General features: G+C 35.6%; 48 protein-coding genes and 1 riboswitch (1 of these 49 cut by a window edge). Of the genes, 8 read left to right on the top strand and 40 right to left on the bottom strand.

Annotated features, from left to right (window positions below; genetic code table 11):
* Window positions 1-72 precede the first annotated feature (72 nt).
* A complete protein-coding gene (locus CD30_RS09100) occupies window positions 73-318 on the top strand; it encodes a YkuS family protein (protein WP_036175580.1) in 246 nt (81 codons plus the stop codon).
* Between the two features lie 118 nt (window positions 319-436).
* Here CD30_RS09100 and CD30_RS09095 read toward each other — a convergent pair whose 3' ends face one another.
* From CD30_RS09095 to CD30_RS09070, 7 genes are all read right to left on the bottom strand, one after another.
* Window positions 437-847: a YbaN family protein gene (locus tag CD30_RS09095; protein WP_235802035.1), complete on the bottom strand. Its 411-nt coding sequence runs from the start codon at window positions 845-847 to the stop codon at window positions 437-439.
* 145 nt (window positions 848-992) lie between these two features.
* Window positions 993-1,649: a potassium channel family protein gene (locus CD30_RS09090; RefSeq protein WP_036175577.1), complete on the bottom strand. Its 657-nt coding sequence runs from the start codon at window positions 1,647-1,649 to the stop codon at window positions 993-995.
* Window positions 1,650-1,665: 16 nt separating this feature from the next.
* Window positions 1,666-3,003, bottom strand: coding sequence for a TrkH family potassium uptake protein (locus CD30_RS09085; protein ID WP_036175574.1), 1,338 nt, complete (start codon window positions 3,001-3,003; stop codon window positions 1,666-1,668).
* A 148-nt stretch (window positions 3,004-3,151) separates the two neighbouring features.
* Window positions 3,152-3,294, bottom strand: a riboswitch (cyclic di-AMP (ydaO/yuaA leader).
* A 331-nt stretch (window positions 3,295-3,625) separates the two neighbouring features.
* Window positions 3,626-4,021 (bottom strand): hypothetical protein, encoded by a 396-nt coding sequence (locus tag CD30_RS09080; protein WP_036175571.1) that lies wholly within the window; start codon window positions 4,019-4,021, stop codon window positions 3,626-3,628.
* Window positions 4,008-4,490: a GNAT family N-acetyltransferase gene (locus CD30_RS09075; RefSeq protein ID WP_036175568.1), complete on the bottom strand. Its 483-nt coding sequence runs from the start codon at window positions 4,488-4,490 to the stop codon at window positions 4,008-4,010. Before CD30_RS09075 ends, CD30_RS09080 begins: the two co-directional genes overlap by 14 nt.
* 22 nt (window positions 4,491-4,512) lie before the next feature.
* On the bottom strand, window positions 4,513-4,665 hold the full coding sequence (locus CD30_RS20110; RefSeq protein WP_156962305.1) for a hypothetical protein: 153 nt from the start codon (window positions 4,663-4,665) through the stop codon (window positions 4,513-4,515).
* A 44-nt stretch (window positions 4,666-4,709) separates the two neighbouring features.
* On the bottom strand, window positions 4,710-5,141 hold the full coding sequence (locus CD30_RS09070; RefSeq protein ID WP_170215819.1) for a hypothetical protein: 432 nt from the start codon (window positions 5,139-5,141) through the stop codon (window positions 4,710-4,712).
* Window positions 5,142-5,330: 189 nt separating this feature from the next.
* Between CD30_RS09070 and CD30_RS09065 the strand changes: the two genes are divergently transcribed.
* On the top strand, window positions 5,331-5,825 hold the full coding sequence (locus CD30_RS09065; RefSeq protein WP_036175562.1) for a hypothetical protein: 495 nt from the start codon (window positions 5,331-5,333) through the stop codon (window positions 5,823-5,825).
* Between the two features lie 93 nt (window positions 5,826-5,918).
* Here the strand turns inward: CD30_RS09065 and CD30_RS09060 are convergent, their stop codons facing one another.
* A complete protein-coding gene (locus CD30_RS09060; RefSeq protein ID WP_036175560.1) occupies window positions 5,919-6,128 on the bottom strand; it encodes a DUF6366 family protein in 210 nt (69 codons plus the stop codon).
* Window positions 6,129-6,311: 183 nt separating this feature from the next.
* Here CD30_RS09060 and CD30_RS09055 point away from each other — a divergent pair, with 183 nt between their 5' ends.
* Window positions 6,312-7,253, top strand: a complete 942-nt coding sequence (locus CD30_RS09055; protein WP_088350747.1) for a 3-hydroxyacyl-CoA dehydrogenase family protein — start codon at window positions 6,312-6,314, stop codon at window positions 7,251-7,253.
* 86 nt (window positions 7,254-7,339) lie between these two features.
* Here CD30_RS09055 and CD30_RS19480 read toward each other — a convergent pair whose 3' ends face one another.
* From CD30_RS19480 to CD30_RS09010, 9 genes are all read right to left on the bottom strand, one after another.
* A complete protein-coding gene (locus CD30_RS19480; protein ID WP_052126121.1) occupies window positions 7,340-9,307 on the bottom strand; it encodes a methyl-accepting chemotaxis protein in 1,968 nt (655 codons plus the stop codon).
* 223 nt (window positions 9,308-9,530) lie between these two features.
* The gene (locus tag CD30_RS09045; RefSeq protein WP_036175557.1) at window positions 9,531-10,433 is read right to left on the bottom strand and encodes a PucR family transcriptional regulator; all 903 of its coding nucleotides are present in this window, start codon (window positions 10,431-10,433) and stop codon (window positions 9,531-9,533) included.
* Window positions 10,434-10,730: 297 nt separating this feature from the next.
* Window positions 10,731-11,774, bottom strand: a complete 1,044-nt coding sequence (locus tag CD30_RS09040; protein ID WP_235802034.1) for an ABC transporter substrate-binding protein — start codon at window positions 11,772-11,774, stop codon at window positions 10,731-10,733.
* 119 nt (window positions 11,775-11,893) lie between these two features.
* Entirely contained in the window at window positions 11,894-12,766 is an 873-nt protein-coding gene (locus tag CD30_RS09035) for an ABC transporter permease (protein ID WP_084077760.1), read from the bottom strand.
* On the bottom strand, window positions 12,766-13,572 hold the full coding sequence (locus CD30_RS09030) for an ABC transporter permease (RefSeq protein WP_036175554.1): 807 nt from the start codon (window positions 13,570-13,572) through the stop codon (window positions 12,766-12,768). The genes CD30_RS09035 and CD30_RS09030 overlap by 1 nt, the downstream gene beginning before the upstream one ends.
* A 4-nt stretch (window positions 13,573-13,576) precedes the next feature.
* Complete coding sequence (locus CD30_RS09025) at window positions 13,577-14,359, bottom strand: ABC transporter ATP-binding protein (RefSeq protein ID WP_036175551.1); 783 nt, start codon at window positions 14,357-14,359, stop codon at window positions 13,577-13,579.
* A 312-nt stretch (window positions 14,360-14,671) separates the two neighbouring features.
* Complete coding sequence (locus tag CD30_RS09020) at window positions 14,672-15,292, bottom strand: lysozyme inhibitor LprI family protein (protein ID WP_036175548.1); 621 nt, start codon at window positions 15,290-15,292, stop codon at window positions 14,672-14,674.
* Window positions 15,293-15,432: 140 nt separating this feature from the next.
* Window positions 15,433-15,741 carry a hypothetical protein gene (locus tag CD30_RS09015; protein ID WP_036175545.1) on the bottom strand — a complete coding sequence of 103 codons (309 nt, stop codon included), beginning with the start codon at window positions 15,739-15,741 and terminating at the stop codon, window positions 15,433-15,435.
* Window positions 15,742-15,824: 83 nt separating this feature from the next.
* Window positions 15,825-16,793 carry a calcium/sodium antiporter gene (locus tag CD30_RS09010; RefSeq protein ID WP_036175542.1) on the bottom strand — a complete coding sequence of 323 codons (969 nt, stop codon included), beginning with the start codon at window positions 16,791-16,793 and terminating at the stop codon, window positions 15,825-15,827.
* Window positions 16,794-17,031: 238 nt separating this feature from the next.
* Between CD30_RS09010 and CD30_RS09005 the strand changes: the two genes are divergently transcribed.
* Window positions 17,032-18,024 (top strand): lipoate--protein ligase, encoded by a 993-nt coding sequence (locus CD30_RS09005; RefSeq protein ID WP_036175539.1) that lies wholly within the window; start codon window positions 17,032-17,034, stop codon window positions 18,022-18,024.
* A 50-nt stretch (window positions 18,025-18,074) separates the two neighbouring features.
* On the opposite strand, the gene CD30_RS09000 is transcribed toward CD30_RS09005, so the two are convergent.
* From CD30_RS09000 to CD30_RS08905, 20 genes are all read right to left on the bottom strand, one after another.
* Window positions 18,075-18,542 (bottom strand): FixH family protein, encoded by a 468-nt coding sequence (locus CD30_RS09000; RefSeq protein WP_036175535.1) that lies wholly within the window; start codon window positions 18,540-18,542, stop codon window positions 18,075-18,077.
* 26 nt (window positions 18,543-18,568) lie between these two features.
* Window positions 18,569-19,924, bottom strand: a complete 1,356-nt coding sequence (locus tag CD30_RS08995) for a PepSY-associated TM helix domain-containing protein (protein WP_036175532.1) — start codon at window positions 19,922-19,924, stop codon at window positions 18,569-18,571.
* A gap of 664 nt (window positions 19,925-20,588) precedes the next feature.
* A complete protein-coding gene (locus CD30_RS20315; protein WP_036175529.1) occupies window positions 20,589-20,783 on the bottom strand; it encodes a hypothetical protein in 195 nt (64 codons plus the stop codon).
* Window positions 20,784-20,837: 54 nt separating this feature from the next.
* Window positions 20,838-21,905 carry an Ldh family oxidoreductase gene (locus CD30_RS08985; protein ID WP_036175527.1) on the bottom strand — a complete coding sequence of 356 codons (1,068 nt, stop codon included), beginning with the start codon at window positions 21,903-21,905 and terminating at the stop codon, window positions 20,838-20,840.
* Window positions 21,905-22,981, bottom strand: a complete 1,077-nt coding sequence (locus tag CD30_RS08980) for an Ldh family oxidoreductase (protein WP_036175525.1) — start codon at window positions 22,979-22,981, stop codon at window positions 21,905-21,907. The genes CD30_RS08985 and CD30_RS08980 overlap by 1 nt, the downstream gene beginning before the upstream one ends.
* A 3-nt stretch (window positions 22,982-22,984) precedes the next feature.
* On the bottom strand, window positions 22,985-23,950 hold the full coding sequence (locus CD30_RS08975; RefSeq protein WP_036175523.1) for a hydroxyacid dehydrogenase: 966 nt from the start codon (window positions 23,948-23,950) through the stop codon (window positions 22,985-22,987).
* 53 nt (window positions 23,951-24,003) lie between these two features.
* A complete protein-coding gene (locus CD30_RS08970; protein WP_036175521.1) occupies window positions 24,004-24,702 on the bottom strand; it encodes a FadR/GntR family transcriptional regulator in 699 nt (232 codons plus the stop codon).
* 85 nt (window positions 24,703-24,787) lie between these two features.
* Window positions 24,788-26,134: an enolase C-terminal domain-like protein gene (locus CD30_RS08965; protein ID WP_036175519.1), complete on the bottom strand. Its 1,347-nt coding sequence runs from the start codon at window positions 26,132-26,134 to the stop codon at window positions 24,788-24,790.
* A gap of 1 nt (window position 26,135) precedes the next feature.
* Window positions 26,136-27,455, bottom strand: coding sequence for an MFS transporter (locus CD30_RS08960; RefSeq protein WP_036175517.1), 1,320 nt, complete (start codon window positions 27,453-27,455; stop codon window positions 26,136-26,138).
* 12 nt (window positions 27,456-27,467) lie between these two features.
* Window positions 27,468-28,901: an alpha-ketoglutaric semialdehyde dehydrogenase GucD gene (gene gucD / locus CD30_RS08955; RefSeq protein ID WP_036175514.1), complete on the bottom strand. Its 1,434-nt coding sequence runs from the start codon at window positions 28,899-28,901 to the stop codon at window positions 27,468-27,470.
* Complete coding sequence (gene kdgD, locus CD30_RS08950; protein ID WP_036175626.1) at window positions 28,902-29,828, bottom strand: 5-dehydro-4-deoxyglucarate dehydratase; 927 nt, start codon at window positions 29,826-29,828, stop codon at window positions 28,902-28,904.
* A 43-nt stretch (window positions 29,829-29,871) separates the two neighbouring features.
* Entirely contained in the window at window positions 29,872-31,389 is a 1,518-nt protein-coding gene (garD, locus tag CD30_RS08945) for a galactarate dehydratase (protein ID WP_036175511.1), read from the bottom strand.
* Between the two features lie 13 nt (window positions 31,390-31,402).
* On the bottom strand, window positions 31,403-32,422 hold the full coding sequence (locus CD30_RS08940; protein WP_235802033.1) for a mannonate dehydratase: 1,020 nt from the start codon (window positions 32,420-32,422) through the stop codon (window positions 31,403-31,405).
* A gap of 12 nt (window positions 32,423-32,434) precedes the next feature.
* Window positions 32,435-33,439, bottom strand: coding sequence for a tripartite tricarboxylate transporter substrate binding protein (locus CD30_RS08935; RefSeq protein WP_036175506.1), 1,005 nt, complete (start codon window positions 33,437-33,439; stop codon window positions 32,435-32,437).
* 20 nt (window positions 33,440-33,459) lie between these two features.
* Complete coding sequence (locus tag CD30_RS08930; protein ID WP_036175504.1) at window positions 33,460-34,956, bottom strand: tripartite tricarboxylate transporter permease; 1,497 nt, start codon at window positions 34,954-34,956, stop codon at window positions 33,460-33,462.
* Between the two features lie 10 nt (window positions 34,957-34,966).
* On the bottom strand, window positions 34,967-35,473 hold the full coding sequence (locus CD30_RS19475) for a tripartite tricarboxylate transporter TctB family protein (protein ID WP_052126120.1): 507 nt from the start codon (window positions 35,471-35,473) through the stop codon (window positions 34,967-34,969).
* Window positions 35,474-36,105: 632 nt separating this feature from the next.
* Window positions 36,106-36,813 (bottom strand): hypothetical protein, encoded by a 708-nt coding sequence (locus CD30_RS08920; RefSeq protein ID WP_036175502.1) that lies wholly within the window; start codon window positions 36,811-36,813, stop codon window positions 36,106-36,108.
* Window positions 36,814-36,961: 148 nt separating this feature from the next.
* Entirely contained in the window at window positions 36,962-37,882 is a 921-nt protein-coding gene (gene panE, locus CD30_RS08915; RefSeq protein WP_036175500.1) for a 2-dehydropantoate 2-reductase, read from the bottom strand.
* Window positions 37,883-38,091: 209 nt separating this feature from the next.
* Window positions 38,092-38,652 carry a dihydrofolate reductase family protein gene (locus CD30_RS08910; RefSeq protein WP_036175498.1) on the bottom strand — a complete coding sequence of 187 codons (561 nt, stop codon included), beginning with the start codon at window positions 38,650-38,652 and terminating at the stop codon, window positions 38,092-38,094.
* 80 nt (window positions 38,653-38,732) lie between these two features.
* Window positions 38,733-39,035 (bottom strand): hypothetical protein, encoded by a 303-nt coding sequence (locus CD30_RS08905; protein ID WP_052126119.1) that lies wholly within the window; start codon window positions 39,033-39,035, stop codon window positions 38,733-38,735.
* A 273-nt stretch (window positions 39,036-39,308) separates the two neighbouring features.
* Between CD30_RS08905 and CD30_RS08900 the strand changes: the two genes are divergently transcribed.
* Both CD30_RS08900 and CD30_RS08895 read left to right on the top strand, forming a co-directional pair.
* Window positions 39,309-39,503, top strand: coding sequence for a hypothetical protein (locus CD30_RS08900; protein ID WP_036175496.1), 195 nt, complete (start codon window positions 39,309-39,311; stop codon window positions 39,501-39,503).
* On the top strand, window positions 39,503-39,700 hold the full coding sequence (locus CD30_RS08895) for a YwbE family protein (protein WP_036175494.1): 198 nt from the start codon (window positions 39,503-39,505) through the stop codon (window positions 39,698-39,700). Before CD30_RS08900 ends, CD30_RS08895 begins: the two co-directional genes overlap by 1 nt.
* A gap of 276 nt (window positions 39,701-39,976) precedes the next feature.
* On the opposite strand, the gene CD30_RS19765 is transcribed toward CD30_RS08895, so the two are convergent.
* Entirely contained in the window at window positions 39,977-40,111 is a 135-nt protein-coding gene (locus tag CD30_RS19765) for a YjcZ family sporulation protein (RefSeq protein WP_084077758.1), read from the bottom strand.
* Between the two features lie 197 nt (window positions 40,112-40,308).
* Here CD30_RS19765 and CD30_RS08890 point away from each other — a divergent pair, with 197 nt between their 5' ends.
* Window positions 40,309-40,896 carry a VanZ family protein gene (locus tag CD30_RS08890; RefSeq protein WP_036175491.1) on the top strand — a complete coding sequence of 196 codons (588 nt, stop codon included), beginning with the start codon at window positions 40,309-40,311 and terminating at the stop codon, window positions 40,894-40,896.
* Window positions 40,897-40,940: 44 nt separating this feature from the next.
* Here CD30_RS08890 and CD30_RS08885 read toward each other — a convergent pair whose 3' ends face one another.
* On the bottom strand, window positions 40,941-41,882 hold the full coding sequence (locus tag CD30_RS08885; RefSeq protein WP_235802032.1) for an RpnC/YadD family protein: 942 nt from the start codon (window positions 41,880-41,882) through the stop codon (window positions 40,941-40,943).
* A 158-nt stretch (window positions 41,883-42,040) separates the two neighbouring features.
* Window positions 42,041-42,916 (bottom strand): DMT family transporter, encoded by an 876-nt coding sequence (locus tag CD30_RS08880; RefSeq protein ID WP_036175488.1) that lies wholly within the window; start codon window positions 42,914-42,916, stop codon window positions 42,041-42,043.
* 121 nt (window positions 42,917-43,037) lie between these two features.
* Between CD30_RS08880 and CD30_RS08875 the strand changes: the two genes are divergently transcribed.
* Window positions 43,038-43,422 carry the 5' end (the start) of a LysR family transcriptional regulator gene (locus CD30_RS08875; protein WP_036175485.1) on the top strand. It continues 488 nt past the right edge of the window, so the window shows 385 of its 873 coding nt (coding positions 1-385); it begins with the start codon at window positions 43,038-43,040; its stop codon lies off the right edge, out of view.

The following is a 43,422-nucleotide window of genomic DNA, read 5'->3' as shown; positions in this document are numbered from 1 at the left end:
GAGGAAAATCCTTGAACCACAAAGCTCGGCGAATGCCGAGAGTCTATATTACATATAGGAGGTGGAAGTATCATGTCAAGAGTAATCGGTGTAGAGCAATCTTTATCCAACGTTGAAGCAGCATTACAGGCAAAAGGCTATGAAGTCGTTCAACTTCGCAGTGAGGAAGATGCAAAAAAATGTGATGCATGCGTAATTACAGGAACAGATGAAGATGTAATGGGTATCAGCAACGTTGTAACTGAAGGATCAGTGATTGATGCTCGCGGTCTATCTGCTGACGAGGTAATTCAACGTGTAGACAAAATGTTCCATTGAAATAATGTAAAAAAGCTATTCCAAAGTTTTTTAACTCGAGGATAGCTTTTTTACTCAGGAATTTTTACCAAATCAAGGGGCTAAATTCGCTTTAGCTCCTCAAAATATTCAAAGCTTTTTATTGCCTTAAAGGCTTGAGAGTTTTGATTTTATAGATAAAATAATAATGTTTATAGAATGCCATTATAATCAAAAGAAATTTTACTAGTAAGATATCTACATAAATGACAGAAAGGATAATAAAGAAATCTGCAATAAGGTTAATTCGGATTTTTTCCTTACGTGTCATCCCCCTCTTTGAAAGGAATGCTCGAACATATTTTTTATAGAATGGTGTTCTTTTGAACCATCTATCGAGACGCTTTGAGCTTTTCGTAAAACAAAATCCAGCAATTAGGAGAAAAGGTAATCCGGGTAAAACCGGAATAATAATCCCTAAAACACCTAAAGCTAATGTAATAAATCCAAAAATCATCAGCAGGACACTTTTTAATAATTTAATTGCCATCACCTTTTTATGTATTTTCAATTGGTTTTCCTTCACATTCTTGATTGCATCCATTAGAAAGAATATCATGTAAAGATTATTGAAAGAAAATAGAAAATAGAACTGGTGATGAAAATAATAAATGGCATTTATCCTTTTTGGATAAATACCATTTAATTTTATATACTTATTTTAAACTTGCGAATAATGCTAGATCACTTCTGTTCCCGATTGTTACTAAAATATCTCCTTCTTGAAGCAATTCTTCCGGTGAAGGAGAAACAATAACATTGCCGTTTCTCATTATTGCTATCACACTGACATTATATTTTGCTCGAATATTTAGCTCTCGAAGATTTTTTCCTGCCATTTTGGATGGAAGAATGATTTCTTCTATATTGTAATCTTTTGATAGTTCAATATAATTAAGCATATTTGGAGATAGCAATTGATTCGCAACACGTTCCCCCATATCTCGTTCAGGATATATAATCCATTCAACCCCAATGGATTCTAAAACCTGCCCATGTCTTTTTCCTAAAGCTTTAGCAATAATGTTCTTTACCCCTAAATTTTTAAGTAACATTACCGTTAAGATACTTGACTGAATATCGTTTCCAATTGCTACGATTACACAATCGAAGTTTTTGATTCCTACTGAATTTAGTGCCTTTTCTTCTGTTGAGTCTGCAATAACTGCATGGGTAAAATACATATCCGAAGCTTCTACTTTTTCTTCATTAATATCTATACCTAGAACTTCTTGCCCTGCTTCATGTAATCTTCTAGCAACACTCGTTCCAAATCGTCCTAATCCAATCACAGCATATGATTTTTTTGCCATTCTTTCCCCTCCTATATTAACCAATCATGATATTTCCTTTTGGATGTTGAAAACCTTCTTGTTTCTTTCTATTTGCAATCGCAAATCCTAGTGTTAAAGGACCTAATCTTCCAATGAACATCGTAATAATGATTAGAATTCGACCTATTGCTGATAGCTCTGGTGTTAAGCCAATCGATAGACCTACCGTTCCGAAAGCTGATGTAGCTTCAAACAAATACATTATAAATTCATGCCCTTTTTCAGTAATACTGAGTAAAAAGGTGACAATTACCACAACCATAATTCCACTTATCACGACTGTGAGTACTTTTAAAATCGTATCAATTACAATACGACGCTTAAAGAGCACTACATCTTGTTTTCCTTTTAATTGAGATAATACAGTTGCCATTAAAACCGCAAAGGTCGTTACTTTAATACCTCCAGCTGTGGAACCTGAACCTCCCCCGATAAACATTAGAAAAATAGTTAAAAATAAAGTTGCATGAGTTAACTCTCCCATTGATAATGTATTTGCACCTGCTGTTCTTGGCGTTACACCATGGAACAATGCCGCAAGTCCCTTTTCTACTACGGATAGAGGACCTAATGTTTTATCGTTTCCATACTCAAAAAGGTAAATAAAAATCGTTGCACCAAGAATTAAAATAACAGTTGTTAATAAAACAACCTTTGTATGAAGGGAAACTTTACGTGTTTCCCGATATTCATATAATTCATTTATCACAATAAACCCGAGACCACCGATTACGATTAACATACAGACTGTTAACACCACAGTTGGGTCATTAACATAACCAGTTAAGCCTCGGAAATCTCCCATCAAATCAAACCCTGCATTATTAAAAAGTGAGATTGAGTGGAATATTCCATAATAGATTGCTTGACCGATTGGCATTTCAAACGAAAATCGAATACCTAGTATTAAAGCACCTATACCTTCTGTTAATAGCGCAAAAACTAAAATTCTTTTTACTAGCTTTACGATTCCTGAGGTTGAAGAAGCGTTAAAGGCTTCTTTTAAAAGCAATCTCTCTTTTAAAGAGATTTTTTTCCCTAATATCGTAAATAAAAATGTAGCAAACGTCATAAAACCTATCCCCCCTAATTGAATAAGGATAAGGATGACGATTTCACCAAACATTGAAAAGGTGTCCCCTGTGTCTACTACAACAAGTCCCGTTACACAGGTAGCTGATGTAGAGGTAAACAAAGCGTCTAAAAATGCTAACCCCTTTCCATCTTCCGTTGCAATCGGCAAACTTAATAAAATAGCCCCGACTATAATGATAATAACGAATCCTAACACTAAAATTTTTGAGGGGTTAAGATTGTCTTTGAAATTTTTCATTGTTCTCTCCTCGGTTCTGTACATCATTTTTTCTATAAGATGGTTTCCCCTCTGAACTCTTTTTTCTAAATAAAAAAGACCGCATTGAAAACAAGAGTCACTTGTTGTATCACAACAAAAAGACATCTTGAATTAGGCGGTCTATTATGACCTCCTTCGCATTAGCCGACGAAGTTAGCTGACGGGTAGGATGGCGAAAGAGTTAAATCATCCCTTCTGCAAATGCAGAATTAACCCCAAAAAGATTGGTTCCTCCGTTCTCATTTAAATGAGATTAGGCCATTATGAAATTATGGATTCGCGAAAATTATTGTACTCCTCTCTATTAATCTTGTAAACTTCTAAAATAAAGTTTTTTAATTGAAAGTTTTTATTATGAATGGTTTACTGATTCTTTTTTGGGATATAACCCTTTAACCAAATCAATTCATAATTACTTTTGGAATTTTGCAGCATGTTAATCTATTTTTATGATTATTTCATACTACTACTGAGGTTAGTTCCCACCAAATTATAAAGTTCGGTTTCTAATTATACTTTGTTAAGAATAATCTAGTTCGGGTGTTTCCACGGCTTAAAATAAAAAAACCAAGCCCCTTTTCACAAGGTTCTTAGTTTTTTGTTACAATGCTTTTTTTAGCATTTTTTTAATTTGCTCAAGTTCATGAGAAATCCTGTTTAGTTGTTGCTGCACATTATTTGTATCCTGGGATGAACGTTGCAAGGCTTGGGCTTTTTCTTGAGAAGCTAATACTTGCGAATAAACAACAATGGATTCCCCTAAAAGAACAATGACATTGCCTAAAATAGCAACTTGATCAGAAGAACTCCCACTGATAAAATCAAAAGTTATGTCTTGCTCAATATTCTGCTCTCTATTGTTCCCTCGGTTGTTCACCATTTTGATACCCACTTCCATACCATCGCTATAGTAGAATATGCAATCATGACGTTTCTGTTTGGGTTTGTCCTGACACTTTTTGCGATGAATCCATAGATGCTTTTTATTCTTGTTCAAGATTTAGTACCATCTGTCTGCTGATAGTATTCATGCCAAAGCTTTCATAAAATGAGGTCGCTTTTCGATTGAACTCCCAAACATTCAATTCTAGAGATGCCGCTCCCATCTCCTTCGACCAATTAACGCATGCTTGGAACAACACTCTTCCAATCCCTTGTCTCTGATGGAGTCCCTTCACTCCAAAATCATTCATATATACAAACTTTCTCGGTACCATCGATTCAAATGGCGGTGAGTGTTTGAGCTCCATAACGGCAAAACCAACTATACTTTCATCGTTTTTAGCAACTAATATTTCACAGTTAGGGTTCTCTATTAGTTCATAAAAATAAGAAATCGGCATGACTGGCTCAACTTTTTTAAAAATCTGTGGCAAAGCCTCTGCATGCTCATCTTGCCCTTCCTTTACAATTGTATTTATCTCAAGATAGTCATCTTTGTTTGCAGAAAGTACTTTTATAGTCATGGCGATTCCCCCTCCTCAAAATTTATGAATGTTTTTGATTTCTATCCATCAGCAACCCTGCTATTAAGCCTAGAAAAATATTAGTGATTAAAATAGGGTTTAAAGGTTCACCCGAATTCGAAATAAATGTTAAAAAACCTGCAATAATTGCACATAAAATAGCATTGTAAGACATGTTATCCCCCTAGTATGAATAGAATAATCCAACAGTAAATGAAACTAATCATGTAATTCAATCCAAACAAAATAATTATGACTTGGAATATTAACAACTTTCCAGTCATCTTTTATTTCTTGTAAATCACTACTAAACCCTGCTGTGAAGCTATTTGTACCTGCTGCGTATTTTTCATTTTCACTATTTGGCATTCCTATATTTATCGATTCACGTACAAACCACTTAGAATCATCATTTTTTTCTATATTTGCAACAAACCATTCTTTGTTACTATTAACTTCGCCTTCATAAACGTAAAAAACTTGTTTATCACTAATTTCAATCGAATTTATAAGAGAAAGAATCTTCGGATAATCTTGTTCTTTCGATTCAATTAGTCGTAAGGCCTCCTCTGGTGTATCGGCTATAGCATTATTGGTAACAGTACATCCCATCAAAAATAAGCAAAAAAACAATATTAGACAGTACCTCATACGAACAACTCCTCATATTTATAAGCTATTTAATATCCTTATTTTACACTTCAAATTAATACAAACACACAAATTTATACATAAAAGGTAATTTATATTTAATATAGTTTATAATAAAGTTTTTGGGAAAAAAGAAAGGAAGCTGAACAATTACAGCACTAAAATTCCACTTTGCTAAAGGAGATGAATATGAAAAAGTTAGTTTTTATTTTCGTGGTGTTATTAATCATAGGAGTTCTAGCTTTCTGTAATGACTCAGAACCAGACATTGAAATTGAAGCCACAATTTCTCCAATAAGTGAATATGAATACAATATTCTAAATTATAAAGATGGTGCAATTGATGATTACAAACTGTTCAAATTAGATTTCCATATGAAGCATGATGACTCAGTGAAAGAAAGAGAGATTTATATCCCTGATTTAATGGAAATATTTAATAATATAGATGATATTGCAAGATTTGATAATGGAAATGGGTCTGAACAAGACAATCAAAGGGGGAATTTTGCAACGTATAATCGAATAGCGGTCTTTTATTCAAAAGGGTTAAGCAATAATGACATTAAGGAAGTATTTAGTGATGAAAAAATTACAGTAGCATGGGTTAACGGTAAAAATGAAAAAGTGGAAATGGAATACACAATCGCAGATTTTATAGAGTTTAGTTCCGAGCCAGGGTAATTCATAAATGAATTTCCCCCCAACATTTAACCCCAATCTATAAAACTATAGATTGGGGTTTATGATAAACCTTACATTTTAGTTCTTTATCCACTAACCTGTAATCAACCTGTAGATTACATAACCTATAACTAACACTAAAATTAATATCCCTGTCCCCTTCCAGCCCATACCTACTAAATCACCTAAGCTACTGTTTGTTCCTTGATTTAATCCATCATTTAATGAACCTGTAGGATTGTTTTTTAATTCGTTCATTCTTAATCGTTCTCTTTTTTCTTGAGGTGTTTCTTTTAAGTCCATGAAAATTCCCCCCTCAGATTATTTAAAGTTAACATTGCAATATATATTCGTTACAATATTACACTAATTTTATAAATAATTGGTATTTTGGTTTTTATTATGACCATTAGTTTTCCACTGAGGTTATAGCAAATTATCGAAAATAATATAATTATAAAAAGATAGTAGATTAGGAGTGGGATTTTGGTAAATAAAATGGCGGTACTAGGTGCGGGAACGATGGGACATGGCATTACTCAACTCTATGCACAAGCGGGTTTTGATGTTTATTTGTACGATATAAATGGAGAAATTTTACAGGATGCGTTAAATAAAATATCGACCAACTTAGATCTATTGTTTCAAGAAAATGCAATTACACTAGCAGAGAAAGAAAAAACATTACAGTATATTTTCACGACTACCAATCTTGAAGAGGCGGTAAGTGGAAGTAAATTTATAACAGAAGCTGTTTCTGAAAACTTAAATGTTAAGTTCGATTTATTTAAGCAATTAGAAGAGATTGTCGACAAGGATGCTATTATTGCCTCTAATACTTCGACTTTCTCGATAAAACAGCTTTCAGAAGGTGTTCAAAAGAAAGACCGACTGATCATTACACATTTTTTCAATCCTGCACATTTAGTTCCGCTTGTTGAGGTAGTAAAGAGCGAGGAAATTGCTCAAGAAATTATTGAGCATACGGTTGCTATTTTAAAAGGGATTGGTAAGAAGCCCGTTGTCTTAAAAAAGGGCATTCCCGGTTTAATTGCAAATCGTCTCCAAGCCGCTTTAGTTCGAGAGGCTTTCTATCTTTTAGATAATGGAATAGCAGATGCAAAGGATATAGATTTAGCAGTAAGTGCTGGTCCTGGATTCAGATGGGCATTTATTGGTCCACTTGAAACTGCTGATTTTGGCGGTCTGGATATTTGGAAAAGCGTTGTTGAAAACCTTGCTCCTTTACTATCAAAAGAGGAAAAAGTCCCTCCATTTGTTAAAGAAAAAGTAGACAACGGTCAATTTGGTACAAAAACCGGAAATGGATTATTTACTTATCAAGGAAATGACGAGGTTCAAAATAAAATTAGAGAAAGAGATATTCATTTTATTAGGTTGTTGAATATTAAAAACGAAGAGATTTAAAGGATTAAAGATTTGTGGTACGGTGTCTCTCCACCCACAAAGAAAAAAGTAGCTGAAATCATTGATTCCAACTACCTTTATAAAAATTATAATTTAAAGTTGTCAACTAACGTCGTTAATTTATTAGCAAGCTCATCTAAATCTGAAGCATTTTTTGATACTTCATCAATAGAACGGCTGAATTCATTGGCAGTGGCTGCAGTTTCCTCTGATGCTGCTGCAGATTCTTCAGATATTGCCGCTATTTCCTCGATTGTTTCGTCCATTTGTTGTACACGAGATACATTCTCAGATAGTTGAGAAATAATTTCATGAATGTTATCAACCATTTCTGATACTGAGGATTTAATTTGGATAAAGGTATCGTTCGTTGAATTGATTTGAATGGTACCTTGTTGAACTTCGGAATAACCAGATTTTAAAGAAGCTTCCACATCATGACTTTCCTGTTGGATTCCAACTACAATGTTTGCAATATCTGAAACGGATTTTGAAACCTGTTCTGCAAGTTTTCTTACTTCATCTGCTACAACAGAAAATCCTTTGCCATGCTCTCCCGCCCTTGCCGCTTCAATGGCCGCATTTAAAGCAAGAAGATTTGTCTGATCGGCAATTTGCTGAATTATTTCAACTAATTTTGAAATTTCCTTCGTTTGGATTTCTAATTTTTCCATTTTACCGACAGCTTCCTGCATGATTGCATCGATTTTATTCATTTGCTCATTTGATGATTGCATAAGGGTTGTCCCTGTATACGTTAATTTTAAAACACCTAGTGAGGCTTTTTGAATTTCCTCACCCTTTTGATTTGTTTCTTGAATGCTTTCCGTAAAGCTACCAATATTTGATGCTAAATCCGAAATATTTTGTGCTTCACTTTCTATCCCAGCAGCTAGTTCCTGCATTGTAGAATTAATTTGCTCTGAGCCAACTTGTATTTCCGTTGACGTTTCATTTAATAAGTCGCCTTTATCTTTAATGCTTGTAGCTGCGTTTGCTACACTACTAATTGCATGGAATAGATTATCTTTCATGACCTTCGTAGCATTAATCAAACGCCCTATTTCATCTTTTCTATTACTTTCTTGAAGGGTTTGTTGTAGATTTCCTTGTGCCAATTCATCCATAAAATTTGATACTTCCTTAATTGGCGTAGAAATTCTTCTACTTACTAAATAGGAAACAATAATGACTGCAACTGCAGTGATGATAATAATCATAAATGTAATAAAAGTAATTTCTTGCTGAGATTGTATAAAAAATGAAATGTCTTGTTGAATTCCAACAGAAGCAATGACTTGAGTACCTGTTGGGTCATAAATAGGTAAGATTGTTTCTAAAAACGAATCGTTTTTATAGGAAGCGTGCTCACCATTTTGAACCGTTGATAGATGATTAGGCTCCAATGCAGTATTTACCTTTGACGGATCTGATGATTGTACAACCATCCCTTCCGTATCATATAAACTTATCGTAACGTCTGAAAGCATTTCGCTTAAATCGTGGATAAATTGACTATCAAGACCTGTCTGTAAAGTACCAATGACTTGATTATCCACAATAATTGGAGAAAAGGCACGGACTGATAAACCGCTACTACCAAATTCAAAGCCTCTAGTGGATTGTCCATTTAAGGCAGTTTGAATCGCGGATATATCGCTTTTGTTATCTCCAAACTTCTCTGGATTATGGCCACGCAATACAACATTTCCTGAAGTATCACCTAATTCAAATACGGAAAATTGATGTTCCTTTTGTAAGCGGGGATATATTGCTTCTACTTCTTGAGTTAATTGCTCACGATCTCCACTTTCCAAAGCAGAGGCTATTGTTTCATCCTGTGCATAAAGCTCTGTTATTATTGAGAGCTCCTCCGAAACATTCTCTAATTCTGTTTGAACTGTATAGATCATTTCCTCTTGCTGATCTTCAAGTAATTCTGAATACTCATTATTCGTCCTTGATAATATTATTACCGTTGCCGCAACTAAGGGGACGATGGACAACAGAAGAAAAATCGAAATTAATCTAGATTTAAGACTCTTTAATGCCATGTCTATGAAGCTCCTTTTTTATGAACTAACGACTATCATAACATATATTGGTTATTTAGCATTATTAATGCTCACTAGATCACCCCTCCTTTTTTACTAGAAATTAATGAATAAATCTATTTAAATAAGCTACTAGTTTATAGGTATAAATAAAAAATACCCACCTTTTCAAACGATGGGTATTCATAATATGTTTCAAAAGAATTACTCTTTAGAAACTCATTCAATTCGCTTCAAATTTCAGCAGCTCATAGGCTTGAAATGCGAGCTGTAGGGCTAGTCTATTTTGTATCCCCATGAAGTCCTCTCCTAGTAATTCCTTAATTTTCTCGAGGCGATAATATAAGGATTGTCTAACGATATGTAACTCGTCTGCTGCTGATTGCTTAGAACCATTTCTTTCCAGGTAAATTTTTAATGTTTTCAATAAATCACTGTTTTTTTTCTGATCTTCTTCAATTAAAGGACCAAGATGTCGCAATACATAAGATTGTAACATTTCTTTTTCATACAAATTTAACAAAATTTGAAAGGCACCTAAATCGTCATAAAATATAATAGAGGATTTAAAGAAAAATTTTAAAAAAATCGCTTTGGAAGCTTCATCATAGCTATAATAGGAGCTTTCAAACCCCTTATATGATGAACTCACTCCCATAAACACCCGAATTTTCTCACATTCGTCTCGATTTAAAATTGTATCTATTTGATTTGAAATTAGCTGTAGTTTTTCTTTTTTAGCAAGTTGTTCTTTTCTCGTTTTTGTGGGGAATAAATCGAAGGCGAGTATAACTAAACGTTGATTTTGCATGGTCATAAAAGGTCGAAATGAATGTTGTTCAAAGACAGACCTGACAATTTTTGAATAATGGACGGCATCTGGGTAATTATTACCTACATATGAATTTTCTTTATTAAAAGATTCCATCTCAATGATACATACTTGGCTATTTAAATTATTTAAGGTTTTAAATTCTTTGTTTCCTAATTGTGCACGTAGTAGGAGTTCATCATTAAGCTGATTTTTAATTAGATGATTTACCCAGTTATTCTCTTTATAGAGCTCTCTTTCAGTTACACTTTCTTTCACAATACGTTCGGTAGTCAAGGTTGAATTGAATCCCATAAGCTTCATCCTCTCAAATATGGAATGCCCGAATCCTTTCACCATAAGAACTTTTATCATCTTAATACAATAATTATTCGCTAACTAATTATCATGTGTTCATTGTAATGGATAAGTATTTTTTCTGACTATGGACATAACAATGAAAATTATTATGCATTTGCACATAGCATGCGTTTCAACTCTTAACATATTGACCTCCTGTTAGATAGAAGAGAACTTTATCTATTTTAAAGCAAGGCGCAAAAAAAGAAATCTTAAAAGATATTTCTACCTTTTAAGACTTCCGTTTTATAACTACTCGGCTAGCACCATATCCATAATTTCGTCAGTATAGGCTTTTGTGATGTCTGCCGGTTCTTTAATAACGCCATATTGATGAGCAATATCAGCAGTTTGTTGGAACATGTCTGCATCGATTATACCGATATTGGCAGGGTCAAATCCTTCAGGTACCACTAACTTCGCAACTTCCTCCATCATCACTAATTGATGTTCTCTAGTTGTACTACCTTCTTCTACTTGTGCCATTACAAAGTCGACAGCTTCTTCTGGATTTTCAATTGCATCTTTCCAGCCTTTGATAGACGCTTTAACGAATTTTGCTGCCACCTCTTTATTATCTTCAAGCCATTCAGAGTTTGCGAACAAGTTATCTTCAAGCATTGCCACGCCTTCTTCATTCATATCGATAATATTTAAGTCACTTGCGGGTACTCCTGATTCAAGAACAACATGATATTCGTTATAGGTCATAACGGATGCAGCATCTAGTTCACCCGTTAAAAATTGGTCCATTGTAAATGCTTGCTTCACAAAGTTAAAATCACTGTTTGGATCTAAACCATATTTATCAAATAATGCTAAAAGTTCAAATTCGTTACCACCCATCCAGTTTCCAACGTTTTTACCTGCTAAATCTTCCGGCGTTTCAATGCCCGAATCTTTCATCGAAACAAGCTGCAATCCACTATTTTGATAGATTTGTGCAATTTGAACTAAAGGCATACCTTGTTCTTGATGTGGTAATAAACTTGCTACCCAGTCAACACCGATTTGGGCTGCACCATTAGCAACCTGTTGTTCTGGGACAATGTCTGGCCCACCAGGAGCAATCGTTACATCAAGTCCTTCTTCTTCGTAATATCCTTTTTCTAATGCTACAAAGTATCCAGCAAATTGTGCTTGAGGTACCCATTTTAATTGCAATGTGACAGGTGTTAATCCACCTTCTGAGGATGTTCCAGAAGTTTCTGAGCTTCCACACCCTGCTAATATCGTTACCAATACAAGCAAAGCTACAAACAAGGAACGATAAGTTTTATTCATTTTTCTATTCATTGGCTTTCCCCCTCTTATGATTGCTTCTTTTTTATCGGCTTTGTAAGTTTATATAAGCCGTTCGATAAAATTCTAAAAAATATTAATCTCCATTTCAAAATTTATAAAGGAGTTTGAAATTATGCTCTCTCAGAAGGATGCCATCTCATGAAGATTTTTTCTAACAGTTCGATGATTAAATAAAACACAACACCAACAATAGATGCAATGACGATACACGCCCATCCTAAAGGCATTTGGGCGACTTTTATCGAATTTGAAAGGAGATAACCTAACCCTTTTGAAGCATAGAAAAATTCTCCAACAATTGCACCGATCATACTCGCTGTTGCGTTTATTTTTAAAGCGGTAAATACATAAGGTAAGCTGTTTGCGATTCGTAAATAACGAAAAACTTGTACTTTGTTTGCTGCATAAGAATGTAATAAATCCAATGATAACGGGTTTACATTTGACATTCCTTTATGTGCATTAAGGGCCATTGCAGCCATAGTGGTGACGGTAACAATGGCTATTCGTGAACCAATCTCATTTCCAAACCATAGATTCATAATCGGGGCTAACGCGACAATCGGTACGGCATTTAAGGCTACAACTATAGTTAAGCCGCCTTTCCCCCATTTTGGAGATGCGGTTGCCAATAACGCAACGAGAAATCCAAGCGACGATCCAATAAGCATACCGAAGAAAGCTTCCGCGAAGGTATAGCCCATAAAGTTCACTAATGTATTAAAATTTTCCCTAATTGCTTCAATAATGACTGAAGGCAATGGCAACTGATAGGTTTTTAATTGAAATATAGTATGGAAAAATTGAATCTCCCATAGGATGAAAAATACTACTCCTGCTACTAATGGGATAAGGACCTTGGTTATATTCCCTCTATTTCTTTTTTGCTTTTGCTTTGAGAAGTTACTTTTCATTGATTGAGTTGAGTCATTCTGTCCTATCGATTGGCTTAACCAGTTATCTTCAACGGTTTTTCCACGCATTATTTATTCCCTCCAGGCTTTCGAAACTCTGGTTGCCACGGTGTTGCAAGCCGTTCAATCAAACTGATCATGAGATAACTTAGGAAACCCAGGAATGCTCCGACAATGACAGTGAGCCAAAACATATAAACATGTGAAGTGCCATAATAAAGGTTGCGCAGCATTATAACACCAATTCCCTCTGTTGCTCCCATTAATTCCACTAAAATTGCCCCTGTTACTGCTAATGGCGCTGCAATTTTTAGCCCTGTAAATAGACTTGGTAAGGATTGTGGGAAACGGAGCTTCCAATACACTGTCAACGGCTTGGCTGCATATGAATGCATCAGTTCAATGGCGGATGGATCTGCACTTCGTAATCCCCGTAGCATATTTAAAGCTACCGGGAAGAAGGTCATAAATGCAGCAATGATTATTCGAGATACCCCATCATCATGAACAATTCCGTAAACAATTGGTGCTAAACCTAAAATGGGAATCATTTGAGATGCCACTGCATAAGGAAATGCTAGCTGCTCAATCCATTTTGAAGAGCTCATAAGAATCGCTAAAAGTATCCCTGCTAATGTTCCGACAAGAAATCCTATTGAAGCACTTCTAAGCGTTACGAAAGCTTGAGAAAAAAGAGTACCGCTATATTCCGTAAATGTTTTGAGCAGTTCATGAATATATGGAAGTTTTGATTGTGCGAGCGGGACTTGTAATACATTTAGTAGCATCCACGAAAGTAGTTGCCATATTACGAGCAACCCAGTTATCCACATAAGAGTCGGTGCAGAACGTTTTAATATGCCTTGAAAATTCATAGGTCTACACCCCTTCAAAGCTATTTCTTATATCCGTTATTAATTGATAAAATTCTGTACTTTCTCGCATTTCGGCTCTTCTTGGGCGAGGTAACGGAATATCTACTACTTTTGATAACCTACCTGGGTGCGGGGACAACACAAATACTCTGTCTGATAAGAAAATTGCTTCTGGAATACTATGTGTAACAAACACGACGGTACTTCCAACTTTACTCCAAATAGATAAAAGCTCTTCGTTCAATCGTTCTCGAGAAAACTCGTCCAAAGCTGAAAAAGGCTCATCCATTAGTAGTATTTCTGGCTCAATGGCAAGGGCTCTTGCTATCGCAACACGCTGCTGCATTCCCCCACTTAATTGCCAAGGATATTTGTCCTTGAATTCCGATAATCCTACTAATTCTAATAAGCGATCCACACGCACCTCTTGTTCTTCTTTATTTACTTTCATCATTTCAAGTGGGAGTGTTATATTCTTCTTCACTTTTCGCCAATCATAGAGAACTGGATTTTGAAAAACGATACCATATTTTTTTGCTAATCTTGCTTCCTTTGTGGTAGAACCTGAGATTTTAATACTACCGCTTGTTGGTTGAATCAAATCAGCCATAATCCGCAGTAAAGTTGTTTTTCCACAACCAGATGGTCCGAGTAATGAAATAAACTCACCCTTTTGAATATCAACGGTCACATCATTGAGGGCTAATACTTCAGATGATCCCGTTTGATAACGCATACTCACATGATCAATCTCAATTTCAGGAGTTTTTGTTCTCAACAATGTCATAAAGTCTCCCCTTTCATATAAGATGTTAGAAATTTCTAACAATTCAAGACAGTTTTAATTACTTCTTTTGTAATGATTATTAACACATTATATATCTGGAAGTTGGGATGTTACATTAGACAAAGTGTAAAAAAATTCTTCATACGGGCAATTGATTGTGACAAAAGAATGAAGGTTCTCGGGGATAAAGATGATGGGAGGAGCACATGAAGATAATAGACAATTCGGAGTAGTTAATAGACAATCCTTCTTTAATTTCTAACCAACCCTAGCCACGTAAGAAGCTCAGAGACCATCGCTCTGAGCTTCTTTTTATTTCATATAGTTTTTCACTAATTCAAAGCATCTTTCTTCTGTTCGGTCATTTCGAACGATGTCATATTCCAAATGTTCTTGTGTACCGCCTTTATATTTTTGAGATGCCTCAAGCGCGCTATTATCTCGGTAAGTGATCCAATCGCGCTGTTCTTCTCTTAATTTGTCCATTTCTTCTTTCGGAAGTTGCTGTTGCAATACGCCATAAATTTCATTGAGCAAACTGTCCCAAACAATATATATCTCGTTTTCTATTTCTTTTAATGCGTATGTACTTGAACTTATTGGGTTATTTCGCATTTCTTCCATTTCGATTTTCGTATCGTTTAATTTCTTAACATATGCTGCTTTTAAGCTCTCAGTATTATTACTTGAACTGTCTTTCTCATTAGGGACAATGTTTTGCGTATCTGGCTGCTCGTATGTATCAGTATTATTCGTTTCAATGCTATCTGTATTTTTTGATGCACTATCACGATCTGTCAAATTTGTATTTGAATCATTTTGAACCTCGTTATCCAATGCAACACTTGACTCTTCTACTGAGTCGGTGCACGCAGCTAATGCTAACACTACCGTTAACATTCCCACGATTAAAAACTTACGATTGTTTTTCATAAAATGACTACCTTTCTATTCCGGGCATTTGTTTTCGTAATCCAAATCTTTATCCATCTTAATATTAACATAAATATCCTATCTCTTTTTTCCTAAAAAATAGAAAAAGAGCTAGATAAAATCACTAGCTCTTTTATAATTTATTGATAGTATGAAGCGCGTCTTGCATCCAAATAAGCACTGATGAAAAGAGTAATTGCTGTAGCAACATGGAGAATCCATCCGATGATTGGAACGAATGCAATTAAACTTGTAATTATGCCTAATACACTTGGGGCAAAGGATGTACGATTAGCAATGGAAATAGCTAATGTCACGATATGGAGAACTAATGCGATCGTTAATAATTGCCATCCACTTAATATGACCATTAATCCACCTAGTAGCGGAATAGCCAAAATTGCTTCAAATGCTCCTGTAATACCTTTTGCAAAACTAGACCATTTCATTTTTCATCACATTCCTTTATGGGTAAATACTTCTACTATCTAATACGAATGAATCGAAAAAAGGATTCATTTGTCAATAATACTTACCCTCTTACAATGATATACACTAAATAAACGATATAGGCTGCAACGAGGATAATCCCTTCGACTCTTGAAATCCTATAATTTGATCTTGAAAAAATAAATAATGCTAGCGTTATTATTATTAATATCAACAAGTCTGTAAAAATATCGTTATTCACTGGAAGCGGAGATATTACTGAAGATGCCCCAACAACGAATAAAATATTAAAAATATTACTGCCAACAAGGTTGCCGAGTGCAATTTCGCTTTCTTTTTTGAGCGCTGCTGTTACAGAAGTAACAAGCTCCGGAAGAGACGTTCCGACTGCGACGATCGTCAAACCTACAAGTGTTTCACTCATCCCAAATGAGTAAGCAATTTCAACAGCATTTGTTACTACTAAGTTACCGCCAAAAATAATTGCTAATAGTCCACCGATAGTGAAAATAATATCTTTGCCCCAGTTAGTTTTTGATGACGCTTTGTTGTCTTCTATATCAGAAGTAGCAGCATTCGAACGATCATTTCTCGCTACTTCGAAAATATAATACATAAAAACACTAAAGATTAACAAAAAAACAAGTCCATCACTACGGGTTATGATGTTATCAGATGAACCATCTAGTACGACATCGCTAATTAACACTAAAAGAACAACGCTTCCTAACATAGTAAATGGAATTTCTTTACGAATGATTGAGCTTTCAACCATTAAAGGGCTTAAAAATGCCGTTACCCCTACTATTAAAGTAATATTAAAAATATTGCTCCCCAAAACATTTCCTAAAGTTACATCTGCACTTCCTTGCAGTGCCGCAAGAATACTTACAGTCGCTTCAGGTGCGCTCGTTCCAAATGCTACAATTGTGAGACCAATTAACAGTGGTGAAACCCGTAATGAAGTAGCAATATTGGATGCTCCTTGAACAAAATAGTCTGCTCCTTTAATTAATAATGCAAATCCAACCAACAGTAGTAGATACATCATACGTTTACATATCTTCCCCTTTCGAATCGTTTCAACTACTTCTTATAAATTAATGGAACTAGTCCTATATCTATCCTTTACGTTAATTTTATATCTATAACTTTTTATTTGTAAGGAAAAGACTATAAACCAAGCTCACTACTTTAGGATACATGATGATGGTGAATTTGGTATAATCTTGGTGCAAATACTTTTAAATGTATTTATATGTTTTATTAAAGTTGAGAGGATGATACTAATGTATTTTATAGATAACAAAGGAATTACGGATCCGCGCATAAACTTAGCCATCGAAGAGTACTTATTAAAACATCTAGATGTAGAAAAAGATTCCTATTTACTGTTCTACATCAATCAACCATCCATCATTATCGGAAGAAATCAAAATACAATTGAAGAAATAAATACCGATTATGTAGAGGAAAACGATATTATCGTCGTTCGTCGTTTATCTGGCGGTGGTGCTGTATATCATGATTTAGGCAATTTAAACTTTAGTTTTATAACAAAGGACGACGGAGAGTCTTTCCACAACTATAAAAAATTCACACAACCAGTAGTTGATGCTTTAGCAAAATTAGGTGTACAAGCTGAGCTTTCCGGACGCAATGATATATTAGCTGAAGGGCGTAAAGTATCGGGTAACGCGCAATATGCAACAAAAGGACGCATGTTTAGCCACGGCACATTAATGTTTGACCTAAATCTAGATGCTGTTGTTAGCGCTTTGAAGGTGAAGAAAGACAAAATCGAATCAAAAGGAATAAAATCCGTTCGTTCCCGTGTAGCAAATATTTTACCATTCCTAAAAGAAAAAATTACTATTGAACAATTTAGACTTGAAATTTTAAAATCGATTTTCGGTGGCGAAGAAAAAATTAATTATTATGAATTAACCGAAAAAGATTGGGAAAAAATCCACGAAATCTCTCGTAATCGATATCAAACATGGGATTGGAACTATGGGAAATCACCACGTTTTAATATTCAAAAAACGCATAGATTCCCTTCAGGTGGAATTGATATCCGCTTAGAAGTGAATAAAGGAAATATCGAAGAAATTAAAATTTATGGAGACTTTTTCGGTGTTGGTGAAGTAACAGAAATTGAGGAATTACTAACTGGTATTCCATATAGTCGTGAGGCCATTGCTGAGAAGTTAGGCAATATCGATATTGCCCATTATTTTGGTGGTATTTCGAAAGAAGATTTCTTGAAATTGATTTATTAAAATAAGTTGGTTCTGCCTTTTCTGAAGGAGAACCAACTTTTTTGTTTATATTAATGATGCCCTCCAGAATGCTCTCCAGTAACTGGTGCATCTGCTTGTAATGCCTGTTTATCACTTTCAGATAAATGTCCGACAATGAACTGTTTTGTTGGCATTATAATCGAGCCTTCATTACTCGCATGGACTTGGACATAGTAAAGGCCTTCACTTTCGAAGCTATTCGTTAAGCTAAACTGTCCATTACCATCATTATGAGCTTCAGTCATCTCATATTTGACCGTCCCATCCCGCTTCCAAATTTCGAAGTGAACATAATCTGGAGTTTCAACTTTCTCCCCATCTTGTGTAAGGTTTACTTTAATAGTTGCAGCGTTTGTCACTTCAAAGGGTTCTGGTAGTATAATCTCAGCTTCAAGGGGCTTTTCTTGCTTATAAAGCTGACTTGCATTTGGATCTGCCGTGCAAGCACTTAAAATACATGTCAATAAAACGATAAATAGTGATTGTATAATTTTCATTGGATTACTCCCTTCTCTCCATGTAGTTAGGCATTAAAGAATTGCTTCATAGCAGGTATACGTTGGATAAGCAGCCAATCAAGCAACCATACGACGATGAGTGATAAGCCTACGAGCGGGAAGAGTATGCCCAATATAATTAAAATCAATAAAAATCCTTTCATCGTTTTGACACTAGGAGCCGTTGGTGCACCAAGTTTTTTACTCGGCTTCCGCTTCAGCCATAAATAAAATCCACTGATTGATGTTAATACAATTCCAATACAAATAAGTAACCCTATTAGCTGATTCACTATCCCAAATTGTGTCCCCTTATGTAAGGTAATACCCCATGCAATCATTTTTCCAACAAACTGATAGTTATCGTAACGATAATCTGCTAATACTGCACCAGAGTATTGGTCAATGTGCATTGTTACTTCATCCTCTGCCTTAGCTGGAAAAGCAGAAAATGTATAAACACCCTCTTTTGTTTGAGGAATGTAAATAGTATAGCTAGGATCAATACCTTCCCTCTCTGCGATTTGCATCAAGTTATCAATGGATAAGACTTTATAATCCTGAATAGTTGATTCTGGTACATCTAAGTTTTCAGCAGCCCATGGAACATCAGCAATTTCTTTTGTTTTAGTAATTGATTCAGGAGCACTTCCTGTCCAAACAGATGGTGGATATCCTACACCTGTATTTGTCACGATATTTTGGAAGTTTGTTCCCCAAAATCCTGACCATGGTAACCCTGTCATAATTAGAAATAGCATCCCTGCTGTCACCCAAAATGCAGGTACAGCATGCAAATCTCTTCGTAAAATTCTTTGTCCCTTATTAAAACGCGGGAGTAAGACACCAGCCATTCCCTTATTTTTTCGAGGAAACCATAGGTAGAGACCTGTAATAATTAGTACGATTGCCCAGCAAGTTACGAGCTCCACAATACGATCACCTATAGTACCAATCATTAATTCACCATGGATTTCTTCAATCCTGTCCATGATTCGATCACTATCATTTAATTGTCCGATTTCATTGCCAGTATACGGATCCATAAAAACCGTATATGATACGCCATCTAAATTAATCCCTACTTCACTTGAACGCGTCTCTGTCTCCCCAGGACGATAACTTGTTACCAACGCTTTTGGATAGTGTTCTTTCACTGTTGCTATTTGCTGATCAGCGGAAACCCTCTCTCCTGTCGGTGTAACTTCATAATAGTCTTGATACAGTTGTTGTTCTATCTGTGGTTGAAATAAATAAATAGCACCCGTAATTGCTAAAATTACTAAAAATGGCGCAATGATTAAACCTGCATAAAAATGCCATCGCCAAATTGTTTTATATAACGCACCACTAGACTTTCTATTTTTTTCATTATTCGTCAACTACATACTCTCCTTTTTCTATTGTGCTAGGCAATTATAATAAATAATTGTGAATTAAGAATGAAATTTTCGGTTGATTTGCAATTTTTATGGAGATTGTTTATTCTGATTTCTTTTGCGATTGTTACTAGGGCACTAACGTCGTCTATTATCTATTGGGTTTTGTCTATTATCCCATGATTTTTTGTCTATTATCTTGCTCGGTTTGTCTATTATCCAGCGGGGGTTGTCTATTATTTGGGGCTTGTCTATTATCTATTGGGTTTTGTCTATTATCCCATGATTTTTTGTCTATTATCTTGCTCGGATTGTCTATTATCCTGCGGGGGTTGTCTATTATTTGGAGCTTGTCTATTATCTATTGGGTTTTGTCTATTATCCCATGATTTTTGTCTATTATCTTGCTCGATTTGTCTATTATCCAGCGGGGGTTGTCTATTATTTGGGGCTTGTCTATTATCTATTGGGTTTTGTCTATTATCCCATGATTTTTGTCTATTATCTTGCTCGATTTGTCTATTATCCAGCGGGGGTTGTCTATTATTTGGGGCTTGTCTATTATCTATTGGGTTTTGTCTATTATCCCATGATTTTTGTCTATTATCTTGCTCGATTTGTCTATTATCCAGCGGGGGTTGTCTATTATTTGGGGCTTGTCTATTATCTATTGGGTTTTGTCTATTATCCCATGATTTTTGTCTATTATCTTGCTCGATTTGTCTATTATCCAGCGGGGGTTGTCTATTATTTGAGGCTTGTCTATTATCCTATGACTTTCTTCTATTATCTTGCTCGGTTTGTCTATTATCTCAGAGCTTCTCGTTGTTCCCGCACCCCCCATCCCATTCATCCACCACATATAAAAAACACCCCCAATTCGCGTTCCCGTCGAATTGGAAGTGTTAACTATGTTCTAACTTATGCTTTTTAAAACTTCTTCATACTGCTCCACATTTAAGTTATACTTCTTCGCTAATGTAAGAAGTTCTACATAAATTTCTTTATCTAACTCAATTCCGTTTTGAAGCTGTTCACGCTTTTTTTCATATTCCATTTGTCCAGGGAACATGACGCGATCAAAGCCATCCATAGGTTCAGAATTTACAATTTGATCGATGCGGTCTTTCATATTTTCATAAAATTCTTCTAAATCGATAAACTTTGAAATATCGATTACGCCAAAGAAATGACCTAAATTTTGCGGGATATCTTCTTCATACTGACGTGGTACACCTTTCCCAAAGTTTGAGCCTGTTAATACACCCGTTAATATATCTACGATGATTGCTAAACCAGAGCCTTTTGCACCCATTGGTAAAATATAGCCCTTTAATGCTTCAGTTGGGTCTGTAGTTTCATTTCCATCTATAGTAATGGCCCAGCTTTTAGGTATTTTTTGATTTAGCTTTTGTGCTAAAGTAATTCGTCCCCTTGCTGTTACACCTGTTGACATATCAAGTGTTAGAATGGCATCTGTTCCTGTTGGTACACTGATACATACTGGATTTGTACCTAAAGAAGGCGTACTTCCTCCATAAGGAACCATTATATTGGAAGCATTTGTAAAGGAAAAACCAATCATTCCTTGTTGTGCTGCCATTTTTGAATAGAATGAAGCAATTCCGAAATGGTTTGAATGATTGACAGCACCAAAGCTAACACCAAATGTTTTTGCACGATCGATACACTCTTGCATTGCCTTTTTACCAGCTACCTGTCCCCATCCATTATTTGCATTCCAAGTAAATGTAGTCATTTGATCTTGCTCTACAGTAATTTCTGTGGAAGGGGCAACTAAATCCTTTTCTTGTCTCGTTAAATAATCAAACACTTTTGTTACACCATGGGAGGAAACACCGGATAAGTTCGCCTCTATTAAGTTTTCAACAATAATTTCCGCTTCTTCATGTGGTACTTTACAAGAAAAAATGTCAACGCAAAGGGAAGATAATACATCCTTATCAATTACGATTTTATCCATTAGGACTCACCTCCTATAGTTGAAACCAGCTCTTCAATAAACAATGTGTCAACCTTATAGGATTTCGCTAGTAAAATTAATTCATCTAAAACTGCCTTATCAACCGGGATTCCTTGCTCACTATATTTTTGATAAGTTTCATACGACTGTTGCCCTGGCATAAGGACGCGATCAAATCCTTTTAATGGCTTTGTCGTAATCGTCTCATCAATTTTGACCTCTAATCGATCATAAAATTTGTTTATATCCATGAAGCTATCAATCTTTAAAGCACCAAAGAGATGACCTAGTTTTTGTGGTTCGTCACCTTCAAATTGGGAAGGAATATTGGCACCAAAATTAGACCCCGTTAGTATTCCTGAAAGAATATCCAGGATGATTGCTAAACCTGAACCCTTTGGACCAAGAGGCAATAAATAGCCTTTCATCGCTTCTACTGGATCAGTTGTATTTTTTCCATCTACTGTAATTGCCCATCCTTCTGGAATAGGCTTTCCATCCCGCTCAGCGATTGCAATTTTCCCTCTTGCTACATTACTTGTCGACATATCAAGGGTAATAATAAAATCATTTTTCGTCGGCACACTTATACTTAATGCATTTGCTCCTATACTCGGTGTTTTAGCTCCGAAGGGAACCATATAGTTTGAAGCATTTGTGAAAGCAAAGCCTATCATCCCTTCGCGAGCTGCCCGCATTGTATAATACCTTCCGACTCCAAAATGGTTTGAGTTTTTTACACCGACAAAGCTTGAATTAAAAGTCTTACTCTTTTCGATACAAAGATCCATTGCATGAACTGATGCAACTTGACCCCAACCATTATTTGCATTGATAAGGGCAACCGCTTTCGTGTCGCGTTCTACTTGAATAGCAGTTTTATCTTCAATAAGCTTGTTATTCAAACGTTCTAGACTAGCTTTTAATTTAATAACACCGTGGGAATGAACACCATATAAATCCGCGAAAACGTAGGAATCTGCTATTATTTCCGCCTCGGAACGGTCCAATCGTTTTGCTAAAATTTCAGTACAAAGCTTTCTTAATGTGTCTTGCTGAATGAGTAGTTTCCCCATATATTACCTCCTCACCGCTTGATCATTTAGGCAAAAGGATGGCTCTTTACCATTTTTCACGTCGACAATTTGTGTAGCTGTTACGATAGCCATATCTTTCATTGCATCAATTGTTAATGCTGCTACGTGCGGTGTTAGCACAGCTTGCTCTATGGAATACCATTTTTCATTAATATCAAAAGGTTCCCCTTCAAAAACATCCAATGCAGCCCCAGCTATTCTGCCATCTTGAATGGCATTAATAACAGCTTGCTCATCGATAATGCCTCCTCGTGCCGCATTGATGAGATATGCGTTAGGCTTCATCAATGCTAGTTGCTGTTCGCTAATTAAATGATGAGTTGAAGGCATGTACGGTACATGAATTGATATGAAGTCTGCACTATTTAATAACGTTTCCATCGAATCTACAAGTTGAATATAATCTTCTTCAAGATTTTTCACGTACGGATCATATGCAATGACGTTCATACCAAAACCAAAGTGGCATTTTTGTGCAACTAATTTTCCGATATTTCCTAAGCCGATTAAACCTAATGTTTTGTTTTTCAACTCAATGCCTAACATTCCATTTCGTTTATTAAATTGATTTGATCTGACTGCATTTTGCCCTTCATTTACACGTTTTGCCAATGTCATCATTAGCATGACCGTATGCTCTGCCACTGAATTAATATTAGAAAGTGGCGCGTAGCACACTTTTATTCCTTTTGAAATGGCATAATCTACATCAATTTGATCAAAACCAACCCCATGTCTTGCAATGATTTTTAGTTTTTTCGCTTTATCAATTAGCGGTTGTTTAAAATTTGTCGTCCGAAGTAGCACTGCGTCTACATCTTCTATATATTTTTCAATTTCCTCCTCAAAATCATTGGATAATGAGATGACGGTACATTGATGTTGTTCAAAAATATCTAACGCTTCCTGAGAAACTGGTAAAGGAATTAACACCTTAAACTTTTCCATTTCCCCACATCCTTTTTAAAATAAAAGAAGAGATAAAAAATATCTCCCCTTTATCATGGTGACTGTAATTCGTTTCTTGACAAAATTTTTGATCGAACAAAGGATAAATGATGATACATCGCATGATATGCAGCTGCTGGATCTCTTCGTTTCAAAGCTAAATAAATCGCCAAATGATGTTCAATAGTAATTTCTGGATCACGATGTGTAATTAAGCTATCCGTCTTTTTATGAGCGATCAATAGTGCAACAATCATTCCTTCTACGACCTGATTATTTACTGATTCAGCGATTATTCGATGAAATTCTTGATCGAGGTATCCATAATCTGTATTTGGATTTGCAGCGATCAAATCGATCGTTTTCTTTATGCGTTGAAGGCCATCATCATTTATTTTTTCTGCTGCCATAGTAACAAGGCCTAATTCTAAAACGATTCTCGCCTCAATTACTGAAGGTATGTCATTGATCGATAATGCAAGCATCGCTTTAAAAGGAGAACTGCTAATTTTATCATTAATAAATGTACCCTCTCGAGGCTTTCTTTTGATAATCTCTAAAGTTTCAAGAGAACTTAATGCTTCTCTTAATACAGGTCTACTTACATGAAGCATTTCCATCAATTCAAATTCAGAAGGCAGTCGATCACCTGTTTTCAACTGACCAGACATGAGTAAATTCACTATATGATCAAGAACTTGCTGGGACAGTGTCGATTTATTTATTCCATCAGCTAAAAATTTATTATCCATTTATCCACCTGCTCATGACTCTAATTTTTCATATTTATTAAGACAATAGTATCATTACATCTAAGACAATAGTATTGTTACACTTTTATCGAACAAGACATGGTTTTTTATTATCAAATTTCCAATTTGGAATTAAATATTGCATTGCAATACTATCGTCACGCGCACCTAAATTATTTTCGATATACAATTGATTTGCTAGTTTCACTTTTTCTAAATCAATTTCTACACCTAACCCTGGAGCTGTAGGTACTTGCACTTCCCCATTAACAATTTGGAACGGATTCTTTGTAAGCTGCTGTCCATCTTGCCAAATCCAGTGTGTATCAAGAGCTGTAATTTCTCCTGGTGCAGCTGCTGCAACATGGGTAAACATTGCGAGCGAAATATCAAAATGGTTATTAGAGTGCGAGCCCCATGTATATCCCCATTCATGACATAGCTGTGCAACTTTTACAGAGCCTTCCATTGTCCAAAAATGCGGATCAGCTAATGGAATATCAACCGATTGCAATGAATGTGCATGACCAAATTGACGCCAGTCTGTTGCAACCATATTTGTTGCAGTTTTTATGCCAGTGCGTCGTTTAAACTCTGCCATAATTTCACGAGATGAATAGCTCCCTTCAGCACCGCAAGGATCTTCTGCATATGCTAACAAATGGCCTCTTTTTGACATTGCCTCAATGGCTTGCTCTAGTGTCCATCCACCATTTGGATCAAGTGTAATTCTAGCTTTTGGGAATCGCTTTGCTAGCGCTTCAATCGCATCCATCTCTTCTTCTGGTTGAAGGACGCCACCTTTTAATTTAAAATCTTCAAATCCATATCGTTCATACGCAGCTTCTGCTAGTTTTACAATAGATTCTGGTGTCAGTGCTTCCTGATGACGTAAATAAGTCCAATCATCCTCTGCACCTTCTCCTGTTAAATATGGTAAATCCGTTTTATTACGATCTCCTACATAAAACAAATAACCAAGCATTTTTACACTTGAACGCTGCTTTCCTTCACCTAACAAATCACATACCGGTACGTTTAAATGTTTCCCTAATAAATCGAGTAATGCTGCCTCAACTGCTGTTACAACGTGGATCGTCGTTCTAAGATCAAAGGTTTGAAGTCCACGGCCACTTGCATCCTTGAAGGAAAACTTATTTCGTATCGATGTTAAGATTGATTTATAGCTTCCTAGCTTTTGATTTACTATTAGTTCTTTTGCCTCTTCTAATGTTTGAGTAATTTCACTTCCACCAGGAACCTCTCCTACTCCTCCATTTCCGTTGCTATCCTCAATAATGACAATGTTGCGAGTAAAAAATGGACTATGAGCACCGCTTAAGTTTAATAACATACTATCGTAACCTGCCACAGGATAGACAGTCATGTTCTTAATCATGGGAACTGCTATCTTTGATTGCGTAACATGCATTTTATTTTTCCTCCACAACGTGATAATTAAATTTTAGTTCTTTTAAATCACTAACGATCCACACATATGCAACAATGGCAAGCAAACAATGTATACTTACAAACACTAATGGCCAGAAGAAGGAATTTGTCCATTCCACTAAAATCCCTATGCCAATTGGTGCTGTGATTCCTGCCATGTTTGAAAAGGTATTGAATATGCCACTATTAATGCCAATTAAACTTTTCGGTACGGTTTCTGTAATTAAGGTCCATCCAAGTCCACTAAACCCTCTACCCCACAAAACCGCTGTCATCATCATTACTACTAAAATTACTGAATCTATATATATTGTAAAAAATATAGTAGATGAAATGAATAGTCCTAATATAATTGGAAACTTTCTTGAAAAAGTAAGGGAATATCCTCTTTGTACAAACTTATCCGAAATGATCCCACCCATTAGTGACCCGAAAAAACCTCCAATGGCTGGAAAGATGGTATAAAAGCCTGCTTCAGCTACAGTTAGCCCTTTTTCTAAAATTAAGAAAACAGGAAACCACGTCATGAAAAAATAACTCGTTACAGCTGAGCAATATTGTCCTAAGTAAATACCTAGAGTCATTCGATTTTTTAATAATTGGATAATCGGATTTTGATCAAAAACAACCTTTTCTCGTTGCTTGTTTGGTGATTTATCCAAATTACCTTGGATATAATTTTTCTCACTTTCATTTATAAAACGATGTTGATTGGGCAAATCAAAATATCCCATCCATACAAATGACAAAATGAGCATCATACAGCCGATTATTAAAAATACATACTGCCATCCAATAGTAGTAGACAGTACACCGATTAACGGTGCGAAAATAATCACTGATAAATATTGTGCAGATGTATAAACGGATGTTGCCATCGCCCTTTCTTTTGACGGAAACCACTCCGCTACTACTCGTGAGTTTATCGGAAACATTGGTGCACTTATGACTCCAACCATCGCCCTGAGTACAATAAACACGCTCACCATGATAAATGCTGGTACTAGGTCTATGACAGAATGAATTATTAGAAGGATAGACCAACTAAAAGTTAATAGTGTGTAAATCTTTTTCGGACCAAATTTATCAACAAGCATGCCTCCGGGAATTTGCGCAAGTGCGTACGTCCATCCAAATGCCGAAAAAATATAGCCTAACGTAATATGATTGATCCCGAAATCATTGCTTATCGCATCACCAGCAATGGAAATAGCGGTCCTGTCCGCAAAGCTCAAAACAGTAATAAATAAAATGATAGGCAATATGGTAAAGCGGATGTGCGTTCGTTTTATTGTTTCCATAAGCAATCCATTCTACTTCACAAATACTGTTTTAATAGATGTAAAGAATTCGATCGCCGCTCGCCCTTGTTCACGAGAATGAGAGCTGGATTGTTTCATACCACCAAACGGTGCTTGTAATTCTACTCCTGCACTTTCTGAATTTATGCGAATTAGTCCTGCATCCATTTCACGAATGAACTCGAGCATTTTTTGAATATTTGTTGTGAAAATAGAAGCACTTAAACCGAAATCCGAATCATTTGCAAGTGTAATTGCTTCTTCCATTGAGGAAACCTTCATTAAGGCTAATACTGGTCCGAATATTTCTTCACGTGCTATACGCATTGTTGGCAAGACACCTTCGAATACAGTTGGCTCTACAAAATAACCACCTTTTTCTACTTTGTTTCCACCGTATAACAACGTTGCCCCTTCTTCTTTACCAATTTCAATATAAGAAAGAACGGTATTTAGTTGGCTTTCATTAGCACATGGACCCATCCAAATATTACTTTCAGCACCATCGCCTACTGTAATTTTCGCAACTTCTTCAAGTAATAGTTCTTTGAATTGGCTATAAACTGCTTCATGTACAATCACTCGACTAGTTGCTGTACATTTTTGACCAGTTGAACGTAATCCGCCGCTTATCGTAGCCTCCACAGCTAATTTCAAATCAGCATCATCTGCAACAATGACAGGATTTTTCCCGCCCATTTCAAGCTGATATTTCACACCACGATCAAAGGCTTTTCGTCCAATATGTTTACCAACTGTGTTCGACCCTGTGAATGTAACTGCATTAATATGCTCATTTTCAACCATCGCATCACCAATTACGGCACCAGAACCTGTAATTAAATTGATAACTCCTGGTGGGAAACCTGCTTCATGGAAACACTCCACCACTTTCGCAGCAGTAACAGCCGTTTCAATAGCTGGTTTTAATACAACGGTATTTCCATAAACTAAAGCTGGCGCCATTTTCCAAATCGGAATAGCAACCGGGAAGTTCCAAGGAGTAATAACACCTACTACACCAAGTGGTACTCGTGTTGTAATCATTAATGCATCTGCATCAGAAGACGGAATGTTATCGCCAATAGAACGTGAACCTTCACCGGCGTAATATCGTAAAATAGCCACTCCGCGCGCTGTTTCACCTTTTGCTTCCGGTAAAGTTTTACCCATTTCTTTCGTCATCGTTAGCGCAATATCGTCTAGTCGAGATTCTAAAATATTTGATGCCTTAAGCAAAAGCTCCCCACGAGCAGGGCCCGATAAACGAGCCCATTTCTTTTGCGCTTCTTTTGCACTTTCAAATGCTTTGTTTACATCATTTTCATTCGACTTTTGAACGACTCCCACTACTTCATTAACGTTAGCGGGATTTTTACTTTCAAATAATTGACCCGTTTCAGACGGAACCCATTCACCATTAATGTAGTTGTTGTAAATCGACATTTATTTCCCTCCTGATACTTCTGCATATTTTTCTTTTGCTAGTTTAATAATGTCTGCTAAAGCGTTGTAATGATTTTGCTCGACTGGCGCAATAGGCGGACGGACATGCGTTTCTACTGGTAAGCCAACAATATTCATTCCCGCTTTAATCAGTGACACTGCATAGCCTTGCTTTTGTTTTCTAATATTGTGAATAGGAAGAATAATATCCTCATAGAGTTGTTTTACCTTTTCTTGATCACCACTTAAAAGAGCATCGAAGTACTGACGTGATGCAAATGGAATATAGTTTGAAATGGCTGATGAATAAGTATCAAAGCCGATATTTAAATAAGTTGGCATTGTCACCTCTGCTAACGGCATACCATTAATCCACGCCAAACGATCTCCCAAAGCTTGTGTAAACTCAACATTTGTTTCGATATTCCCTATGCCATCTTTAAAACCTACTAGTTGAGGAATTTCAGCTAATTTTTTTAATGTGTCTAGCGTCATAACACAGTTATCTCTTTGATATACGATTGCATTTAGCTGCGTACTTTCGATAATTGTTTTCAAATATGAATAAATACCATCTTGTGAAGGAGTGATTAAATACGGTGGTAAAATTAAGTATCCATCAATTCCGTGTTTTGCTGATAATTCTGCTTGTTTTAATGCTTCTGTTATTTTGCCACCCACACCTGTATAGATTGGTACACGGTTTTGCACAACTTCTTTTGCTTTAATAATGAGTTGTTCATACTCTTCATCATTTATCGCATGGAACTCTCCCGCTCCACATGCAATAAACACTGAATTTAATCCATTTTCGATTAAAAACTCAATATTCTTTTGATAACTATCATAATTTATAGATAAGTCCTCATTCATAGGTGTTACTGGAAAACCTAGAATCCCTCTCGGAACTGTTCTTTCAACTGTCATGTTTATTCCACCTTTTCCATTTGTAATATTGTAAGACAAAGCTTCACGTAATAGGAGCGGGATTGAATAATGTAATATCATTTGTGATACCCCATTTATCTCCCCACGTTTCTTCTTCACCACTTGCAACACGAATGATTGATTCAAAGAGTCTTTGCCCAACCTCTTCTAACGTTTCTTCACCTGTTGCAATGGTTCCAGCATCTAAATCGATTAAGTCATGCCATTCTCTCTTTAAAGAGCTACGAGTTGAAACTTTTATAACTGGTACGACAGGTAAGTTATACGGTGTACCCCTTCCTGTTGTAAAAACTTGCAAATGAATACCTGATGCCGCTTGAAGTGTTCCACAGACGAAATCACTTGCAGGTGTAGCTGCAAATACTAGCCCTTTTTTCCGAACCTTTTCTCCAGGAGCAAGAACATCCACGATTGGCGATGTTCCAGATTTCACAATTGAACCTAACGCCTTTTCTACAATATTTGAAAGTCCACCTCTTTTATTCCCTGGAGATGGATTGGCGCTGCGATCGGCATTTCCTTTAGATAAATAGTGATCATACCACTTCATCTCACGTATTAATCCCGTTCCTACTTCTTCATTAATAGCCCTAGGTGTCAGAAGATGAATGGCATCTCGAACTTCTGTTACTTCAGAAAATAGTACAGTCGCACCTGCTTTTACCAATAAATCTGAAGCATAACCGACAGCTGGATTAGCTGTAACCCCTGAAAAAGCATCACTTCCACCGCATTGAACACCAATCACAAGCTCACTAATTGGACAGTCTTCTCGCTTACGTGCATTTAATTTTTTCAGTTTTTCATCTGCCATTTTCAAAATATCTTCCACCATATTTTGAAAACCAGTTTTTTCTTGAAGGAGCAATATACTACTTGCATCATTTGTAATGACGGATGCTTGTAATTTTTCACAGCCTAAGCCAACAACCATTACTTCTCCACCGAAGTTCGGATGTGTTGATAGGTTTGTAATCGTTCTGATTGGGATTTCTGCATCATCTGCTTGAATTGCGACGCCACATCCGTATGCATGCTTTAATGCAACAACATCATCTACATTCGGATATAAAGGCAATAGTTCGGTTTTAATTTTTTGCACTGCAAAATCTAAGACACCGACAACACATTGTACACTTGTTGTAATTCCTAAGATATTTTTTGTCCCGACAGTACCATTGCTATTTTTAAATCCTTTAAAAGTACGATTTGTTTGCTCCACTTTCACATCATTTACATTGGTACTAATGCTTAAGCTTTCAAGGGAAGGAGGCGTTGGTAATGTCAACATTGACTCCCGGATCCAGCTCCCCTTCTCGATTCGTTTCACTGCATAACCAATAATTTCTCCATAGCGGCGAATAATACCGCCTTCTTCAATCGTTTCGAGTGAAATTTTATGGCCTTGAGGAATCTTTTCAATTGCTTCAACACCAGAATCAAACTTAGATCCTGCTTCGACTCCTCCTTCATTGACAACTATTGCTGAATTATCATCTGGATGGACTTTTATATAAAGCGGTTTTGTACTTACTCCCATTTTTATCCCACCTTTAATAAGGTCTTCCTTTAAACTCTACTAATGCATTTAACAAAGCTTTAATATAACCAACTGAATAAGCAAACCCTAAACTAGAATGTTTCCATCCAATATTGGAGTAGGCCCAGTTTTCGTTTAAATCCGGTGTGTCACCCGCAAAGGTTAAAACGTGATCTGGATTTAAACAGCCTTGATACCCAACCTTGTCGAGTTCTAATAAAATTTTAAACATATTTAAATCGCCATCATCTAGCATCGCTTCTTCGAATGCGCCGGCAGTTGGTAAACTTCCTCTTACATTACGGAAGTGAACGAGGAATATTCTCCCCTTACGCCCAAAATGATTGATCTCATCTATCACGAGAGAAGAACCACCTGCTTCTGCTCTCGTGCCAATACAGTAAACGAATCCTACATTTTTTTGTGGGAAATCATCTAGAATTCGATTCAGTCCAATTCCACCAAACGGAGAATCTGGGTGGGGTGTATCAGACGGATGCATTGCCACTTTCACATCATTTTCTAATCCCGTTAAAACGATTGGGCGATAAGCCTTTTGGAACTGGGACCACCAAACTTCTAATTCTTCCATTGTAGGTGTATCAGACTTTTCTTTTAATAAACCTAAACTCTCCCCTCTACCTACAGCACCGCCACGTTGAATCGATTTGTAAGATTGGGAACGGCCAGGAAAAACATCGCCTTTAAAGCGTTGTCGTACAATTTTAATTCCAGCTTCACCAAATACTTTTACTGCATTTACGGAATTTTCTATTTGGATTTCTGAACCCGGTAAATCTTTCATAAAGTCTTCTGTAATATCTGGTAATGTTACTCGGTTTATTTCAAGTCCCCAGCTCCACAACCGTTTTTTTAACTGGAGGAGACTATCCAAATCTGGATAGCCCTGCTCCTTTACATCTTTAAATGAATGACCCATACCAAAATCTACACAATCTATACCCAATTGAACCATTTGCTTTAAATCTAAATCCGTTAAATCAGTCGTATTCACTGTTACAGAAACTTTCATTATCGCACCTCCTTATTCCGTAGATTCTTTAATATTTTTATAGAGTTCAGTAATATCTTCTAATCTTTGCTTTGTTTCCTCACCGTTTAAGAACACTGGTTCAACCCAATATTGAACAATTTCTTCTTGGAACTCTTCGTTTGCTACAGCTTTTTCCATTGCATCACTAAATGCTTGCACTACTTCATCTGGTGTTTCTTTCGGGAATGCCCAGTAAAATACTTTGTCAATTTCCATATCTACGCCTTGTTCTTTGAATGTTGGTACATCTGGCGCGGATGCTAAACGCTCTTCAGTAATAACTCCTAAAGATGCAAAATCGCCTGACTCAATATAGCTTTTTACGAAACCTAATGACGTTGGGAAAATGTCTACACGACCACCAAGTAAAGCTGTCAGTTTGTCTGAAGCACCACCAATATCAACAACGTTAAACTCTACCCCAGTTAACTGTTGGAACTCCATTACTTGGATATACGTCATCGAACCTACTTCTGTTGCCATTGTTACTTCTTTTGGATGTTCTTTTGCATAGGCAATTAGTTCCTCAAGGTTTTTAAATTTACTATCCTTTGATACGATAAATGTATTTGCTTGGTCTAGTACACCTGTACCTGCAAATTTGAAATCTTCAATGGATTTCTCTGATAATCCGTATAAGTTGTTTAATAACATTGAGTTATGGAAAGCTAAAACCGTATAACCATCAGCTTGAGCATCTATCACTTTATCAACACCAACTGTTCCACCTGATCCTGTAACATTTGAAACTACTAAAGGTTGACCTAATTCTTTCTCAATATATTTTGCTAGAGTACGAGTATTTAAGTCTGTATCGCCCCCCGCTCCAGCTGGTACCACCACTTCAATTGGTTTTTTCGGATAATCTGATCCTGTATCCCCTGATCCATTTGCAGAAGATCCACCGGTTCCTCCACCAGACTCATTTCCGCTTCCACATGCAGCTAACATGAACACCCCAATAATCGTGAGTAAAGTTAAAAGTAATTTTTTCATTTCAAAATCCCCCTTGTTTTTTAATTTTCGAAAGAAATTTTCTTACTCTTACTAAAAGATTTCCAAATTTTCCATCCCACTGATACGACAGTAATAATTAAAAATACTGCTGCGATCGGTTGAGTTATAAATGGTGAAAAATCCCCTTGTGATAGCATTAAACCACGACGTAAATTTGTTTCTAATAGAGGTCCTAAAATAAAGCCTAGTACTAATGGTGTTAATGGAATTTTCGCCTTACTCATTAAGTAACCAACGATACCGAAGAATAGTAATGCATATACATCGAACATACGGTTGTTTACACCGTAAGCACCTACAACACAAAGCGCAAAAATGATTGGTAATAAAATGTATTGAGGAATGCTTAATAGTTTAATGAATCCCCTCATTCCTACAAATAGAAGGATTGCCATGAATAAATTTGCAATAAGTAATGCTGCAAAAATACCGTAAACAACATCTCCACTATTTTGGAATAATAAAGGTCCTGGTTGTAATCCGTGTAAGACTAATCCTCCTAATAACATTGCTGTTACTGTATCCCCCGGAATACCTAAGGAGACTAGTGGAATTAAAGCGCCTCCAACTGCCGCATTATTCGATGTTTCCGATGCAACAACACCACCTGGAACGCCAGTACCATATTCTTTCGGTTTTTTAGAAGCATTCTTTGCAGCAGCATATGCGATAAGATTAGCTGTTCCTCCACCAATTCCTGGTAAGATTCCAATACCGATACCGATTGCACAAGATCGAATGAAGTTCCACTTTTCACTTAAATACTCCTTAAAGGGAACTTTATAGCTTATTTTTTTCAAGTCATATTTTATTTTTTGGAGTCCCTTTTTCTCTGCTACTAACAAAATTTCAGATACTGCAAATAAACCGATTAATAATGGCATTAAGTCAAACCCTGCATCTAATTCACTAAAGCCGAATGTAAACCGAGGAAATGCATCGATTGGTGCAGATCCAACCATTGCAAACCCAATACCCATTAACCCTGCTAAAACCCCTTTTGCAAGGGAATCACCTGATAAAGTTGCAATCAATGTTAGTGAGAATATAACGATAGCAAAATATTCATAGGGTCCGAACTTTAATGCAAACTGACCTAATGGAGGCGCTATCATTATTAATAACATGATGCTTATTAGCCCACCCAAAAATGAGGATACTATAGCAAAAGAAAATGCTTTTCCCGCCTGCCCTTTTTGAGCCATTGGATAACCATCGAATGTTGTTGCAATTGATGAAGGTGTTCCCGGCAACTTTAATAAAATCGCTGGAATTAAACCTCCTGAAACACCTCCGATATATAGTCCCATTAAAAGCGACATCCCCGCTACAGGATGCATTCCATAGGTAATCGGTAAACAAATCGCAACAGCCATCGTTGCTGTAAGACCAGGAATGGATCCAAAAATTAATCCTAAAATGGTTCCTCCAAGTATTAATAAGATTGTCGTTACATTCATTACACCGGAGAATCCCTCTAATAGCATTTCTAGCATTTAATCACCCCTATCCTAAAATCCCTTGAGGGAGCATTACGTAAAAGACATTTCTGAAAACGTAATTCACAATCACAGCCATCAGAATCGATATTACGAGAAATAAAATAATCTTTTCTTTAGCAAAATTTGAAATGATTAACATTTGGGCTATTAAAAATAATGCTGTCGCTATTAAGAAACCTAGAATTGGTGTTAACAAGATATAAATAAGCATTGCAATAATACTGATCACCAATTTTTTATAATTTTTACTTTCAGTTTCTTGTTCAACGATTTCTTCCGCTTCTAAATTCGTATCATTTGTTTTCTTACTTCTACTTTTTAAAGCGTTTACAAAAATAATGACTGAGGTTAATAGAATTAAAACTGCAATCACTCGTGGCATGAATTCTACGCCAACGCCAAAATTTGTCCCCTCAAACGATTTGAAGCTAAAAGTCAAAACAAAAGCAATAATCCCCACAACAAACATAAAGCCACTAGTTACAAAATCACGATTCGTTTGACTACTCATCAAACCCCCCCTGTTTGACTCAATTTTTTGAATTATCTTAATTCGCTTTAATTGTAAGACAATATTTATTTTTAGGTCAATCACTTTTTTGTCTTAAAGAGAATTTTTTGTTCGTAAAACAGAAATATAATGCGGTAACTTAAGAAATTTTTTTATTCAAGGATACTATGGAAAAGTGGATGAATTTTTTGTTTGCAAATAAAATAAGAGCCTGTTGATCCTTATTTTTCTTGAGAAATAATAAAAACGGGAAGCGATATACTTCCCGTTCATTTTTCTAATATAGAGGATTAAATTATAGTATTATAGTAAATATTTTTAGGGATTAGATGAAAAAATTTTTTGTTTGTTGTATAAAATTAAAAGTAAATATCACTTAGATGTCTTTATTTGTCTTACGTAGATTTAGAGTCTCCATTTTGCTCCTCTTCCGACCACATTATATGCTCTGTCCTAATCCGTATATAAGGCATATTGAACATTGTATTTCTTTTCAATTCCTGCTTTTACATATAATTTTGCAACACTTATTGGAGCTAACTCTTTAAGATGACTGACATCTAAATCTTTAATTCAAAATAGGTAAATTCTTTATCAAATTCAGATGGTACTCCTTCTTGTATAAAGTTCGGTTATGATTTTGCCTCGTCGAATGAAATGGACATTGCTTTATACATTTTCCCATTCCAACCATACTGTATCTTTAACTCTCCCACATATCCACCTATAGAGACAAATACTGTCGTAAAACCGTATAGAACGCCATTTTCAACCTTATAATCCTCTAGCATCCCTACAAACGGGCGGTCATGAGACAGTTCGTTATAATTAAACGTTGAAATATTAACAATATATTTCTTTTCGCCAATTAAAATCGTTACTTGTTCTTCTTGACGCTCCATTTTAACGAGTCGTTTAACTGCATCATTTATAGACTCCACTGGAACCTCTTCAAATCTCCTAGTTGGATCATGAATTTGATTTAATACATGAATCTCTTTAGTGGAAAGTCCTGAACCAGCACCAGAAATTAGCGCCACTACAATATCTTTATGAGAGTCTGCATTAATATCTTCATAAAATAAAGCTGGAGCAAACTTAGCGTTATACCAATTAGGAAAATTGTATAATAATTCCCCGCCAACATTGTCTTCACTACTACCAATTTGAACAGTAAAATTAGTTGTGGCCATACTATTTACTTTATCCGCTATTAAAAAAATATTGTGATACCATTCATCCGATATAACGAAAGAAGTAACAAGCCGTTCAGCTGCAGTAACATTCTTTGTATGACAATAAAACATAGAAATTAATAAAAATAAGAAAAATCTTTTCATCGTCAATCCTCCTTATTTTTAGTATTTCCGTTTTGATTGAATTAAAGCGGATTAAAGCAAATAAAACTACTAACGACTACTAACGCTTGTTTCCACTTTATTAAATGAAAAAAGGGCTGCCTTAGCAACCCAATAGACTTCATGTTATTTATTCCTGTAGCATCTTTTCATAAACTTTTAAATTTTGGTATATCGTTTTCAGAAGTGGTGCATCTATATTGTGTTCTTTCGCTAAGTTTAATAAGTAGCCCTGTAAGTGATCGCCTTCGATTGATAATCCTTTTTCCATATCCCGTTGCATAGATGCTTTCATGTCGTAAGAAAGAGTATCTATTGTCTGCATATGAGTATCGACAATATGCTCAGCAATTGGTGCGCCATGTACTCTCATAATTTGAGCGATTTCTTCAAATAATTGGCGGATAAAGGCTTGTCCTCCTTCACTTTCACGAATAGGCCCGATTGGCGCACGTGTTAATGTAGTCACCCCTGACAAAGCAGTGATAAACATATATTTATGCCACATATCTTGCACAATATGTTCGCTTAATACAAAGCTTGCTTTAGTATCACTGAACACATCCGCAATTTTTTGTACTCGCTCTGTCTTCTCCTGATTGAATTCACCAAATACAAGTCTGTGAGCCTTGCTTGTTTGAACAACGTCACCATCCTCATTTAACGTTGTTTCAATAAAGCATAGCCCTCCAATCACTTGTTCGTCTCCAAAAGCTTCTTTTAATGGCGGTACATGGGCGATGCCATTTAATAGTGGAATGATTACCGTATCTTCACCTACAAATGGTTTTAAATCGTTAATGGCTGCATCTAAGTGATACGCTTTTGTTGAAAATAACACAACATCAAAAGGTATTTCATTATCTGTTTTAGTAATTAATTTTGGTGTAAATGTAAAATCTCCGTTTATACTTCTAATGTTTAAACCCTTTTGTTCAATCTGTTGTTTTCGTCTATTTCGTACGAGAAACGTAACGTCTTCTCCTTTTTCTGCTAAACGACCTCCAAAATATCCACCAATCCCTCCAGCGCCTAAAACTAGAATACGCATATAAAATCCCCCTTTTACTAAAAATATTATCTTTATATTTTATTAATTTTTACTCACTAAATAACCCGCAAACAGTTATTAAATATATAATTCTAAAAAAATTGCGTTAATCCTTGTGAATTAACGCATAAATTTAGTATAGTATCAGGGATATTTTTTTCAAAATCTCAATTGAGTAGGTACATCTAAGATCAGGTCAAGTTTTTCAGTTACTCTAAATGGTATATTAATTGAATAACACCTGAGGGGAATTTTCTTGTATTAACTAGCTTTAAATTCAACCTCTGTTTTATATCGATAAATAAAGGTTTTCCCTCTCCTAGAATAATTGGATGTACTGATAATCTAAATTCATCTACAAGCCCTAAATTGATAAAGGTGGTAATTAGACTTGCTCCACCATATAGCCAGATGTCTTTTCCCGGTTTTCTCTTTAATTTCTTTACTTCTTCAATTAGATTATCGTTGATGAAAGTTGCCTTATTATCATCACTTTTTTGAGTTCTAGAAAACACGTATTTATTTTTACTATCAATTAATTTCCACATTTCTTTTTCATCATCAGAAATTACATCTTCCGGAATATATTGTCCCCATAAATCATAGCTTTTTCTTCCATAAAAAATCGTATCAATTTGATTAAGAAAATTAGTAAACTCCATCTCAGCATCCATTATGCACCAATCAATTTCTCCATTTACTCCCTCAATAAGTCCATCTAAAGTAACTGCTAAATCTAATATTATTTTTCTTTCTTCGGTATTAGACATAAATTCTTTCTCCCTTTGTAATTTTTGACATTGTTCAGATTGTATTATTTCTTGATAATAACGAACATCCAATTTACTAGCTATTCATCACTCTTTATCTCTTCTACCTCACGAGCAAACCAATGGATAAAACCGCAACGCTTACATATTAAGGTCGTGGCGGAATCATTTAGCCATTCTATATCAAAGAAAGTTAAACCTCTTGTATTGAGAAGGGCTTTACTTTGTTCAAATTTGTTATGTTTACATTGAACACATGTAATTTCAACATCATTGACTTTGTATTCTCGACCAATTTTTGCTTCTTCTCTTTCCCGTGCCATTTCATCTGCAATTTTTTGGCCTTCAATACGAAGTCTTTCTAACTCTTTTTTGCTATACATTTCCCCATCACCCTTTTAAGACATTTATCTTTCATACGATTGGTAACGGTAAAAGTTCCGGTTATATGTAAATGAATGATGATTCCAGATAATTTTCATTTTTACCCCTGTATCAATTCTGTTTTATATGCTTTTGGGTTACTTTCTTCCTGAAGAAACTCATTTGTACTAATGACGACAAGATTACATTTCCTCGTATAGGGACATGCTTTCACAAATAAGGAAAAATAGATTATACTTGAATGACTAACATATTCAAAAAGGAGACTTCCTATGAGCGAAAATCAGCAATCTGAAGCACCAAAAAAGAAAATGAGTCTACAAGAAGCAGCAAAACAATTGCTTGAAAACAAAAAGAATCAGTCCTCTGGCGGTAAAGGAAAAACGAATGTCGATCTTTCAGCGAAAAAAATGAAAAGCCAGCAAACGAAAAAGGCAAGCACCACTCGTAGAAAAATGGGCTCATAATGAACGGACAAAATCGTAAAGATATACAACCAGGAATGACCGTTGATATTGTATTAAAGCAAGATCAACAAACTGGTAAGCTTACAAGAGGTGTCGTAAAAGACATACTCACCAATTCAGCCACTCATCCTCATGGAATAAAGGTAAGACTAACGGATGGACAAATTGGTCGAGTGAAGAAGGTATATTCGGAATAAAATGAAACCTAGTGATTCAGTAAATATCACTAGGTTTTTCTATTGTGGTTGTATTTATAGATTATTAATCAAACATAATTTGAAACTTCATATACTATTCTCTCTCCAAAGCCTTACGTATTGATGAAAAGCTTCCTCCAGCATTTTATTTTAAAGTAAGATCAAACTATAAAATAAAAGACCTGAGCAATATCCAGGTCTTCTATGAAGGTGTCGGCGTGTTTTCTTAATTATTTTGGGCTAGCGGAGAGAATTACTATATTTATTCGTTAAAGATTAATAACCACCACCGAATCCGCCATTGTTAAAATAAGCAGCACCTACAATAATTAATAGGATAAATAAAACAACAAGTAATGCAAAACCTGAACCGTTGTTACCATATCCGCCTGATCCAACGTATCCTCCCATATTTTCACCTCCTGTTATTTCAACTAGTTACATTGTATGGTTGAAAATAATTACGGTTTGGTTACTTGTAATGGATTAGAGGAATTTTTTGAATTCGGACTTCTAAATTATCTATTCGTAAGTAATCTTGTTATAATTCATTCGTAAATTGTTTATCAATCATCAGAGTAAATCCCACTGAAGAGATGGCCGAGAACATGACGAAAAACATTAAACTTAGCTTTTACTATTCACAAATTTTATTCTTCATTTTATTGCCTATATGGATTGAGCTGACGAAATATCTTCATCCAATTGTCATTGGCGTTGTTTGGTTTTGTATTACTTTTGCTTTTTTATTTGGGGTTTGTTGGATAAAAAAGGAAACAATCCGATTACCAAAAGCTTTTCTTCATATATTCATAGTTCTTTATTCTTTTGGGTTGCTTATTTTATTATTTTTCAGACCAAATGGGGCGAGTTACGGAGGAGTCAGTCTGATTCCGTTTGATACAATCTCCTTTTATCTGTCTGGAAACGTAAATTTTTTCATTGCACTTTATAATCTAGCCGCAAATATTGGGTTATTTGTTCCTTACGGATTGTATTATCGATATTTAAATGGGGTCTCCTCTTGGAAGCGATTGATGCTTATCACTGTAATTTCGATAAGCATGATAGAATGCTTACAATTCAGCACAAAAAGAGGAAGCCTAGATATTGATGATCTAATACTAAACGTCCTCGGTGTATTACTTGGTTATTTAATTTATCCTTTATTTGAGAAGGTTTTTGCTGTTGAATAATTGATTTCAATTCATCATAATAGCCATTTTCATTTTCTTAAAGATTAAGGTAAGTCTTTTATTTGCTCAAGCTCTTTCGTGTTTAAACCAGTTACTTCTTCAATTAACTCTAACGGTAGTCCTTTTTTCAGCAACTCTTTTGCTATTTTATGAGTCGCTTCTTCTTTACCTATCTCTTTACCTATTTCTTTACCTTTCTCAATTCCACGTTCTTCATACGAAATCGGGAGTTCCATGATTTTAACACGTTCAGATGGATCGAGTCTTTTTACTTCTTGCATCAAGATTTCCTCCTCTTCATTTGATAATGTTAAGTACTGTTCAAAGAAACCATAGATGTAGCGCTCTCTTGCTGGATCTAAATTCATACGAACTAGCATACGTAAAAATTCCTTCTTTACTTCGATTTTCTCTTCATCACGATAGCCCATCTTACTTAGCAGTGAAGCAGCTACGGGATTATCGGAAGTGATATAATCTTTCCAGTGAAGTTTTCTTAAATTCAAAGTAAGATATCGAAAGTTCATCACTCTGAAAAAAGGAAATTCCAATGTGTATTCATTCTTTTCCACTCGCTTTTCATCATAGGAAAAAACAGCGATAGGTAAAATTGGCTTTCTATATTTATTATAAAGTAGGCTGAAATAATGATACATACGTTCATGGAAATTTTCCTGATAATAGCTTTGTGCCTCAACATGGATTATCAAAAACGTTTCTTGCCCCTTTAGTTTCGTCTCGATGACAATATCTGCTCTTCTACTTTCACCCTCAAAAAGATCCGTAAACATCTCTTCTGATAATGGATGAATTGTTAAAAAATCAATATGGACATATATATCTGGAAAAAAAATTTCAATAAATTCTTCAAAAAATGTCTGAATGAGTTCTTTAAATAATTGATCATGATGGGTATAATTGGTAGTTTGATTATTCGGGTAGTTTGAAGTTTCTTCATTTTCTTTGACAAAAAGTAGTTCTTGCATTTAACCACATCCTTACAAAAAGAAATAAAGATGTTAAAACATGGAGTATATCTACTAGTAGTATACCAAATACCCGAAAAAAGAACAAGCGTTCTTAATAATTGATAGCAAATATTAGGCGGGATATATTCCTATCTTGTAGCTAATATTTGCACGATTTATTCTGTCTTTAATTCATGTTTATTTACTCTATATAATTCCCCGTAGGCAGCACCACCTAAAATCAGCATAGCTCCCACGATTTGCATAGGATTTAACAGTTCTCCTAATATGATAAAGGAAAAAACTAAAGCCGAAAGAGGTTCTAGATAACCAAGAATCGATACAGATTGAACTGGAAGACGACCAATAGAAGAAAAATAGAAATAGCAGCCGATTCCAGTATTCACTATACCTAGTATTAAGATAGGGATCCAATTACCTTCTATAACGTTCACTGAAAAGCCTTGCTTAAAACCTATAAAGGTGGATACTGTTAGAAAGCTTACAACTAACTGGCATGTAGCATTTTCAAGTCCTATAATGCTTTTTGCCTTCTTATTAAAAATTACCATCAATGCATACATTCCCGCCGCTAATATTCCTAAAATTAACCCCCATGTGACTTTACCCGATATTAAATCGTGCCAGTTTAAACAAAACATCCCGATTATTACCGCCAAAAATCCTATCATTTTAGCACTTGTCATCTTTTCTTTAAATAGAAATGGTGAAAGAATCATGACAATTACAGGTCCACAATAATAAGTAAGAACAGCAATACTCACACCGACTTGTGCATATGCTTCGAACAACAATATCCAGCTTGCCCCCATCGCAATACCAGAAATCATTAAATAAAGAAGATGTAATTTATTTTTCCAGAATTGGAGTTTTTGCTTCATCAATACAAACACAATAATTAAAAATATGCTTCCAATTAAAGTACGTAAATAAACAATTTCGTAGCTGTTCAATAATATATAACTAGCAACAATTCCATTGGAGCCAAACAATAGCAATGCAACAATATATTTGACATATGCATTTTTCATGAGAGTCGTTCCTTTCAATGCTTGATTTATCAATAGCAAAAGCATAGCATATGTACTGACATTACAATATTGAATGTTTTTCATGTTTAATATGATAAAACGGAATGAAAGGAGCGAAACAATGAATATCCAGAAATATATGGCCTTTGTAAAAGCAGCGGAATATGGCAGCTTCACAAAAGCAGCGGAGATCTTAAACTATACACAATCTGGAATCAGTCGTATGATACAGGATTTAGAAACTGAATGGGGTGTTTCTCTTTTTGAAAGAGGAAGAACTGGAATCAGTCTAACTTCTGATGGTTTAAAGTTATTTCCTCAACTAAAGCGCATATGCAATGAACATGAAATGCTAGTGAGGCAGCTCGAAGACTTACATGATATGCAGTCTGGGATGATTCGGATTGGCACATTTTCAAGTGTAGCAACTCATTGGCTTCCAAATATGATTAAATCTTTTAAAAAAGATTACCCAAATATTGATTTTGAGCTGCTGTTAGGCGATT

This window comes from Ureibacillus massiliensis 4400831 = CIP 108448 = CCUG 49529 (assembly GCF_000772965.1).
Lineage (GTDB): Bacteria > Bacillota > Bacilli > Bacillales_A > Planococcaceae > Ureibacillus > Ureibacillus massiliensis.
Note: the sequence above shows the minus strand (reverse complement) of the source record. Positions and strands in the feature narration are given on the sequence as shown.

Excerpts from the sequence above, each read along its gene's own strand:
- CD30_RS09100 (WP_036175580.1), top strand. The coding sequence starts at position 73 with ATGTCAAGAGTAATCGGTGTAGAGCAATCTTTATCCAACGTTGAAGCA.
- CD30_RS09090 (WP_036175577.1), bottom strand. The coding sequence starts at position 1,649 with ATGGCAAAAAAATCATATGCTGTGATTGGATTAGGACGATTTGGAACG.
- CD30_RS09085 (WP_036175574.1), bottom strand. The coding sequence starts at position 3,003 with ATGAAAAATTTCAAAGACAATCTTAACCCCTCAAAAATTTTAGTGTTA.
- CD30_RS09075 (WP_036175568.1), bottom strand. The coding sequence starts at position 4,490 with ATGACTATAAAAGTACTTTCTGCAAACAAAGATGACTATCTTGAGATA.
- CD30_RS20110 (WP_156962305.1), bottom strand. The coding sequence starts at position 4,665 with ATGTCTTACAATGCTATTTTATGTGCAATTATTGCAGGTTTTTTAACA.
- CD30_RS09070 (WP_170215819.1), bottom strand. The coding sequence starts at position 5,141 with ATGAGGTACTGTCTAATATTGTTTTTTTGCTTATTTTTGATGGGATGT.
- CD30_RS09065 (WP_036175562.1), top strand. The coding sequence starts at position 5,331 with ATGAAAAAGTTAGTTTTTATTTTCGTGGTGTTATTAATCATAGGAGTT.
- CD30_RS09060 (WP_036175560.1), bottom strand. The coding sequence starts at position 6,128 with ATGGACTTAAAAGAAACACCTCAAGAAAAAAGAGAACGATTAAGAATG.
- CD30_RS19480 (WP_052126121.1), bottom strand. The coding sequence starts at position 9,307 with ATGGCATTAAAGAGTCTTAAATCTAGATTAATTTCGATTTTTCTTCTG.
- CD30_RS09045 (WP_036175557.1), bottom strand. The coding sequence starts at position 10,433 with ATGGGATTCAATTCAACCTTGACTACCGAACGTATTGTGAAAGAAAGT.
- CD30_RS09040 (WP_235802034.1), bottom strand. The coding sequence starts at position 11,774 with ATGAATAGAAAAATGAATAAAACTTATCGTTCCTTGTTTGTAGCTTTG.
- CD30_RS09035 (WP_084077760.1), bottom strand. The coding sequence starts at position 12,766 with ATGCGTGGAAAAACCGTTGAAGATAACTGGTTAAGCCAATCGATAGGA.
- CD30_RS09030 (WP_036175554.1), bottom strand. The coding sequence starts at position 13,572 with ATGAATTTTCAAGGCATATTAAAACGTTCTGCACCGACTCTTATGTGG.
- CD30_RS09025 (WP_036175551.1), bottom strand. The coding sequence starts at position 14,359 with ATGACATTGTTGAGAACAAAAACTCCTGAAATTGAGATTGATCATGTG.
- CD30_RS09020 (WP_036175548.1), bottom strand. The coding sequence starts at position 15,292 with ATGAAAAACAATCGTAAGTTTTTAATCGTGGGAATGTTAACGGTAGTG.
- CD30_RS09015 (WP_036175545.1), bottom strand. The coding sequence starts at position 15,741 with ATGAAATGGTCTAGTTTTGCAAAAGGTATTACAGGAGCATTTGAAGCA.
- CD30_RS09010 (WP_036175542.1), bottom strand. The coding sequence starts at position 16,793 with ATGATGTATCTACTACTGTTGGTTGGATTTGCATTATTAATTAAAGGA.
- CD30_RS09005 (WP_036175539.1), top strand. The coding sequence starts at position 17,032 with ATGTATTTTATAGATAACAAAGGAATTACGGATCCGCGCATAAACTTA.
- CD30_RS09000 (WP_036175535.1), bottom strand. The coding sequence starts at position 18,542 with ATGAAAATTATACAATCACTATTTATCGTTTTATTGACATGTATTTTA.
- CD30_RS20315 (WP_036175529.1), bottom strand. The coding sequence starts at position 20,783 with ATGTGGTGGATGAATGGGATGGGGGGTGCGGGAACAACGAGAAGCTCT.
- CD30_RS08985 (WP_036175527.1), bottom strand. The coding sequence starts at position 21,905 with ATGGATAAAATCGTAATTGATAAGGATGTATTATCTTCCCTTTGCGTT.
- CD30_RS08980 (WP_036175525.1), bottom strand. The coding sequence starts at position 22,981 with ATGGGGAAACTACTCATTCAGCAAGACACATTAAGAAAGCTTTGTACT.
- CD30_RS08975 (WP_036175523.1), bottom strand. The coding sequence starts at position 23,950 with ATGGAAAAGTTTAAGGTGTTAATTCCTTTACCAGTTTCTCAGGAAGCG.
- CD30_RS08970 (WP_036175521.1), bottom strand. The coding sequence starts at position 24,702 with ATGGATAATAAATTTTTAGCTGATGGAATAAATAAATCGACACTGTCC.
- CD30_RS08965 (WP_036175519.1), bottom strand. The coding sequence starts at position 26,134 with ATGCATGTTACGCAATCAAAGATAGCAGTTCCCATGATTAAGAACATG.
- CD30_RS08960 (WP_036175517.1), bottom strand. The coding sequence starts at position 27,455 with ATGGAAACAATAAAACGAACGCACATCCGCTTTACCATATTGCCTATC.
- gucD (WP_036175514.1), bottom strand. The coding sequence starts at position 28,901 with ATGTCGATTTACAACAACTACATTAATGGTGAATGGGTTCCGTCTGAA.
- kdgD (WP_036175626.1), bottom strand. The coding sequence starts at position 29,828 with ATGACAGTTGAAAGAACAGTTCCGAGAGGGATTCTAGGTTTTCCAGTA.
- garD (WP_036175511.1), bottom strand. The coding sequence starts at position 31,389 with ATGGGAGTAAGTACAAAACCGCTTTATATAAAAGTCCATCCAGATGAT.
- CD30_RS08940 (WP_235802033.1), bottom strand. The coding sequence starts at position 32,422 with ATGAAAGTTTCTGTAACAGTGAATACGACTGATTTAACGGATTTAGAT.
- CD30_RS08935 (WP_036175506.1), bottom strand. The coding sequence starts at position 33,439 with ATGAAAAAATTACTTTTAACTTTACTCACGATTATTGGGGTGTTCATG.
- CD30_RS08930 (WP_036175504.1), bottom strand. The coding sequence starts at position 34,956 with ATGCTAGAAATGCTATTAGAGGGATTCTCCGGTGTAATGAATGTAACG.
- CD30_RS19475 (WP_052126120.1), bottom strand. The coding sequence starts at position 35,473 with ATGAGTAGTCAAACGAATCGTGATTTTGTAACTAGTGGCTTTATGTTT.
- CD30_RS08920 (WP_036175502.1), bottom strand. The coding sequence starts at position 36,813 with ATGAAAAGATTTTTCTTATTTTTATTAATTTCTATGTTTTATTGTCAT.
- panE (WP_036175500.1), bottom strand. The coding sequence starts at position 37,882 with ATGCGTATTCTAGTTTTAGGCGCTGGAGGGATTGGTGGATATTTTGGA.
- CD30_RS08910 (WP_036175498.1), bottom strand. The coding sequence starts at position 38,652 with ATGTCTAATACCGAAGAAAGAAAAATAATATTAGATTTAGCAGTTACT.
- CD30_RS08905 (WP_052126119.1), bottom strand. The coding sequence starts at position 39,035 with ATGTATAGCAAAAAAGAGTTAGAAAGACTTCGTATTGAAGGCCAAAAA.
- CD30_RS08900 (WP_036175496.1), top strand. The coding sequence starts at position 39,309 with ATGAGCGAAAATCAGCAATCTGAAGCACCAAAAAAGAAAATGAGTCTA.
- CD30_RS08895 (WP_036175494.1), top strand. The coding sequence starts at position 39,503 with ATGAACGGACAAAATCGTAAAGATATACAACCAGGAATGACCGTTGAT.
- CD30_RS19765 (WP_084077758.1), bottom strand. The coding sequence starts at position 40,111 with ATGGGAGGATACGTTGGATCAGGCGGATATGGTAACAACGGTTCAGGT.
- CD30_RS08890 (WP_036175491.1), top strand. The coding sequence starts at position 40,309 with ATGACGAAAAACATTAAACTTAGCTTTTACTATTCACAAATTTTATTC.
- CD30_RS08885 (WP_235802032.1), bottom strand. The coding sequence starts at position 41,882 with ATGCAAGAACTACTTTTTGTCAAAGAAAATGAAGAAACTTCAAACTAC.
- CD30_RS08880 (WP_036175488.1), bottom strand. The coding sequence starts at position 42,916 with ATGAAAAATGCATATGTCAAATATATTGTTGCATTGCTATTGTTTGGC.